The 55,595-nt window shown below is 62.9% G+C and carries 58 protein-coding genes (1 of these 58 running past the window's edge); 19 read left to right on the top strand and 39 right to left on the bottom strand.

Annotation, left to right across the window (positions count from 1 at the left end):
- The 4 genes in view from VRS74_RS11085 to VRS74_RS11070 are tightly spaced (at most 34 nt apart) and all read left to right on the top strand, a layout consistent with a single transcriptional unit that may run on beyond the window.
- On the top strand, positions 1–519 hold the 3' portion of the coding sequence (locus VRS74_RS11085) for a shikimate kinase (RefSeq protein ID WP_354145329.1). 51 nt of this gene lie to the left of the window's left edge; only the last 519 of its 570 coding nucleotides appear in the window; its start codon lies off the left edge, out of view; the stop codon is at positions 517–519.
- A complete protein-coding gene (aroB, locus tag VRS74_RS11080) occupies positions 510–1,619 on the top strand; it encodes a 3-dehydroquinate synthase (protein ID WP_354145328.1) in 1,110 nt (369 codons plus the stop codon). The genes VRS74_RS11085 and aroB overlap by 10 nt, the downstream gene beginning before the upstream one ends.
- Positions 1,620–1,653: 34 nt before the next feature.
- On the top strand, positions 1,654–3,066 hold the full coding sequence (locus tag VRS74_RS11075; protein ID WP_354145327.1) for a peptide MFS transporter: 1,413 nt from the start codon (positions 1,654–1,656) through the stop codon (positions 3,064–3,066).
- The gene (locus tag VRS74_RS11070; protein ID WP_354145326.1) at positions 3,063–3,833 is read left to right on the top strand and encodes a cyclase family protein; all 771 of its coding nucleotides are present in this window, start codon (positions 3,063–3,065) and stop codon (positions 3,831–3,833) included. The genes VRS74_RS11075 and VRS74_RS11070 overlap by 4 nt, the downstream gene beginning before the upstream one ends.
- Here the strand turns inward: VRS74_RS11070 and VRS74_RS11065 are convergent.
- From VRS74_RS11065 to VRS74_RS11025, 9 genes are all read right to left on the bottom strand, one after another.
- On the bottom strand, positions 3,830–4,201 hold the full coding sequence (locus VRS74_RS11065) for a tRNA-binding protein (protein ID WP_354145325.1): 372 nt from the start codon (positions 4,199–4,201) through the stop codon (positions 3,830–3,832). The two genes, VRS74_RS11070 and VRS74_RS11065, sit on opposite strands and share 4 nt — an antisense overlap.
- Positions 4,201–6,225: an ATP-binding protein gene (locus tag VRS74_RS11060; protein ID WP_354145324.1), complete on the bottom strand. Its 2,025-nt coding sequence runs from the start codon at positions 6,223–6,225 to the stop codon at positions 4,201–4,203. Before VRS74_RS11060 ends, VRS74_RS11065 begins: the two co-directional genes overlap by 1 nt.
- An 84-nt stretch (positions 6,226–6,309) precedes the next feature.
- On the bottom strand, positions 6,310–6,771 hold the full coding sequence (locus tag VRS74_RS11055; RefSeq protein WP_354145323.1) for a hypothetical protein: 462 nt from the start codon (positions 6,769–6,771) through the stop codon (positions 6,310–6,312).
- A 100-nt stretch (positions 6,772–6,871) separates the two neighbouring features.
- Positions 6,872–9,109: a methylmalonyl-CoA mutase gene (gene scpA, locus VRS74_RS11050; protein ID WP_354145322.1), complete on the bottom strand. Its 2,238-nt coding sequence runs from the start codon at positions 9,107–9,109 to the stop codon at positions 6,872–6,874.
- A gap of 1 nt (position 9,110) precedes the next feature.
- Entirely contained in the window at positions 9,111–9,899 is a 789-nt protein-coding gene (locus VRS74_RS11045) for an enoyl-CoA hydratase-related protein (protein ID WP_354145321.1), read from the bottom strand.
- Entirely contained in the window at positions 9,899–10,336 is a 438-nt protein-coding gene (gene mce / locus VRS74_RS11040) for a methylmalonyl-CoA epimerase (RefSeq protein ID WP_354145320.1), read from the bottom strand. The genes VRS74_RS11045 and mce overlap by 1 nt, the downstream gene beginning before the upstream one ends.
- 11 nt (positions 10,337–10,347) lie before the next feature.
- Complete coding sequence (locus VRS74_RS11035) at positions 10,348–11,880, bottom strand: acyl-CoA carboxylase subunit beta (RefSeq protein ID WP_354145319.1); 1,533 nt, start codon at positions 11,878–11,880, stop codon at positions 10,348–10,350.
- 63 nt (positions 11,881–11,943) lie between these two features.
- On the bottom strand, positions 11,944–12,666 hold the full coding sequence (locus VRS74_RS11030) for an SDR family oxidoreductase (RefSeq protein ID WP_354145318.1): 723 nt from the start codon (positions 12,664–12,666) through the stop codon (positions 11,944–11,946).
- Positions 12,666–13,685, bottom strand: coding sequence for an NAD-dependent epimerase/dehydratase family protein (locus VRS74_RS11025; RefSeq protein ID WP_354145317.1), 1,020 nt, complete (start codon positions 13,683–13,685; stop codon positions 12,666–12,668). Before VRS74_RS11025 ends, VRS74_RS11030 begins: the two co-directional genes overlap by 1 nt.
- Positions 13,686–13,757: 72 nt before the next feature.
- Here VRS74_RS11025 and VRS74_RS11020 point away from each other — a divergent pair, with 72 nt between their 5' ends.
- Positions 13,758–14,867, top strand: a complete 1,110-nt coding sequence (locus VRS74_RS11020) for an NAD(P)/FAD-dependent oxidoreductase (RefSeq protein WP_354145316.1) — start codon at positions 13,758–13,760, stop codon at positions 14,865–14,867.
- A 9-nt stretch (positions 14,868–14,876) separates the two neighbouring features.
- Here the strand turns inward: VRS74_RS11020 and gorA are convergent, their stop codons facing one another.
- The 10 genes from gorA to pgi all read right to left on the bottom strand — a co-directional run bounded on the left by gorA (position 14,877) and on the right by pgi (position 23,195).
- A complete protein-coding gene (gorA, locus tag VRS74_RS11015; RefSeq protein WP_354145315.1) occupies positions 14,877–16,223 on the bottom strand; it encodes a glutathione-disulfide reductase in 1,347 nt (448 codons plus the stop codon).
- A gap of 73 nt (positions 16,224–16,296) precedes the next feature.
- Complete coding sequence (locus VRS74_RS11010; RefSeq protein ID WP_494337523.1) at positions 16,297–17,004, bottom strand: VV20781 family protein; 708 nt, start codon at positions 17,002–17,004, stop codon at positions 16,297–16,299.
- Between the two features lie 107 nt (positions 17,005–17,111).
- On the bottom strand, positions 17,112–18,473 hold the full coding sequence (locus VRS74_RS11005) for a DEAD/DEAH box helicase (RefSeq protein WP_354145313.1): 1,362 nt from the start codon (positions 18,471–18,473) through the stop codon (positions 17,112–17,114).
- A gap of 665 nt (positions 18,474–19,138) precedes the next feature.
- Positions 19,139–19,354, bottom strand: coding sequence for a hypothetical protein (locus VRS74_RS11000; RefSeq protein WP_354145312.1), 216 nt, complete (start codon positions 19,352–19,354; stop codon positions 19,139–19,141).
- A 56-nt stretch (positions 19,355–19,410) separates the two neighbouring features.
- Complete coding sequence (locus VRS74_RS10995) at positions 19,411–19,623, bottom strand: cold-shock protein (RefSeq protein ID WP_354145311.1); 213 nt, start codon at positions 19,621–19,623, stop codon at positions 19,411–19,413.
- Positions 19,624–19,860: 237 nt separating this feature from the next.
- Entirely contained in the window at positions 19,861–20,043 is a 183-nt protein-coding gene (locus VRS74_RS10990; RefSeq protein WP_354145310.1) for a hypothetical protein, read from the bottom strand.
- A 56-nt stretch (positions 20,044–20,099) separates the two neighbouring features.
- On the bottom strand, positions 20,100–20,309 hold the full coding sequence (locus VRS74_RS10985; protein ID WP_354145309.1) for a cold-shock protein: 210 nt from the start codon (positions 20,307–20,309) through the stop codon (positions 20,100–20,102).
- 282 nt (positions 20,310–20,591) lie between these two features.
- Positions 20,592–21,287 (bottom strand): CDP-alcohol phosphatidyltransferase family protein, encoded by a 696-nt coding sequence (locus VRS74_RS10980; protein WP_354145308.1) that lies wholly within the window; start codon positions 21,285–21,287, stop codon positions 20,592–20,594.
- A gap of 83 nt (positions 21,288–21,370) precedes the next feature.
- Complete coding sequence (locus VRS74_RS10975) at positions 21,371–21,703, bottom strand: tryptophan-rich sensory protein (RefSeq protein ID WP_354145357.1); 333 nt, start codon at positions 21,701–21,703, stop codon at positions 21,371–21,373.
- On the bottom strand, positions 21,654–23,195 hold the full coding sequence (gene pgi / locus VRS74_RS10970; RefSeq protein WP_354145307.1) for a glucose-6-phosphate isomerase: 1,542 nt from the start codon (positions 23,193–23,195) through the stop codon (positions 21,654–21,656). The genes VRS74_RS10975 and pgi overlap by 50 nt, the downstream gene beginning before the upstream one ends.
- A 48-nt stretch (positions 23,196–23,243) precedes the next feature.
- Between pgi and lepB the strand changes: the two genes are divergently transcribed.
- From lepB to VRS74_RS10950, 4 genes are read left to right on the top strand one after another with little or no spacing between them, the layout of a single operon-like run.
- Positions 23,244–24,074, top strand: a complete 831-nt coding sequence (lepB, locus tag VRS74_RS10965) for a signal peptidase I (RefSeq protein WP_354145306.1) — start codon at positions 23,244–23,246, stop codon at positions 24,072–24,074.
- Positions 24,071–24,742, top strand: coding sequence for a ribonuclease III (rnc, locus tag VRS74_RS10960; RefSeq protein WP_354145305.1), 672 nt, complete (start codon positions 24,071–24,073; stop codon positions 24,740–24,742). The genes lepB and rnc overlap by 4 nt, the downstream gene beginning before the upstream one ends.
- The gene (era, locus tag VRS74_RS10955) at positions 24,739–25,644 is read left to right on the top strand and encodes a GTPase Era (protein ID WP_354145304.1); all 906 of its coding nucleotides are present in this window, start codon (positions 24,739–24,741) and stop codon (positions 25,642–25,644) included. The genes rnc and era overlap by 4 nt, the downstream gene beginning before the upstream one ends.
- Positions 25,645–25,670: 26 nt before the next feature.
- Positions 25,671–26,924, top strand: a complete 1,254-nt coding sequence (locus VRS74_RS10950) for an MgtC/SapB family protein (protein WP_354145303.1) — start codon at positions 25,671–25,673, stop codon at positions 26,922–26,924.
- A gap of 11 nt (positions 26,925–26,935) precedes the next feature.
- Here the strand turns inward: VRS74_RS10950 and VRS74_RS10945 are convergent, their stop codons facing one another.
- From VRS74_RS10945 to plsY, 6 genes are all read right to left on the bottom strand, one after another.
- Positions 26,936–27,484, bottom strand: a complete 549-nt coding sequence (locus VRS74_RS10945; protein ID WP_354145302.1) for a response regulator — start codon at positions 27,482–27,484, stop codon at positions 26,936–26,938.
- 29 nt (positions 27,485–27,513) lie between these two features.
- A complete protein-coding gene (locus tag VRS74_RS10940) occupies positions 27,514–27,786 on the bottom strand; it encodes a hypothetical protein (protein ID WP_354145301.1) in 273 nt (90 codons plus the stop codon).
- Positions 27,787–27,884: 98 nt separating this feature from the next.
- Complete coding sequence (gene topA / locus VRS74_RS10935; protein WP_354145300.1) at positions 27,885–30,422, bottom strand: type I DNA topoisomerase; 2,538 nt, start codon at positions 30,420–30,422, stop codon at positions 27,885–27,887.
- 71 nt (positions 30,423–30,493) lie between these two features.
- Positions 30,494–30,853: a hypothetical protein gene (locus VRS74_RS10930; protein ID WP_354145299.1), complete on the bottom strand. Its 360-nt coding sequence runs from the start codon at positions 30,851–30,853 to the stop codon at positions 30,494–30,496.
- A complete protein-coding gene (gene dprA / locus VRS74_RS10925) occupies positions 30,843–31,931 on the bottom strand; it encodes a DNA-processing protein DprA (RefSeq protein WP_354145298.1) in 1,089 nt (362 codons plus the stop codon). The genes VRS74_RS10930 and dprA overlap by 11 nt, the downstream gene beginning before the upstream one ends.
- A gap of 40 nt (positions 31,932–31,971) precedes the next feature.
- On the bottom strand, positions 31,972–32,559 hold the full coding sequence (plsY, locus tag VRS74_RS10920) for a glycerol-3-phosphate 1-O-acyltransferase PlsY (protein ID WP_354145297.1): 588 nt from the start codon (positions 32,557–32,559) through the stop codon (positions 31,972–31,974).
- Between the two features lie 111 nt (positions 32,560–32,670).
- On the opposite strand from plsY, the gene murI reads away from it, so the two are divergent.
- From murI to VRS74_RS10895, 5 genes are all read left to right on the top strand, one after another.
- Positions 32,671–33,465, top strand: coding sequence for a glutamate racemase (gene murI, locus VRS74_RS10915; RefSeq protein WP_354145296.1), 795 nt, complete (start codon positions 32,671–32,673; stop codon positions 33,463–33,465).
- Entirely contained in the window at positions 33,466–33,948 is a 483-nt protein-coding gene (locus VRS74_RS10910; protein ID WP_354145295.1) for a hypothetical protein, read from the top strand.
- 123 nt (positions 33,949–34,071) lie between these two features.
- Positions 34,072–35,292 carry a 5-aminolevulinate synthase gene (gene hemA, locus VRS74_RS10905; RefSeq protein WP_354145294.1) on the top strand — a complete coding sequence of 407 codons (1,221 nt, stop codon included), beginning with the start codon at positions 34,072–34,074 and terminating at the stop codon, positions 35,290–35,292.
- A 45-nt stretch (positions 35,293–35,337) separates the two neighbouring features.
- Complete coding sequence (locus VRS74_RS10900) at positions 35,338–36,195, top strand: TauD/TfdA dioxygenase family protein (protein WP_354145293.1); 858 nt, start codon at positions 35,338–35,340, stop codon at positions 36,193–36,195.
- 14 nt (positions 36,196–36,209) lie between these two features.
- A complete protein-coding gene (locus tag VRS74_RS10895; RefSeq protein WP_354145292.1) occupies positions 36,210–36,887 on the top strand; it encodes a nitroreductase in 678 nt (225 codons plus the stop codon).
- On the opposite strand, the gene VRS74_RS10890 is transcribed toward VRS74_RS10895, so the two are convergent.
- The 3 genes from VRS74_RS10890 to VRS74_RS10880 all read right to left on the bottom strand — a co-directional run bounded on the left by VRS74_RS10890 (position 36,884) and on the right by VRS74_RS10880 (position 39,947).
- On the bottom strand, positions 36,884–37,501 hold the full coding sequence (locus VRS74_RS10890) for a 2-hydroxychromene-2-carboxylate isomerase (RefSeq protein ID WP_354145291.1): 618 nt from the start codon (positions 37,499–37,501) through the stop codon (positions 36,884–36,886). The genes VRS74_RS10895 and VRS74_RS10890 overlap by 4 nt on opposite strands.
- A gap of 95 nt (positions 37,502–37,596) precedes the next feature.
- Positions 37,597–38,802 (bottom strand): type III PLP-dependent enzyme, encoded by a 1,206-nt coding sequence (locus VRS74_RS10885; RefSeq protein ID WP_354145290.1) that lies wholly within the window; start codon positions 38,800–38,802, stop codon positions 37,597–37,599.
- Between the two features lie 236 nt (positions 38,803–39,038).
- Positions 39,039–39,947 (bottom strand): helix-turn-helix domain-containing protein, encoded by a 909-nt coding sequence (locus tag VRS74_RS10880; protein ID WP_354145289.1) that lies wholly within the window; start codon positions 39,945–39,947, stop codon positions 39,039–39,041.
- A 75-nt stretch (positions 39,948–40,022) separates the two neighbouring features.
- On the opposite strand from VRS74_RS10880, the gene VRS74_RS10875 reads away from it, so the two are divergent.
- Positions 40,023–40,646, top strand: coding sequence for a hypothetical protein (locus tag VRS74_RS10875; protein WP_354145288.1), 624 nt, complete (start codon positions 40,023–40,025; stop codon positions 40,644–40,646).
- Here the strand turns inward: VRS74_RS10875 and VRS74_RS10870 are convergent.
- The 4 genes from VRS74_RS10870 to VRS74_RS10855 form a co-directional block, all read right to left on the bottom strand.
- Positions 40,643–41,821, bottom strand: coding sequence for a carboxynorspermidine decarboxylase (locus tag VRS74_RS10870; protein ID WP_354145287.1), 1,179 nt, complete (start codon positions 41,819–41,821; stop codon positions 40,643–40,645). The genes VRS74_RS10875 and VRS74_RS10870 overlap by 4 nt on opposite strands.
- A 4-nt stretch (positions 41,822–41,825) precedes the next feature.
- Entirely contained in the window at positions 41,826–42,518 is a 693-nt protein-coding gene (locus VRS74_RS10865) for a CerR family C-terminal domain-containing protein (protein ID WP_354145286.1), read from the bottom strand.
- Positions 42,519–42,582: 64 nt separating this feature from the next.
- Entirely contained in the window at positions 42,583–43,929 is a 1,347-nt protein-coding gene (locus tag VRS74_RS10860) for an oxygenase MpaB family protein (protein ID WP_354145285.1), read from the bottom strand.
- Between the two features lie 90 nt (positions 43,930–44,019).
- Entirely contained in the window at positions 44,020–45,231 is a 1,212-nt protein-coding gene (locus VRS74_RS10855; protein ID WP_354145284.1) for a saccharopine dehydrogenase family protein, read from the bottom strand.
- 63 nt (positions 45,232–45,294) lie between these two features.
- On the opposite strand from VRS74_RS10855, the gene VRS74_RS10850 reads away from it, so the two are divergent.
- The 3 genes from VRS74_RS10850 to VRS74_RS10840 all read left to right on the top strand — a co-directional run bounded on the left by VRS74_RS10850 (position 45,295) and on the right by VRS74_RS10840 (position 47,221).
- Entirely contained in the window at positions 45,295–46,257 is a 963-nt protein-coding gene (locus VRS74_RS10850; RefSeq protein ID WP_354145283.1) for a threonine ammonia-lyase, read from the top strand.
- Positions 46,258–46,334: 77 nt separating this feature from the next.
- A complete protein-coding gene (locus VRS74_RS10845) occupies positions 46,335–46,784 on the top strand; it encodes an MAPEG family protein (protein ID WP_354145282.1) in 450 nt (149 codons plus the stop codon).
- Positions 46,781–47,221, top strand: a complete 441-nt coding sequence (locus tag VRS74_RS10840) for an MAPEG family protein (protein WP_354145281.1) — start codon at positions 46,781–46,783, stop codon at positions 47,219–47,221. The genes VRS74_RS10845 and VRS74_RS10840 overlap by 4 nt, the downstream gene beginning before the upstream one ends.
- 33 nt (positions 47,222–47,254) lie before the next feature.
- Here VRS74_RS10840 and VRS74_RS10835 read toward each other — a convergent pair whose 3' ends face one another.
- From VRS74_RS10835 to VRS74_RS10810, 6 genes are all read right to left on the bottom strand, one after another.
- On the bottom strand, positions 47,255–47,749 hold the full coding sequence (locus tag VRS74_RS10835) for a YybH family protein (protein WP_354145280.1): 495 nt from the start codon (positions 47,747–47,749) through the stop codon (positions 47,255–47,257).
- A gap of 61 nt (positions 47,750–47,810) precedes the next feature.
- Entirely contained in the window at positions 47,811–48,782 is a 972-nt protein-coding gene (gene trxB, locus VRS74_RS10830) for a thioredoxin-disulfide reductase (protein ID WP_354145279.1), read from the bottom strand.
- A gap of 77 nt (positions 48,783–48,859) precedes the next feature.
- Positions 48,860–49,639 (bottom strand): tyrosine-protein phosphatase, encoded by a 780-nt coding sequence (locus VRS74_RS10825; protein WP_354145278.1) that lies wholly within the window; start codon positions 49,637–49,639, stop codon positions 48,860–48,862.
- Between the two features lie 79 nt (positions 49,640–49,718).
- Positions 49,719–51,521, bottom strand: a complete 1,803-nt coding sequence (locus VRS74_RS10820; protein ID WP_354145277.1) for a flavin-containing monooxygenase — start codon at positions 51,519–51,521, stop codon at positions 49,719–49,721.
- A 132-nt stretch (positions 51,522–51,653) separates the two neighbouring features.
- Positions 51,654–52,778 carry a DUF3500 domain-containing protein gene (locus VRS74_RS10815; protein WP_354145276.1) on the bottom strand — a complete coding sequence of 375 codons (1,125 nt, stop codon included), beginning with the start codon at positions 52,776–52,778 and terminating at the stop codon, positions 51,654–51,656.
- A 75-nt stretch (positions 52,779–52,853) separates the two neighbouring features.
- On the bottom strand, positions 52,854–54,368 hold the full coding sequence (locus VRS74_RS10810; RefSeq protein WP_354145275.1) for a M20/M25/M40 family metallo-hydrolase: 1,515 nt from the start codon (positions 54,366–54,368) through the stop codon (positions 52,854–52,856).
- Between the two features lie 55 nt (positions 54,369–54,423).
- Here VRS74_RS10810 and VRS74_RS10805 point away from each other — a divergent pair, with 55 nt between their 5' ends.
- Positions 54,424–54,636 (top strand): LytTR family DNA-binding domain-containing protein, encoded by a 213-nt coding sequence (locus VRS74_RS10805; RefSeq protein WP_354145274.1) that lies wholly within the window; start codon positions 54,424–54,426, stop codon positions 54,634–54,636.
- 310 nt (positions 54,637–54,946) lie between these two features.
- On the opposite strand, the gene VRS74_RS10800 is transcribed toward VRS74_RS10805, so the two are convergent.
- Positions 54,947–55,333 carry a hypothetical protein gene (locus tag VRS74_RS10800; RefSeq protein WP_354145273.1) on the bottom strand — a complete coding sequence of 129 codons (387 nt, stop codon included), beginning with the start codon at positions 55,331–55,333 and terminating at the stop codon, positions 54,947–54,949.
- Positions 55,334–55,595 lie beyond the last annotated feature (262 nt).

Below are 55,595 nucleotides of genomic sequence, written 5' to 3'. Positions count from 1 at the left end.
GCACGGCTCGACCGGCCGCTGGTGCTGGTGGGGCTGATGGGCGTGGGAAAATCCACCGTCGGCCGCCGCCTCGCTGCGCAGCTCGATCGCAAATTCGTCGATGCCGACGAAGCGATCGAGAATGCCGCGCAGCGCAGCATCTCGGAAATCTTCGAACAGTTCGGCGAAGCCTATTTCCGCGACGGCGAGCGGCGCGTGATCGCGCGGCTGATCGAAGAGCATGACGGGGTGATCGCTACCGGCGGCGGCGCATTCGTCAATAACGAGACGCGCGCGCTGATCCTGGACAAGGCGATTGCCGTGTGGATCGATTGCGCGATCGATACGCTGGTCGAGCGCACTAGCCGCCGCAACACACGCCCCTTGCTCAAATCGGGCGATCCGCGCGAAATCCTCACCCGTCTCTACGAAGATCGGCGCGGCTTCTATTCGCAGGCGCCGATCCATGTCATGAGCGACGCCGGTCCGCACGATGCGACCGCGACGAAGATTCTGGAGGCGCTCGAAGAATGGCTGTGATCCCGGTCGAACTGGCTGGCCGAAGCTATGACGTGCTGGTCGGGCGCGACCTGCTGGACGATGCGGCGCGCCATGCGGCCGCCTTCATGCGCAAGCCGCGCGTGGCAGTCGTGGCGGATCGCAATGCCCGCGCGCATCACGGGGCGCGGCTCGAAGCTGCCCTCGCCGCCGACGGACGCAGCGTGGCGTGGTACGATGTCGAGCCGGGCGAAGGTTCGAAGAGCTGGCAGGGCTTGCAGGCGCTGACCGAATGGCTGCTCGAACAGGGCGTCGAGCGCGGCGACCATGTGTTTGCGCTGGGCGGCGGCGTGGTGGGCGACCTGACCGGCTTCGCCTGCGCGATCCTGAAGCGCGGCTGCGGCTTCGTGCAAATCCCGACAACGCTGCTGGCGCAGGTCGACAGCTCGGTCGGCGGCAAGACCGCGATCAACACCGCTGCGGGAAAGAATTTGATCGGTGCATTCCACCAGCCCTCGCTGGTGCTGGCGGACCTGACCGCACTCGACACACTGCCCGATCGCGAAATGCGCGCCGGTTATGCCGAAGTGATCAAATACGGCATCCTCGGCGACCGCGACTTCTTCGACTGGCTGGCGGAAAACGGCACCAGGGTGCTGGCGCGCGATCCCGACGCACTGGCCCACGCAGTCGCCACCAGCGTCGCGGCCAAGGCGCGGATCGTGGCCGAAGACGAGCGCGAGACGAGCGGCGCACGCGCATTGCTCAACCTTGGCCATACATTCGGCCATGCGCTGGAGGCTGAAACCGGCTTTTCGGACAGGCTGCTGCATGGCGAAGGGGTGGCGCTCGGCATGGTGCTCGCCGCACGCTATTCGGCGCGGCGCGGCCTGATCGGCGATGCGGACGCGCAGAAGGTGGCCAGCGCCATCGCCGCCGTGGGCCTGCCAGCGGAGATTTCCGCGCTCGGCATGGACTGCGACGGGCGCCGCCTTGCCGATCATATGCTGCACGACAAGAAGATGGATGCGGGCACCCTGCCCTTCATCCTGCTGCGCAGCATCGGTGCAGCATTCATGGCGCGCGATGTCGAATTGAGCGACGTGGCGGCCTTTCTCGACGAGCAGCTAGGACACAGCTAGATCGTCACAAACGCAGGCATGAGGGGAGTTCTGCATGACCGTTGCCGAAGCAACACCCGATCTCGATTTCGACTGGGATGACAAGAGCTTCCTCGGTCATCCGAAGGGCCTTGGCTACCTCGCCTTCACTGAAGCGTGGGAGCGTTTCAGCTATTACGGCATGCAGACTCTGCTGGTGCTCTACATGGTCAACTTCCTGCTCAAGCCGGAAGAGGTCGGGAGCGTGGCCGGGATCGAGCAGCTGCGCGCGCTTTACGGCGGGCTTGAGGGGCAGGCATTCGCCAGCGCGATCTTCGGCACCTATGCCGCCAGCGTTTACCTGACACCGATCCTGGGCGGCTGGATCGCCGACCGGTTGCTGGGAAAGCGCCGCACCGTGCTGCTGGGCGCAATCACCATGGCGCTGGGCCATTTCCTGATGGCCTTCAACGTCACTTTCCTGTTCGCGCTGCTGTGCCTGATCATCGGTTCCGGCATGTTCAAGGGCAATATCGCGAGCCAGGTCGGCAGCCTCTACAAGCCCGAGGACCTGCGACGCGCGGACGCCTTCCAGATCTTCTATCTCGGCATCAATGCCGGTGTAATCGCCTCACCCTTTATCGTCGGCACGCTCGGGGAGACAGTCGGCTGGCACTGGGGTTTCGGCGCCGCAGGCGTGGGCATGCTGATCGGCCTCGGGATCTATGTCGCAGGCCAGAAGTACCTGCCCAAGGAACATTTCGACGTTCCGGGAAAAGAAGCGGCAGCCGCGGCCAAGGCCCCGCGCGATCCGATGACCCGGCAGGATTGGCTGGCTACGCTGGCACTGGTTTTGCTGATCCCGGTCATGGCGATCGCAATCGTGCCCAATAACCAGATATTCAACGCCTACCTCGTCTGGGGCGACCAGCAGTTTGCGCTCTATTGGGCCGGTGAAAAGCTGCCGACCAGCTGGCTTATCTCGCTCGACGCGGTTGTTTCGGTCAGCTTCCTCGCTGGCGTTGCCGCTTTCTACCGCTGGTGGAAGACCAGGTGGCAGGAACCCGACGAACTCACCAAGATCATCATCGGATCGCTCTTCTCGATTGGCGGCATGGCCTGTCTCTACATGGCGGCAGCCACCACCCCGCCCGGCGAAAAGATCGGCCTGTTCTGGCCGGTGATGTTCCACATCGTGAACTCGATCGGCTTTGCACATATGCTGCCCGTCAGCCTGGCGCTCTTCGCGCGGCTGGCGCCCAAACAGATCAACGCCACGGTGATCGGGCTCTATTACCTCGCCTTTTTCGCTGGCAATGCGCTGGTAGGCTATGTCGGCGGCTGGTTCGAGACGATGCCGGTGACGCAGTTCTGGCTGATCCACATGGGCTTCGCCGCGACTGCAGGCGTGATCTTCGTGCTGTTCAAGCTGCTGCTCGCACCGCGATTGATGCACCGGGCGCACTCCGAAGACGTGGCGCTCGCATGACCCGTTTCATCGACCTTTCGATCCCGATCACCAATAACGTGATCTCCGATCCGGAGGTGATGCGGCCCAAGGTCACTTACATGACCCATGAAAGCACGTGGCAGCAGATCGCCATGTTCTTTCCGGGGCTCGAAAAAGCTGACCTGCCCGATGGCGAAGGCTGGGCGGTGGAGATGCTCGAACTCTCCACCCACAACGGCACGCATATGGACGCGCCGTGGCACTACCATTCAACGACCGACAGCGGTGCCAGCCCCGCCCCCAGCATCGACGAAGCGCCGCTCGACCGCTTCTTCCGCCCCGGCGTGAAGCTCGATTTCAGCGATCTGCCGCATGGCCATGTGGTGAGCGGGGCCGAAGTCGAGGAGGCATTCGCAAAGATCAACTACGATGTGCAGCCGCTCGACATCGTGCTTGTCCAGTCAGGCGCTGCCTATGGCACCGAAAACTTCACCGATCAGGGCGTGGGCCTGGGCGCGGAGGCGACACTGTGGCTGACCGAGCGCGGCGTGGAAGTCGTCGGCACCGATGCCTGGAGCTGGGATGCGCCTTTCAGCCACACCGCGCGGCGCTGGGCAGAAACGCATGATCCGTCAATCATCTGGGAAGGCCACAAGGCGGGCCGCATCCGCCCCTATTACCAGATCGAGAAGCTGACCAACCTCGCCGCGCTGCCCAGCCACGGCTTCATGTTCAGCTGCTTCCCGGTGAAGATCGAACGCGCCAGCGCGGGGTGGATTCGCGCGGTGGCGCTGGTCGAGGATTAGAACAGGCGCGAGCCGTTCGGCACCTTCACGTCGGGCGCGAACAGCACCACTTCGCCCGCCTTGTCGGCAAAGCCCAGAGTCAGCACTTCGGACATGGCCGGGCCGATCTGGCGCGGCGGGAAATTCACCACCGCCGCCACCTGCCGCCCGACCAGCTCGTCGATGTGGTAATTGGCGGCGATCTGCGCGCAGCTCTTCTTCTCGCCGATCGCCGGGCCGAAATCGATCCGCAGCCGGTAGGACGGCTTGCGCGCCTCTGGGAATTCCTCTGCTGCCACGATCATGCCGATGCGGATGTCGACCTTGAGGAAATCGCCGAATGCGATCTCCTCCGCCGCCGGGGCATCGGGATCGTGCGCAAGGTGCACTATTCGAGTTCCAAAATGATCGCGTCGACCGCCAGGCTGTCGCCCTCGGCTGCGTTGATCTTTGCCACTACCGCCTGCTTCTCGGCGCGAAGGATGTTTTCCATCTTCATCGCTTCGACCGTGGCGAGCGGCTGGCCCGGCTGGACCTCCTCGCCCTCGGCCACATGCAGCTTCACCAGCAGCCCCGGCATCGGGCAAATCAGCAGCTTCGAAAGGTCCGGCGGGACCTTTTCGAGCATGTGCCGTGCCAGATGTGCGATGCGCGCGGGCAGCACGCGCATCTGATGCGTCGCGCCACGCGTGGTCACGGCATAGCCGGTGCGGGTCGGTGCGAGCTGGATCGTCAGTGCCTCGCCATCGAGCTCGATATCGACCATCGTCTCGCCCGGCGTATAGTCGAAGCTCAGTTCGACCGGCTCGCCGTCGACGGTAATCGCCTCTTCCTCGAGCACGACGGTATATTCATTGTCACCGATCTTCACCGCCCAGTCGCCCGGTGCGGCAAGGTCATCATCCGCCAGCTGCTGGTCGACGTGGCGCGCACGGTCGGCATCCGCCGTGGCGAGTACGCCGCCGATCGCTGCCAGAGCGCGCAGCAGTTCCTCGGAAGCCGCCGCGCCTTCGAACCCGTCCGGATATTCCTCGGCGATGAAACCGGTGGTCAGCTCGCCCGAGCGGAAGCGCGGATGCTGCATGATGGCGCTGAGGAAGTCGACATTGTGCCCCAGCCCCTTGATGCGGAAGGCATCGAGCGCCTGGATCTGCAAATCTGCCGCTTCGTCGCGGGTCTTGCCCCAGGTGACCAGCTTGGCGATCATCGGGTCATAGAACATGCTGACTTCGCCGCCTTCATAAACGCCGTCGTCCACGCGAACGCCGTCAACCCCGCGGCGGCCATTGGCGCTGCCGTCATCGGTCCAGCCTTCGAGCGGCGGCTTGTATTCGACCAGTCGCCCGGTCGAGGGCAGGAAGCCGCGATAGGGGTCTTCGGCATAGACGCGGTTTTCGATGGCCCAGCCGTCGATCCCGATATCTTCCTGCGTCATGGAGAGCTTCTCGCCCGCAGCAACGCGGATCATCTGCTCGACCAGGTCGATCCCGGTGATCGCTTCGGTGACCGGGTGCTCGACCTGCAGGCGGGTGTTCATCTCAAGGAAGTAGAAGCTTTCGCCCGTCGGGTCCGCGCCGCTCACGATCAGTTCGACCGTACCGGCGCTGAAATATCCGACCGCGCGGGCCAGCGCGACGCATTGCTCGCCCATCGCCTTGCGCATCTTGGGGGTGACGAAGGGCGACGGGGCTTCCTCCACCACCTTCTGGTGGCGGCGCTGGATGCTGCATTCGCGCTCGTTAAGGTAGAGGATGTTCCCGTGCTTGTCGCCCAGGATCTGGATCTCGATGTGGCGCGGGTTGAGGATGAACTTCTCGATGAAGACGCGATCGTCGCCAAAGCTGTTCAGCCCTTCGCGCTTCACGCTTTCGAAGCCTTCGCGCACGTCTTTTTCATTATAGGCGAGCCGCATGCCCTTGCCGCCACCGCCGGCGCTGGCCTTCATCATCACCGGATAGCCGATCTCGTTCGAGATGCGCACCGCGTGTTCGGTGTCCTCGATCTCGCCGACGAAGCCGGGGACGACGTTGACGCCCGCTTCCTTGGCCAGCTTCTTGGACTCGATCTTGTCGCCCATCGCGGCGATCGCGCCCACGGGAGGCCCGATGAATTCGATACCCTCCGCCGCGAGCGCCTCGGCAAAGCTGGTGCGTTCGGACAGGAAGCCATAGCCCGGATGGACCGCTTCGGCGCCGGTCTGCTTGCAGGCGGCGATGATCTTGTCTGCGATCAGATAGCTTTCGGCGGCGGGCGACGGGCCGATATGCACTGCCTCGTCAGCCATCTTGACGAAAGGCGCGCGGGCATCGGCATCGGAATAGACCGCCACGGTCTGGATACCCATGCGGCGCGCGGTCTTGATGACCCGGCACGCGATTTCGCCGCGATTGGCAATCAGTATCTTGGAAAACAAACGGGCCTCCGAAGGTCGCAACGACGTCAAACGCCTATGCCCACCTCGAAGGCCCGTATCAAGCTAGTCAATTTCGGCTAGGCGCTACTCCGCTTCGGGGCGGTCGATATGGACCAGCGATTCCTTCTCATAAGCGATCAGCGAGTCGAACTCGTCGACCAGCTCCTGCCGCTTCTCTTCGCTGCCGGTGAGCTCCTTGAGCGCATCCCATGCCTTGGCGAATTCCGGATTGCGCCGCCAGCTCATCTGGTCTGGCCCAGCCTTCATCGGCCACAGCGTGATCTGGTCGTAATCGCCGATATTGACGTGGATCGCCTTGGCCTCGATCCCGGCCGTCTTCAGTGCCTTGTCGAAATAGTCGTTGATGATCTCGCGCGCACGGCCGATCTTGCCCGGCTTGAACTTGGTCATCGTGAGTTGGTACCAATCAACATTCTGCCGTTCGATCTCGCCCGCTTCGTGGTGATCGGCGAGAGCAGGCGTTGCCCCGACGCCCATTGTGGTCGCAAGCGCGAATGCAGCAGCAGTCAGTATCGATTTACGCATAGGTCGTTCCCCCCTGTTGGGAAATGCGACCCGATGGGGTGGACCCTAGCGGCCTTGGTAGGAAGCTATTGTATCAAAACGACACCCGCGTCGGAGAAACTCACTCCGCCGCCTCGCTCACTTCCTCGCCCGCAGGCGGCATATTGTGACCCAGCAGGCGCAGGATATCCGCCGCGCATTCGACAACGTTGGAACCGGGGCCATAGATGCCCTGAACGCCCTTTTCGCGCAGGAAATCATAGTCCTGCGGGGGGATCACGCCGCCTGCCGTCACCTTGATGTCGGGCCGCCCGGCATCGCGCAGCAAATTGATCAGTTCGGGGATCAGCGTCTTGTGACCGGCGGCAAGGCTTGATGCGCCAACCACGTCCACCTGCTTCTGCAGCGCGAGCGCGGCGGTTTCCTTGGGCGTCTGGAACAGCGGCCCGGCGATCACGTCGAAACCCATGTCGGCAAAGGCGGAGGCGATCACATTCGCGCCGCGATCGTGCCCGTCCTGCCCCATCTTGGCGATCAGGATGCGCGGCTTGCGGCCAAGGCGGTTCTCGACCGCCTCCACGCCGCGCGTCACCTGCTGGTAGCGCGCATCCTCGGCATAGGCGGAGGAATAGACCCCCTTCACCGGGCGCGGCACGGTGTCATAGCGGCCGAACGCCGCTTCCATCGCCGCCGAAATTTCGCCCAGCGTCGCGTCATGGCGCGCCGCCTCGACTGCGCGGGCAAGCAGGTTCACGTCAGCCTGGCGCTCCATCTCGGCCAGCACCGAAGGCGGCAGTGGAATGCCGCGCTCGTCGCGCCCGGTGCGCAGTGCCTCGCTCTGCGCATTCGGGCTGGCCGCAGCAGCCTCGGTCAGCGCCTTGAGCGCAGCCTGGCAGGCGGCCTCGTCGCGCGCGTCCTTGACTGCCCTGATCCGCGCGATCTGCGCCTCGCGCACGGCGTGGTTGTCGACCTCGAGCGTTTCGAGATGCTCTTCCTTGGCGAGGCGATATTTGTTCACCCCCACGATCACCGTCTCGCCCTTGTCGACGCTGGCCTGCTTGTGCGCGGCGGCCTCTTCGATCGCGGCCTTCGGCTTGCCGGTGCCGACATAGGCGGTCATCCCGCCCACCGCGTCGACCTCGGCCATCAGCTTTTCGGCCTCTTCCACCAGCTTGGCGGTGAGCGCCTCGATGTAATAGCTGCCGCCCAGCGGATCGACGACGTTGCAGATTCCGCTTTCCTCCTGCAGCACCAGCTGGGTGTTGCGGGCGATGCGCGCGGAAAAGTCGGTTGGGAGCGCGATGGCTTCATCAAGCGCGTTGGTGTGGAGCGACTGCGTGCCGCCCAGCGTCGCGGCCATGGCTTCCACCGTGGTACGGATCACATTGTTGTAGGGGTCCTGCTCTTGCAGCGAGACACCGGACGTCTGGCAGTGGGTGCGCAGCATCTTGCTGCGTTCCTGCTTCGCGCCAAGGCCGTCCATCACGCGATACCACAGCGTGCGCGCCGCGCGCAGCTTGGCGATCTCCATGAAGAAGTTCATGCCGATGCCGAAAAAGAACGAAAGCCGCCCGGCGAAGGCATCGATATCGAGCCCCGCGGCCATGGCGCGCTGGGCATATTCCTTGCCATCGGCAATGGTGAAGGCGAGTTCCTGCACCGCGGTCGCCCCGGCCTCGTGCATGTGATAGCCCGAGATCGAAATGCTGTTGAATTTCGGCATGTTGCGCGAGGTATATGCGATAATGTCCGAAACGATCCGCATGCTCGGCTCAGGCGGATAGATATAGGTGTTGCGGACCATGAACTCCTTCAGGATGTCGTTCTGGATGGTCCCGTCGAGCTTGTCCTGAGACACGCCCTGCCGCTCTGCCGCGACGATGAAGAAGGCCAGCACCGGGATCACCGCGCCGTTCATGGTCATGGAAACCGACATCTGGTCGAGCGGGATCTGGTCGAACAGGATTTCCATGTCGCGGACGGTGTCGATCGCGACGCCGGCCTTGCCGACATCGCCCACCACGCGCGGGTGGTCGGAATCGTAACCGCGATGGGTCGCAAGGTCGAACGCAACCGAAAGGCCCTTCTGACCTGCGGCAAGGTTGCGGCGATAGAAGGCGTTCGATTCTTCGGCGGTCGAGAAACCCGCATACTGCCGGATCGTCCACGGGCGCCCGGCATACATCGATGCCTTCACCCCGCGCGTGAAAGGCGCGAAGCCCGGCAGGCCGCGCTCCTGCGTCGCATCGTCGGACGTATAGAGCGGCTTGATATCGAAGCCCTCGGGCGTGTGCCAGGTGAGGTCGCGACCCTTGACCTCCTTGTCGACCAGAGCCTTCCAGTCTTCGATATCCGCCATATTACTTGCCCTTGAATTCAGCCTTGCGCTTCTGGAGGAAAGCCATGCCGCCTTCCATCGCATCCGCGCTTGCCCCGGCGATCCGCTGGCCTTCGGCTTCGGCAAGGAACACCTCGGGCAGCGTACCGTCGAGCGCGGTCGCGATATTGCGCTTCATCGTGGCATAGGCAAGCGTCGGCCCGTTCGCGAGCTTTTCCGCCAGCGCGCGCGCTTCGCTCAACAGCGCATCGTCATCGACCGCCTTGTAGATCAGGCCCCATTGCTCGGCCTGTTCGGCGCCGATCTTCTCGCCCAGCATCATCATGCGGGTGGCATTGGCGCGGCCGATCGCACGGGCGAGCAGCCAGGTCGAGCCGCCATCGGGCACAAGGCCGATATTCACGAAGGCTTGGAGGAAATAGGCGCTTTTGCCTGCGAGCACGAAATCGCCCGCCAGCGCCAGCGAGCAGCCCACGCCCGCCGCCGGGCCGTTGACTGCGGTGATGACCGGCACCGGCGCGCGCAGCACCTGGCTCACCGCCGGATTGTAGTGGTTCTGCAGGGCGCGGTGGCTGCCGCCCTTCGTTTCGAGCGCGCTGCGTTCACCCCGCGCTGCGAGGTCCGCGCCCGAGCAGAAGCCCTTACCCGCGCCGGTGATCAGCACCGCGCGCGCGTCGCCAAGATCATAGAGGGCCGCGCCAAGCTCGTCCGCCATCTGCGGCGGCATGGCGTTGAGCCGGTCGGGCCGGTTGAGCGTGATGGTGAGCAGCGGGCCGTCACGTTCGACGAGAATGGTTTCGTAATCGGACATCAGTGATCTCCCTTGGGCGTTTCCATGATCTCGGTAAGCATGCCCTGCATGTCCTTGGGATGGACGAAAAAGATAGGAGTGCCGTGCGCGCCGATGCGCGTGGGGCCCAGAATGCGCTTGCCCATGGCCTCGAATTCCTCGCGTGCTGTAGCGATATCGGGCACTTCGAAGCACACGTGGTGCTGCCCGCCCTGCGGGTTCTTTTCGAGGAAATTGTTGATCGGCGAAGTGGCGTCGAACGGCTCGATCAGCTCGATCTGCGTGCCGTTCATCCCCGAATCCGTGGGCGTGTTGACGAAGCAGACCTTCACGCCCTGTTCGGGCAGGTCGAAAGGCTCCTCGATATCGGTCGCGCCCATGACATCGCGATAATGCGAAATGGCCGCTTCGATGCTGGGCACGGCATAGCCCAGGTGATTCATGCGTCCGAGTTTCATAGTGCTCACCTCTAGAGCGGAATATTGTCGTGCTTCTTCCACGGGTTCTCGAGCTGCTTGTTGCGCAGCTTCCTGAGGCCCAGCGCAATCCGGCGGCGCGTGGAATGCGGGTAGATCACTTCGTCGATATAGCCGCGCTGCGCCGCCACGAAGGGGTTGGCGAAGCGGTCTTCATATTCCTTGGTCCGCTCTGCGATCTTGGCCGGATCGCCAATGTCCTGGCGGAAGATGATCTCCACCGCACCCTTGGCACCCATCACCGCGATTTCTGCAGTGGGCCAGGCATAGTTGAGGTCGCCACGCAAATGCTTTGACGCCATCACGTCATAGGCGCCGCCATAGGCCTTGCGGGTGATCACGGTGATCTTGGGCACGGTCGCCTCGGCATAGGCGAACAGCAGCTTGGCGCCGTGCTTGATGATGCCATTGTGTTCTTGCGCGGTGCCGGGAAGGAAGCCGGGCACGTCGACGAAAGTCAGGATCGGAATTTCGAAGGCATCGCAGAAGCGCACGAAGCGCGCGGCCTTCTTCGAGGAATTGATGTCGAGCACGCCTGCCAGCACCATCGGCTGGTTCGCCACCACGCCCACGGTGCGGCCTTCGACGCGGCCGAAGCCGCAGATGATGTTGGCCGCATGGGCCGGCTGGACCTCGAAGAAATCGCCTTCGTCCAGCACCTTGCGGATGACTTCATGCATGTCATAGGGCTGGTTGGCATTGTCGGGGATCAGCGTGTCGAGGCTCGCCTCCTCGCGGTCAAAGGGGTCCGCGGTGGGCCGCTCGGGCACCGGCTCGCGGTTCGACAGCGGCAGGAAATCAAAGAAGGCGCGGGTCGCGAGCAAGGCTTCAATGTCGTTCTCGAACGCGACGTCGGCGACCGAAGTCTTGGTGGTGTGGGTGATCGCCCCGCCCAGCTCTTCCTGCGTCACGACCTCATTGGTGACTGTCTTGACCACGTCAGGCCCCGTCACGAACATGTAGGAGCTGTCCTTCACCATGAAGATGAAGTCGGTCATCGCCGGGGAATAGACCGCCCCGCCCGCGCATGGCCCCATGATCAGGCTGATCTGCGGCACCACGCCCGATGCCAGCACATTGCGCTGGAACACATCGGCATAGCCGCCCAGCGACGCCACGCCTTCCTGGATGCGCGCGCCGCCCGAATCGTTGAGGCCGATGACAGGCGCGCCGTATTTCATGGCGCTTTCCATCACCTTGCAGATCTTTTCCGCATGCCGCTTCGACAGCGAGCCGCCGAACACGGTGAAATCCTGGCTGAAGACATAGACCAGCCGCCCGTTGATCGTGCCCGATCCGGTGACGACGCCGTCACCCGGAATCTTCTGGTCCTGCATGCCGAAATCGACGCAGTCATGCTCGACATAGGCGTCGAGCTCTTCGAAACTGCCTTCGTCGAGCAGCACTTCGAGCCGTTCGCGTGCGGTCAGCTTGCCCTTGGCATGCTGCGCATCGATCCGCTTCTGCCCCCCGCCCAACTTGGCGGCGGCGCGGCGACGTTCCATTTCGGCAATATTGGCGGACATGCGCTCTCCCTGATGGCCAATGCGCATTCCGCCTAGCGACGGAAAAGCCCCAGCGTCAACGTATCAAAAACGCAGCATCATCCGGCGCGCGAGCGCTGGCGAGAGCGAATAGACCCATCGCAGCAGCTTGACCTGCCCCACATTCGCTTCCGGGCTGTCGCTTTCGATCGCATCGACGATCTGCGCGGCGCATTCCTGCGGCGGCATCTTGTTGCCGTTGAGCCGCGCGGTCATCTGCGTGTCGACCACTGGCGGTAGCGCCTCGACCACGAGGATATTGGTATCAGCCAGCTGCGCGCGAAGCGCCATGGTGTAACTGCGTAGCCCCGCCTTGGTCGCGCAATAAACCGGGCTGCCCGCGCGCGGCGCGATGGCGAGGCCGCTGGTGACGTTGACGATCGCCGCTTCGGGCCGCCGCCCCAGCATCGGTACCAGCGCGGTGATCAGGCGGATCGGCGCATCGAGATTGGCGTAGATGCAGGCGTCAACTGCATCGGGATCGGGCAATGACACGCGGAAGTCGTGGTCGACCCCTTGCCCGGCATTGTTAATCAGGATGTCGATTTCGCGTGTGCCGAGGTCGGCGATCAGCGCATCGACCCCGTGCGCGTTCGACAAATCGGCCTCGATCGCTTCGAAGCCCTCGTCGCGCATGGCGTCGAGCCGCGCCTTGTCGCGCCCCGTAATGGCCACCTGCGCACCCTTGGCCCGCAGCTGCCGCGCGATTTCGCGCCCGATGCCCGCGCTGCCTCCTGTAAGGAGGACCTTCTTGCCCGCGATCCGCATCAGACTTTCACAATCCCGTGTTCGACAAGGCTGCGCACCGTGTCCTCAAGCGTCTGCTCGGCGGGGATGAAGGTGAAGCCCAGCACTTCTTCGGTATGCCTGCCCGAAACGTCGCGCACATTGCCGAGTTCGCCCTTGATCTGGCGCATCTCGGGCATGAACAGCGCAAGGAATTTGACCATCCAGTCTGGCATCGGGCGCGTAGGCACCTTTGCGGCGAATTCGGGCACACGCTCACGCACCGCATCGGCCATCTCGCGGATCCACATGAATTTCTGCGACGTGGGGAAGCGCTCTCCGCGGACGTCCTCCGCCGGGGCTTCGATCGCGAGCACATGCGCCCTGGCCACATCGCGCACGTCTGTCACGCAAATGCCCATGTTGGGCGCGAGCGGGATCGATCCGTCGACCACTTTCTTGACCAGTTCGACGCTGGTCGAAAGATCGTTGTCATAGACCGGGCCGAACACCGCGACAGGGTTGACCGAACAGAACACCAGTTCGGGCGCGTTCGCCTCCACCCAGGCGCGCGCTGCGCGCTCGGCCACAGTCTTGGATTCGATATAGGGCGGAACTCCGACCACGAGATTGGTCCAGTCGGTATGATCGAAATGGTCCTTTTCGGGATGCCCGTATGCGATCGCCGCCGCCGAACTGGTCTGCACGAAGCGCGTCACGCCTGCCGCAGTGGCAAAGCGCAGCGCGCGCAGCGTCCCTTCGCGCGCGGGGATAACGAGTTCGTCCTTGTGCCGGGGTACATCGAGCGGAAACGGCGAAGCGACATGCGCCACCGCGTCGCATCCCGCATTGGCTTCGGCCCAGCCTGCATCGCTCATCAGATCGGCCTGGAACACCTTTAGCCGATCACCCGCATCGGGCCATCGCGAGCGCAGCCGGGGCTCGCTCTTGGCGCGGTCCCTAACCGTCGTATGAACACTGTATCCATTCAATAAAAGCTGGTCGATTACCTCGCCGCCGATATAGCCGGTGCCGCCAGTTACGAGTACGGTGTTCGCCATCGCGCGAGCCTCCCCAATCGGCGCAGGCTATGCGAGCAATTGTTGTTTGGCAACGCGTTGAAGGATTTGTGAGTGCGGCAAGTTGATTTCCTCGTGATTGGCGCCGGGATCGCGGGCCTTTCGGCTGCGGCGCGGCTGGCGCGCCATGGTAAAGTGGCGGTCTGCGAAGCCGAAAGCGCGCCCGGCGTCCATGCTTCGGGCCGCAGTGCCGCATTCGCCCATTTCGACATGGACGATCCGATCGTGCGCGCGCTCACGGCGGTCAGCATGCCGCTGCTCGAAGAGCCTGCGGCACGGCGGCACCCAGCGCTGTTCCTCGCGCTCGAAGGGCAGGAAGCCGCACTCGACCGGGTCGAGGCGAATTATCGCGTCTGGGAGCCCGGGATCACACGGCTCGATCCGCAGCAGGCGCGCGAACTGGTGCCGATCCTCAAGGAAGGCAGCGGCGGCGTGATCGGCGCATTGCTCGATGAAAACGGCCGCAAGCTCGACGCGCACGCCATGCTCGAGGGGCATCGCCGCACGCTGCGCGAGGCTGGCGGCGAAGTGGCGCTTGACGCCCCGATCACGGCTTTGCGCCACGATGGCGAGCGCTGGATCGCCGACACGCCGGGGCAAAGCTATTCCGCGCGCGTGGTGGTCAATGCGGCAGGCGCCTGGGCCGATCAGATCGCGTCGCTTGGCGGGATCGCGCCGCTCGGCATCCGGCCCCTTCGCCGCACGGTGATCACATTCGACATGTCGCCGGAACTGGACGTTTCGGGCTGGCCTTTCACCAAAACGGTCGGCCCCGGTTTCTATATCGAGCCGGAAGGCCGCGGGCGGCTGCTCGCCTGCGCAATGGACGAGCATCCCTCCGAACCCTGCGATGCGCAGCCCGAGGAAGAGGATGTGGCGCTGGCTGCGTGGCGAGTGGAAGAAGCCACCACGCTCGAAATCCGCCGTATCGCAAGCAAATGGGCGGGACTGCGCAGTTTTGCGCCCGACCGGCGCCCAGTGGCGGGTTTCGATCGCACCGCCCCAGGCTTCTTCTGGCTGGCCGGGCAAGGCGGCTTTGGCCTGCAGACCTCGCCCGCCATGGCGATGGCTGCCGAAGCGCTGGCCTGCGGGCTCGACTGGCCCGAAGGACTGCGCGCGGCAGGCGTCGAGCAAGCGGCGGTTTCGCCCGCCCGCTTCGCCTGACGCAGCGCGCTATTTGAGCAGGACGAGTTCCTCGGCCATCGAGGGATGCAGCGCGACCGTGTCGTCGAAGGCCTGCTTGGTGAGGCCAGCCTTCACCGCAACTGCCGCCATCTGCAGGATTTCGGGCGCTTCGGGCCCGATCATGTGGATGCCGAGGATCTTTTCCGACGTCGCTTCGACGATCATCTTGTAGAGCCCGCGCTCCGGGTGGGACGAGAAGATGTTCTTCATCGGGCGGAAGTCCGATGTGTAGACCTTCACATCGCCATAGGTCTTGCGCGCCTCGCGCTCGGTCAGGCCCACACCCGCGAGCGGCGGCTGGCTGAACACCGCGCTGGGAATGGAGGAATAGTCGATCGTGCGCGGCTTACCGCCGAACACCGTGTCGGCAAAGGCATGGCCTTCGCGGATAGCGACCGGGGTCAGTTGCACGCGGTCGGTCACGTCACCCACGGCATAGATGCTGTCGCAGCTGGTGCGGTTGTATTCGTCGACTTTGATCGCACCGCCCTCGCCCAGTTCGACACCGGCTGCTTCCAGCCCCAGTCCCTCGGTATTGGGAGAGCGGCCGGTGGCGATCAGCACCTGGTCGACCTTGACCGGATAGGTGCCGCCGAGATCGACCTGCAGGCAGCCGTCATCCGCCTTGTCGACCCGCTTGATCTGGCTGTGCATGCGAAAATCGATCCCGCGCCCCATCGCGATATGGAGCATGCGGTCGACGATCTGCTCGTCATAGGACCGCAAGATCCGGTCAGTGCGGTTGACCACGGTGACTTCGCTGCCGAGCGCGTTGAATATCCCTGCGAATTCCATCGCGATATAGCCCCCGCCGACCACCATCAGGCAGTGCGGCTGCTCCTCCAGATGGAAGATTTCGTTCGAGCTGATGCAATGCTCGACGCCGGGGAATTCGGGCGTGGCGGGCCATGCGCCGGTCGCGATGAGGATATGCTTCGCGGTGACTTCGCGTCCGCTCGCCAGCCGCACCGAATGCGGGCCGGTGATGGTCGCCCGCTCGGCAACGATTTCGACATGGTGGTTCGACAGCGTCTGGCCGTAGAGGCCCTCCAGCCGGTCGACGTCGCGATTGACGAAGTCGCGCAGGCTCGCCCAGTCGAAGCTCGTGCCTTCGATAGTCCAGCCGAAATTGCCCGCATGGGCCAGCTCCTCGGCGAACATCGATCCGTAAACGAGCATCTTCTTGGGCACGCAGCCGCGGATCACGCAGGTGCCGCCGACGCGATATTCCTCGGCAACCGCCACCTTTGCGCCATGCGCGGCAGCAACGCGGCTCGCGCGGACCCCGCCCGAACCGGCGCCAATGGTGAAGAGGTCGTAGTCGTATTCGGCCATGCGCAGCAGCTCCTGTTGTCGGCGATATGGCGGCTGGCAACCGGATTGCCAACCGCCGATGCCGGTTCAGGAGCTATTCGCCAAGCTGGCTGTCTGCCGGATCCCAGAACAGGCCCAACGCAAGCGCTGCGATTGTCAGCGTGCGCGCAAGGCCTTGATCGGTTCCGCGCGGCATGATCAGTGCAGGTCGACCATTGAGTTCGACCGCGCCAACCGGGCGCCCGTCCTGTTCAAAAACATAGCCAATGGGGCTGGCCATGGCGAAAGGCGACCCTTCGATGCGATGTACCGAACGGATCTGAACAGCCTCGCCTCCCAGCAATATCTCGCCGCGCCGTGCCTCTTTTGAAAGCGCGCCACTCAGGCCCTCGCGAACTTCCTGCAACTCGAAGCGGGCCGGGAACGGCCGCCCGACGGCAGTAAATTCGCAGGAATATGACATCGGCTTGGTCTTGAACTCCAAGCTGCCCAGATCGACAATCCTCTCCCGCACACGGCAACGAGCCTCGATAGTGGTCGAGATCGCGGGCCCTTCGATTACGAATTCGGTGTGCCCCGAATTCTTGATCCAGGTATCGAAAAAGGCCAGCCGCTCTTCGGAGCGTTCGTATCCGCCCGAATATTCGCCAACGGTAAAGCGACCATGGGTCCAGCCCGACACCCCCTGGAATTCAGTGCGGGTATTGTCGGCCAAATCAGCGGGAAGGCGCATTTGGGCAGGCGGCAAACCGGCGCATGCGGCCAAAGCCCATGCACCGGCGAGTGGGATGAAACGACGCATTTGACGTAATCTTTCTGATCGAACCCCGATGGGGAGGCTGTGAATTGTTCAGCTTTATGGGTTCTTGTATGAACAGAAGATTGCGGCTTATGGCGCTGCCGGACCGCTTAGCCGTTCGAGTGGCGCCTCTGGCCACCACCGCTGCCGCCGCTGCGCCTGCCGCCGTGGGGCTTGCCTGCGCGGCCCGGATGCTTGCGCTTCGGGCGATCCTTGCGCTGCTGGCTTTCGCCCACAGGACGAGTGCCGTGCTTCGGCTTCGGCTGCACCCGCTTCAACGGCGTGCGCGCCGCAGGCTTGGTCGGCCCGACGCCTTCTACCACTGCACGGAAATTGTCCGGCAGCGGCAGACGCTCGAATGTCGCGTCGGTATTGCGCTGGATGTCCTTGAGATAGGCGCGCTCGTCTTCCGCACAGAAAGCGATCGCGATCCCGTCTGCCCCGGCGCGCGCGGTGCGGCCGATGCGGTGGACGTATTGCTCGGGCACGTTGGGCAGCTCGTAATTGATCACGTGGCTTACGCCAGGGATGTCGATCCCGCGCGCGGCCACATCGGTCGCGATCAGGATCGGCGTCTTGGCGCGCTTGAACTCGTCGAGCGCACGCTGGCGCTGCGGCTGGCTCTTATTGCCGTGGATCGCGTTCGACGGGATCCCAACCTGCGCCAGCTTCTTCACGACGCGATCGGCGCCGTGCTTGGTGCGGGTGAAGATCAGCACGCGCTCGAACTTGCCGGGCACGCGGTGCCGTTCGGACAGGATCATTTCGAGCAGCGACTGCTTCTCGTCCTGCTGCACCATGAACAGATACTGGTCGATCCGCTCGGCGGTGGTCGCCGCCGGAGTGACGCTGACCTGCACGGGGCTGTTGCAATACTGGCCGACCAGCTCCTTGATCGCCTTGGGCATGGTGGCGCTGAAGAACAGCGTCTGCCGCTCGGCGGGGGCGAGCTGGTGGATGCGGCGCAACGCATGGATGAAGCCGAGGTCGAGCATCTGGTCGGCTTCGTCGAGCACCAGGATTTCGACGCCCGAAAGGTTGAACGCCTTCTGGTCGATCAGGTCGAGCAGGCGGCCGGGCGTCGCGACGAGGATGTCGGTGCCGCGGTGCAGCTTGTTGCGATCCTTGCCGACCGAGGTGCCGCCCACGATCGAGTCGACCTTGAGGCCGGCCAATGCGCCGTAATCCTTGGCGCTCTGGGCGATCTGCCCCGCCAGTTCGCGCGTCGGCGCAAGCACCAGCATGCGGCAGCTCTTGAACGGGATACGGTTGCCAGCTTCGCGCAGCCGGTCGATGCTCGGAAGCATGAAGGCGGCGGTCTTGCCGGTGCCGGTCTGGGCGATACCCAGCAGGTCGCGCCCGCTCAAGACGGCCGGGATGGCCTGTTCCTGGATCGGGGTGGGAGTGTCATAGCCCTTCATGTCGAGGGCCTGAAGCACGGGCTGCGACAGCCCGAGGTTTTCGAATTTCATGTGTTTCAAACTCGCATTTCATGCGGCGCGCTGACGGATTCCGGGCGGAATCGTCGCGCGGCGCGGGTGTCAAAACGACCCGCGTGAAAAGGGAAGTCTCTTGGAAAAACCGAGGCGCGGCCGGGGCGGATATTTTTTGGTTCCGCCGCTTCACGCTGGCTAGCGCGCTTCGATGTGCGTCCATGTGGATGCTGCAGTGCAAAAAGTCAATCGAAATCGAGAATTGGCAACCGTTCGCACCGATGCTGCGACAAACCGCCTAACCCCGTGAAAACGCATTCCGGCTCGACAAATGCCCGGACAATTGCTTTTACGCGGCAGCGATCCAGAAAATTGGACGCGGGGGAGAGGTCGCAGTTATGGATTATCTATTGAGTCCAGCTCGCTATTTTCGTCAGGTCACTGCGCTGAGGAGGCATCTTCGGCAGATCAGGGGCACTTCGGCGCGAGCAGTAGGTTTCACGCTTTTCATAGCCGCAGCCGATTAAATCGCTTCCGGGGTTTCCCGCAAACGTTGAGGTCGGCCGCGTCGCGACGCAGTTGCGTCGACGGCGCCGTTCTGCGTTGCGCAATGACCCTGTCTGGCCAAGCGTCATGATGTGACGGATTTCTCAAGCAGGAAACCGCATTGAACCGGCCGGGGGCCAAAAGCGCCCGCGCCGACTTCACAAATGGTCTGGGGATTCAGAGATCCTTCGCTCGGCCTTTTCGCGCTCAGACTTTTCACGCTGCACGGCAACGGCTCGCGCCTGGTTCGCCAGGCCCAGCCAGGTCTTTTCCGCGCGCAGCTCGCGCTCGCGCACGTTCTCGAGCTTGGCCTCGCTGGCTGCATTTGCGGCAGCTTCAGCGCGTTCGATGTAGAATTTGTAGCTGTCGGCCACTGAGACCTCCTGAATGATAGAGAAGGCGACAGCGAACTGCCGCCTCCCCCGGAATGTCAGTCGGCAGCCGAAAGGTTGACCGCGCTTTCCTTGCCATTACGGCCCATCTCGACCTCGTAATTTAGGCGCTGTTCCTTATCGAGCGTGTTCATGCCCGCTGCCTGGACAGCAGAAATATGGACGAAGCTGTCTGAAGAACCGTCATCGGGCTGGATGAAGCCATAGCCCTTGTCGGTGTTGAAGAATTTGACTGTGCCAGTCTTGCTCATGGGTGTTTCCTTTCAAGAAACGAAGGGTGCCCGCTCGCGACATGCGAACGGGTCGTGCGTCAAATCGTCCGATGAAAGGAAGTCGTCGTCCGGTTAACGCCGGGGCTGCAACGCAGCAAGCGGCGGTAAATCAAAAGCCGAAGTCCGTCGCATATTTCGACGTCAGCAAAGGGTTGTTAGCACACAGCCACCGAAATAGCGAAATAAATCGCCGATCAGTTGCGGCTGCCCGATAATTCAGATCAATGACTGATCTGGCCAGACATAGCGAGGCAATCCTGCGCCTGCCCGAAACTCACGAATCCGCTTGGAGTAATATTCAACGAGATTGAAATAGGTTTCACGATCATCAGTGGATCGCGAATGTTGCTGGTTCATCGCCGCTATCTGGTGTTGATAGAGCAGCTGATTGAGGTCCATCGAGTTTCTCCTCGCTAAGTTCTGTTTGTGCGTCCAGGGCGTACTCTGCGTTGCCATCAGGCTGAGTGGAGATTTACCGCCTGCCTCTCGCCATCGGCGTCAAAGTCGACTTCATAGCGAAAGCGTTGCCGCTCCTGCACTTCGTCGCCGACATTGCGGTAAACATCGATCTGGCGGAACGGCAGCAATTCACCGCCATCTTCAGGGCTGATGAAGCCGGTTCCGGTCATTCGATTGAAGGTTTGCACCTTGCCGTGATTGGTCATCTATGTTCCCTCTTTCTTGCTGCGGTCCGTTTGCAGCTGGCCACGCCGGGGTGGCTAAAAGACGTAAAAGAAGGAAGCGGCGCATTAAATGAGAGCGCCAAAGACCGTCGATCGCGACTAGTAACTCCATATGATATGGCGACGATGCGCCACGACTACAACCACCGGTTCGAGATATATCTTGGCATGAGGGCCAAAGCCGTGTTCGGGTCGAGTTTGCCGCAAGCCTTCGTCCTGATCGCATGGGCGCCTGCAAAATCCCTTGCCAGGCGCGACGCGCCGTCAACGCCACTCGTCGTTGCGGGCCGGCTCTTCGAGCGCGAGCCGGCGCGAGGTAGAGGCGGTCTGCAGCAAGAACAGCAGGATCAGGATCGCTCCCACTGCGCCCACGAAGATATCGAAGCCCGAAATCGCCCCGAACCAGCCCTCGCCTGCATGTCCGAAGTACATCATCGCCAGCGTCAGCGCGATCAGCATGAAGCGCAACTCGGTCGGTCCCGCATTGAGATACGACAGCTTCAGTTCGCCCAGCACTCGCACCGAAAGGAAGGCGTGGATCGAAAGCAGCAAGTATCCCGCCAATGCCACGAGCGCGACCTCCAGCGTGACATAGGGGCTCAACCCGATCCCGGCGACCAACAGGGTAGTGGCCAGGCCATCGCAGCTGTGGTCGAGAAAATAGCCATAGCGCGGTCGCTCTATCTTTCGGAACCGGGCCAGGCTGCCGTCGGTGCTGTCGCCGAACCACTGGATCGCATAGCCGACGATTGCCAGCCACAGCCACTCGGCTTCAAGATTGCTCAGCACATAGCTGGCGAAGATCATCAGCGCCCCGACCATTCCGGTAAAGGTCAGCATGTCCGGCGTGACCCAGCGCGGCAAGCGCGCGCAGATCCAGTTAAGCAGGCGCCGCTCGGATCGTGCCAGAAGATTTTGCTGGATCCGGTCGATCGGCTGCAGCTTCAGGTTTGCGGCCATGCGCGGGGTGTACCTTGGATCGAGGGGATATGACAGCTGGGTTACACCAAACCCTCACCCTCGCCTAGCTGCAATCCCTTGCTTCAGCGGCGGGGGACCATGCCGAAGGGCCGGTTAAGTCGCACGATCGTGAGGTTCAGGATCGAGGCGAAGCTTACCCAGGCAAGGTACGGGACGATCAGCCAACTCGCCAGCACAAACCATTCGCGCAGAAACACCGCCAGTGCCAAGACGGAGAGCCAAAGGAAAGGCACTTCAGCCAGCGCCCAGTCAGGTCGCCTGGCAATGAGCGTGTGAGGGGCGAATTGTCTGCCCAGACCCCAGCCGCCATTCCATCCGGTTCTGGCCTGCGCATTTCGGTTGGCCCTACGCCAGACCCGCCCTTGCCAGCAGTCCCTGAGTGCTCGGGTCGAAATCGCCGCCGCCGGCCTCGATATCCTTCGCCATCTTCTTGCCCAGCTCCACGCCGAACTGGTCGAACGGATTGATCTGCATCAGCACGGCATTGGCGAAAGTGCGGTGCTCGTGGAAAGCGATCAGCGCGCCCAGCGTCGCCGCGTCGAGATCGTCGCACAGCATCGTCGCGCTCGGACGATCGCCTGGGAATGCCCGCGCCGGGTCCTTGCCGTCCTTGGCCATGTTACCGCCCGCCATCAGCGCCGCACCCTGCGCGAAGCAATTGGTGAGCAGGATCGCGTGATGCGCCGGGTCCAGCCCGTCGCCGGGCGCGATGCTCGCGATGAAGTCGACCGGCACCAGATGCGTACCCTGATGGAGCAGCTGGAAAACGGCATGCTGCGCGTCAGTGCCCACTCCGCCCCAGGTGATCGGCGCGGTCGGCCCGGCGACCGGCGAGCCGTCCGCCTTCACCCGCTTGCCATTGCTCTCCATTTCGAGCTGCTGGAGATAGTCGGGCAACAGGCCCAGCCGCTCGTCATAGGCGAAGCAGGCGCGCGTCTGGCAACCGCGCAACCGCGCGTAATACTGGTCGGCAAGGGCAGCGCGCAGGCACAGGTTCGCCGCGCCGTCATTGTCGCGGAAATGCTCGTCCACCGCGCGCGCACCAGCGAGCATGGCGACGAAATCCTCCATCCCCACCGCGAGCGCGACGGGGAAACCGATCGAGGACCACAGCGAATAGCGCCCGCCCACGCTTTCGGGGAAAGGCAGAACGCGTGTTTCATCGACGCCCCATTCGACCGCCTTTTCGGGCGAGGCAGTGAGCGCCACGACCCGCCCCGACGGGTCAGACACGCCGTTCTCCGCCAGCCATTTGAGCGCCGATGCCGCATTGGTCATGGTTTCGATCGTAGTGAAGGTCTTGCTTGCCACCGCGATCATTGTGGTCGCCGGGTTGCACGCCGCAAAAGCCTCCTCCAGCGCCACCCCGTCGATATTCGAGACGACATGGACGTCGACCAGCGCGAGGTCGCGGGTGAGCGCATCGACCGCCAGCGCGGGGCCCAGCGCACTGCCCCCGATGCCGATATGGATCAGGTGGTTGATCTCGCCGAACTCGCCGCCATGGATCGCCTCGACCAGCATCCCCATGCGCGCGAGCAGAGCCTCGCCTTCCTCGACATCGGCCGCGTCGCCCACGCCGCGCATGGCGGGGTGCGTGGCGGCGCGCCCTTCGGTGACATTGACGATCTCGCCTCCGAGCAGCTTCGCACGATGCCCCGCGAAATCGCAGGCCTGAGCCAGATCTTCGAACGCTGCGAGCAATTCGTTGTCGAGATGTGTCTTCGACCAGTCGAACAGGATTCCCGTCTCACCGCCCTCGCCCGGCCATTCGATCCGGCCCGAAAGCGCGGCCACGCGCGCACCATCGGCGGCAAACAATTCCTGCAGGCTGCGCTGCGGCAGCGCCTTCAGGCGATTCCATGCGGTGGCGATCTGGTCTGACATGCGAAAAGCCTTTCACAACCTCGGCTCACGCGATTAGGGACGGGAACGATGGATGGGAACCCCGTAGATACGAATGCGCCGGCCGCAGGAGCGGACCGCGAGGGTGAAAGCTGGGGAAGTTTCCTCGCTTTCCTGCTCAAGCTGGTGCTGGTGGTGCTGGTGTTCCGCAGCTTCGTGTTCTCGCCCTTCTCGATTCCGTCCGAAAGCATGCTGCCACGACTGTGGAACGGCGACTACCTGCTGGCGGCCAAATGGCCCTACGGCATCTCGAAATATTCGCTGCCGTTCGAGCTGCCGGTCGTTCCGGGAAGAATTCTCGCAAGCCAGCCTGAACGCGGCGACATCGTGATCTTCAAGCATCCGATCGACAGCACAGACTATATCAAGCGCGTGATCGGCCTGCCGGGCGACACCGTGGCGATGGAAGACGGCCAGCTGGTGCTCAACGGCTCGCCGGTTCCAAAGGAACGGCTCGACGATTTCATCATCCCCGTTTCGGCCAACACGCGCTGCGCCCTGCCTGCCGCGAAGGAAACCGAGGCCGACGGCACCGTGGTCTGCCGATACGCGCGCTATCGCGAGACGCTGCCTTCGGGGAAGAGCTACGAAGTGCTCGATTTCGGCGACCGCCCGATCGACACGACGCGCCCGGTGATCGTGCCCGAAGGGCGACTGTTCGTGATGGGTGACAATCGCGACAATTCGCAAGACAGCCGCTTTATGGCGACGCCCGGCGGCGGCGTAGGGCTGGTGCCGCAAGGACTGTTGGTCGGCCGCGCCACGGTGATCATGTGGTCGACCGACGGTAGCGCCGAATGGATCAAGCCGTGGACCTGGTTCAGCGCTGCGCGCTGGGGCCGCATCGGGGACACGCTGTGAGCGTGCTTGCCCCCGAAACGAGCGAATGGCTGGCCGAGCTGGGCATCGTGCCGGCGGACGAGACCCGTTGGCTCGCCGCGCTCACGCATGGCAGCCTCGGTTCCGAAACGAATTACGAGCGGCTCGAATTCCTCGGCGATCGCGTGCTGGGCCTCGCAATGGCCGAATGGCTGTTCGAAGCAAGCGAGGCCGCCGAAGGCAAGCTGTCGCAGCGGCTCAATGCGCTCGTCAGCCGGCAGACCTGCGCGCGCGTGGCGATGCAGGTGGGCCTGCCGCAGCACATCAGGCTGGGTAAGCAGGCGCATGACGACGGCGCACGCGAAAGCACCAATATCCTGGGTGATGTGATGGAGGCTCTGCTCGGCGCGCATTTCCTCGATTTCGGTTTCGTGCCCACGCGTGACCTGATCCGCAATTTCTGGGAAAGCGAATTCATGGGCGGCGCGGGCAAGAGCAAGCACCCCAAGAGTGCGCTGCAGGAATGGGCCGCAGGCAATCGCCGCAAGCCGCCCGAATACGAACTGGTCGCGCGCGAAGGGCCCGACCATGCCGCGCGCTTCACCGTTCGGGTCAGCGTCAAGAATGTCGGCGACGCGCAAGCCACCGCGCAAAACAAGCAAGAGGCGGAGCGGCTCGCTGCCGCAGCCTTCATGGAGCAATTCGGATGAGTGAGAACGAGGCAACCCGCTGCGGCGTCGTCGCCGTGATCGGTGCGCCCAATGCGGGCAAGAGCACGCTGGTCAACCAGCTGGTGGGGCAGAAAGTCGCCATTACCAGCCCCAAGGCCCAGACCACCCGCGCGCGCATGCTGGGCATCGCTTTGCACGGGCCCGTCCAGATGATCCTGGTCGATACGCCCGGCATTTTCGCGCCCAAGCGCAAGCTCGACCGCGCGATGGTGAGCGCCGCCTGGGAAGGCGCCGAAGCGGCCGATGCGGTGCTGCTGCTGGTCGATCCGATCAAGCAGCGCCGGCACGAGCTCGAACCGCTGCTCGAAGCTCTGGCAAACCGGCCAGAACGCAAGATACTGGTGATCAACAAGGTCGATGCTGCGAAGAAAGAAGCGTTGCTCACGCTCGCGCAGGAGCTGACCGGCAAGGTCGACTTCACCGAAGTGTTCTTCATCTCCGCGCTGACCGGGGATGGCGTGCCCGAAATGAAGGAAGCGCTCGCTGCAATGATGCCCGAGGGGCCGTGGCACTATCCCGAAGACCAGGTGTCGGACGCCAGCGAGCGCCTGCTCGCAGCAGAGGTCACGCGCGAGCAACTCTATCGCCAGCTGCACGAGGAACTGCCCTATGACAGCGCGGTGCGGCCTGAAAGCTACCAGCACCGCCCCGATGGCAGCATCGAAATCCACCAGCAGATTGTGGTCGGTCGCGAAAGCCAGCGTCCGATCGTGCTCGGCAAGGGTGGCGCGAAGATCAAGGCAATTGGCGAAGCGGCACGCAAGGAACTGAGCGAAATGCTGGGCGCCAAGGTACACCTGTTCCTGCACGTGAAGGTCAGTGAGAACTGGGCCGAAGACCGTGAGATCTTCGAGGAAATCGGGCTCGACTGGGTGCGCTGACCGGACAGTTATGAGATAATCCGCCGATGCCTTCCGCCGACCAGCTCCTCGCGTTGATTTCAGCCCTTTCCGTGGGCCTGCTGATCGGGATCGAGCGCGGCTGGAAGCTGCGTGGCGAGAAGGAAGGCATGCGGGTGGCGGGCCTGCGGACGTTCAGCCTGCTTGGCTGCGTTGCGGGCATCGCCGGCCTGCTGGGCGCTTCGGGATATCAGATAACAGCAGGCGCCATCACCGTCGGCGCGGCGGCCATTATCGCGATCGGCTATGCCCGGGCGATCAGAATCGACGGCAAACCCGACGCGACGTCGGCGGTGGTGGCCATCGTGACGCTGGCATTGGGCTTCCTTGGCGGCAGCGGCGAACCCGGCTTGGCAGTCGCGGGAGGTGCGGTCGTCACCATGCTGCTGGCGCTGCGCGAAGAGCTGCACCGCATGGTCGGCGCGCTCGACGAGGCCGATGTGAAGGCTTTCGCCCGCTATGCGGTGATCGCGCTCGCCGTGTTCCCGTTCCTGCCTGAAGGCAGGTTCGGCCCATACGACGCATGGGAGCCGCAAACGCTGTGGTTCGTGGTGGTGATCGTCACCGGCTTCTCGTTCCTCGGCTATGTCGCCAACCGCCTGTTCGGCGCGAAGCGAGGAACCATCGCTACAGCGGTGATCGGCGGCGCCTATAGCTCGACCGCGGTCACGCAATCCTTCTCGCAGCAGCTTGGATCGGGGCAAGGCGGAGAAGCGGAGAACGCCGGGATCGCGCTTGCCACGGCGGTAATGTACCTGCGCGTGGTCGTGCTGGTCACCGTTCTTGCGACCTCCCTCCTCAAGCCCTTCCTGATCCTGATCGCCCCTCCACTCGCAGTGGGATTCCTGGTCAGCTACATCCTCTATCGTAAGGCAGAACACAGCACCGGACCTGCACCGCCGGGCAACCCGATCGCGCTGCTTCCCGCGTTCAGCTTCGTTGCCTTCGTCGCAGTAGCAGCGGTGGCTGCGCGCTGGGCCGAAGGGACCTTCGGCGAACAGGGCATCGCAGTGTTGCTGTTCCTGATGGGTAGCCTCGATGTCGATGCATCGATCGTGACCGCTGGCGGTCTGGAGCCAGGGACAATCACCCCGCACCTCGCGGCGCTGGCGATCGCTGGGACGATCCTGGCCAACATGGCCGTGAAGCTGGGGGTGAGCATCGCCTATGGCAGGGCGAACGCGCGGCCTGCCAGTTGGGCGCTTTCAGCCAGCATGGCTGCACTGGTTGTCAGCCTGATCGTCGGATATTTGCGGCTATAGCGTCGGCGCGCTCACCGCACGCCGAGCTTCTCGAGCTTTGCCGCCAGCGCACCTTCTTCGAAGGGCTTGAGTACATAGTCGTCCGCGCCCGCCGCGATCCCTTCATGGATATCGGCCGCGGCGCCCTTCGAGGTGCAGAACACCACGGTCGGCCGGTGCGGCGTAGGGATTGCGCGCAGCGCTGCGACGAATTCAGGGCCGCTCATCACCGGCATCTGCCAGTCGGTCAGCACCAGGTCGGGCATGGACTGTTTGCAGCGCGCCAGCGCTTCCTCGCCATTCTCCGCCTCGACCACGCGATAGCCGAGCCCGGCCACGACCTTGCTAGCGACCTTGCGGATCACGCGGCTGTCATCGACGACAAGGCAAGTGCGCGGGCGTGCCGCGCGCGTTTCGTTGACGTCGCGCATGGCCTTTGCCGCGCGGACAATGGCATCGGTATCGATTTCCTGCGGCGCAGTGTCGCATGTCGGCTCGGTAGTCGGCGTCGCGGGCGTTTCGGCGCGCGAAGCTGCGAGCCTTTCCGCCAGCGTCTTGCCTTCCAGCGCGCTGCGTTCCATCCCGGCCTTCTGGCCAGTGGTGCGCTTGATCAGATTCTGAATGGCGCGAACTCCCTTTCGACCTCGAAACCTTCCTTGGCGTGAGGATCGGACACTTCGCCCGGCGTGATCCGCACATGCAGGTAGGGAATCCAGACATCGCCATACTCGGCCTTCTGGTACCACACGTCGAGCACGTCATAGCTCACCCACAAGCCATCCGCCTCGCGCAGGCGCAGCCCCTCCCCGATGCGCGGGACGGCAGCAAAACGCAGCCGCACCTGGGTCTGGTGGGTTTCGTTCTGGACTTCTATCTCGATCACGCTGGCGACACCCTCATAAAGGCTGCTTACTAGCGTGTAAGTCTTGATGATTTACGAACGGAGCGGAGTGAAAATGCCTGCGCCAAAGAGGGTTACCGTCAGCTTGCCGCTTTTTTCTTCGGCGCGGCCTTTTTCTTCGGTGCAGCCTTCTTTCGACCCTTCTTCTTGGCCGGCCCCTTCGCCGCGCGCGCATCGATCAGTTCGATCGCCTGCGCATCGGTGATATCCTTGGGCTTCACATCCTTGGGAATGGTCGCATTGGTGGAGCCGTCAGTGACATAGGGGCCGTAGCGGCCCGGCATGACCTTGATTTCGCCTCCGCTGGTCGGGTGAGCGCCCAATGTCTTGATCGGCTCGGCCTTGCCGCGACCTCCCCCGGTGCCGCGATTGGCGGCCTGTGCAAGTATATCGACCGCGCGGTTCATACCCACTTCGAACACTTCGCGCGTGTTGGACAGCTTGCCGTATTTGCCGTCATGCCTGAGATAGGGGCCGTAACGCCCTATATTCGCTTCGATTTCCAGCCCCGTATCAGGATGCTCGCCGACGATGCGCGGCAGGCCGAGCAGCTGCACCGCCCAGTCGAGATCGAAATCGTCGAGGTCCTTGGGGATCGAAGCGCGCTTCGCCTCCTTGCCTTCTCCCATCTCGATATAGGGCCCGAAACGGCCGGTCTTGCGGTGGATCGGCAGGCCGGTTTCGGGATGGGTCCCCATCACCCCGTCTTCGCCCGCTTCCTCGCCATTGCCGCCCGGCTGCGCGAAACGGCGCGTATATTTGCATTCGGGATAGTTGGCACAGGCGACGAACGCCCCGAAGCGCCCGCCGCGCAGCGACAGCCGACCGCCGCTGCGGCCTTCGGCCTGGCACATCGGGCAAGCGCGCGGGTCCCCGCCATCCTCGCGCGGAGGGAAAAGATAGTTCGAAAGGTAATCGTCGAGCGCCTCGGTCACTTCCGAAGGCAGCTTGTCCATCACCTCATCGGCCTTCGGCTTGAAGTCCTGCCAGAACTTGGCGAGCAGCGCTTTCCACGCTTCGCGGCCGCCCGACACTTCGTCGAGCTCGCCCTCCATCCCGGCGGTGAAATCATATGCGACATAATTCGGGAAGAAGCGCTCGAGGAAAGCCGTCAGCAGACGCCCCGATTCCTCGGCGAAGAAGCGGTTCTTCTCCATCCGCACATAGGCGCGATCGCGCAAAGTCTGGATCGTCGAGGCATAGGTCGAAGGTCGCCCGATGCCGAGTTCCTCGAGGCGCTTGACCAGTGAGGCCTCGGAGAAGCGCGGCGGCGGCTGAGTGAAGTGCTGGTTTGCCTCTACCGCTTTCTTGAGCGGGCAATCGCCCTTGCGGATTATCGGAAGCAGGCCGTCCTCATCATCTTCGGAATCGTCGATCCCTTCCTGATAGACAGCGAAGAAGCCGGGGAACTTCACGATCTGCCCGGTGGCGCGCAATTCATGGGCGCCGGTCGGGTCGCGCAAAGTCACTGTGGTGCGCTCGAGCTGCGCGGCGGACATCTGGCTCGCCATCGCGCGCTTGAAGATAAGCGCATAGAGCTTGGCTTCGTCGCCCGAACCGGCATGTTCGCGGCGGAAATCGGTCGGCCGGATCGCCTCGTGCGCTTCCTGCGCGTTCTTGGCCTTGGTAGAATAGAAGCGCGGGTTTTCGGGCAGGTATGAGGAATCGTAACGCTCGGCGATGGCATCGCGCAGAGCCATGATCGCGCCCGGATCCATCTGCACGCCGTCAGTACGCATGTAGGTGATCGCACCTGCTTCATAGAGCGACTGCGCGCACCGCATAGTATGGCTGGCGGAGAAGCCGAGCTTGCGCGCAGCCTCCTGCTGCAGCGTCGAAGTGGTGAACGGCGGCGCAGGGCTGCGCTTCAATGGCTTGGTCTCGATATCCTCGACCGTGAAGCGCGCGCCTTCGACTGCGGCCTTCGCCTCCATGGCGCTGCCTTCGTTGCCGAGGGTGAGCTTGTCTAGCTTCTCGCCCTTGAAGCGCACCAGCCGCGCATCAAACTGCGTGCCGTCATGCTCAAGCTTGGCGATGACCGACCAGTATTCGTCGGCACGGAAGGCCTCGATCTCGCGCTCGCGGTCGACGATCAGCCGCAGCGCGACGGATTGAACGCGGCCCGCGCTCTTGGCGCCAGGCAGCTTGCGCCACAGCACCGGGCTGAGCGTGAAGCCGAACAGATAGTCGAGCGCGCGTCGCGCCAGATAGGCGTCGATCAGATCGGTATCGAGCGCACGCGGATGCGCCATCGCTTCGGTCACGGCGCTCTTGGTGATCGCGTTGAAGGTTACGCGGTCGACGCTCTTGGGCAGCGCCTTGCGCTTCGCCAGAAGCTCCTGGACATGCCAGCTGATCGCTTCGCCTTCGCGGTCAGGGTCGGTCGCGAGCACCAGCCGGTCGGCCTTCTTCGCAGCGTCGGCGATTTCCTTGAAGCGGCTCTGCTTGTCGCGATAGAGTTCCCAATCCATCGCGAAGTCTTCATCCGGGCGCACGCTGCCATCCTTCGGCGGCAGGTCGCGGACGTGGCCGTAGCTGGCGAGAACCTTGAAGTCCTTGCCGAGGTATTTCTCGATGGTTTTCGCCTTGGCCGGCGATTCAACGATAACAAGCTGCATTGCGGTGTTTTGATGCCCCTACGTGTATACGTGTACGTACGCGCGAGGGTGGCGGCTAGTTTCTGGCCAAGTCAAGTGGCCGCGCGCATCCTTCGCCAAGCGAGGAAGAACAAAACGCCCAGGAAAAGGTCGATCGCACCGAACGCTGCGCTGACTGCGTTAGCCTGCCCCCGCGCAAAGAACGCCAGCGCGGGTATACCGAAACACAGCTTCTCCCAGATGCAGAGCGGCATCAGTGGCGTGAACCGCTGCGGATCGCTGGCGATAACCCAGAACACACCCTGGAACACCAGCGCCAGCCCGACGAAGCCGAGATAAGGCAGGTGCCACGGATCGGGCACGGGCATGAAATAGGCCGGCACGAGAGCGATCACGCCATAGATCGCCGACCAGCGAAAAACACGCGATGCGAAAACGGTTTCACTCGACAAGGCTGACTCTTCCCCCTGCATGCCGCCCGAGGCGACCCCCTATATCTAGTTCCAGCAGCGCCATCTGCACAGATGCCGCGCTTTCGCCAGATTGCCGGATCAGTTCATCCACCGCGACCGGCGCGGTCGTGAGCAGGCTGCCGATATCGGCCGGTTCGGCCTCGGCCCATTCCTCCGGCTCGAAATGGAAGCTTGGCGACTTCACCCGGAAACTCGAGCGCGGCGCGCCATCGAAGCCGCTCAGTAGTTCGATCACTTCCTCCGGCGACTGCACCAGCACCGCGCCTTCGCGGATCAGCTGGTTGCAGCCTTGCGAGCGTGCATCGAGCGGGCTGCCGGGGATCGCCATCACTTCCCTGCCCGCCTCGCCCGCGAGCCGCGCCGTGATGAGCGAGCCGCTCTTCGGCGCGGCTTCGACCACCAAAGTGCCCGCCGCCATCCCCGCGATGATGCGGTTGCGGCTGGGAAAATGGCTGCCCTTGGGCTCGGTGCCGGGCGGCTGCTCCGCGACCAGCAGCCCTTCCCGCGCAATCCGTTCCTGCAGGTCGGCATGCTGCGGCGGATAGGCAATGTCGATCCCGCTGGCGATCACGCCCACGGTAGCGGGGAGCGCGCTCAGATACGCCGCGCCGTCGATCCCGTGCGCCAGGCCGGAGACGATTGTGAAGCCCTCGCTTGCGAGCGCGCCTGCGAACTCGCGCCCCAGCTTGACCGCCGCCGCGCTGGCATTGCGCGCGCCGACCATCGCCACACAGGGCCGCTCCGCCAGCGACAAATCGCCGCGCCAGGTCAGGATCGGCGGAGCGCTGTCGATCTGGCCGAGCAGCGAGGGATAGTCGGGCTGGTCATGGAAGAGGTATCTCGCCCTGGCACGCCGCACCGCCTCCACTTCGCGTTCGATCGCTTCTGCCGGTGCCGCGCGATAGGTGCGCCCTCCCCGCTTGCCGAGATCGGGCAGCGCCTCGAGCGCCGCCTGCGCACTGCCGAAACTCGCCAGCAACTGGCGATAGCTTACCGGCCCGATATTGGGCGAGCGCAACAAGCGGATGCGCGAGAATGCTTCGATCTGCGAGAGCACCGGTTGCGACCCCTTGCTCTCCAATATCCGGTGGCCGCCATCACGTCTTTTTGCCGCCTATCCTGGGCTCTTCGCCCTTCATCAGCCGCGCGATGTTGGCGCGGTGGAGATAGATGATCAGGCCCGCAATCGCGGCTAGAACAGGGAAATATTCGGGATAGCCGAACAGCGGCGCGGCAGCCGCAGCGGCCACCACCGCGCTCATCCCCGCGAGCGAGGAGATACGGAAGATGGCGAGAATGCTCAGCCACACCAGCGCATAGGAAAGCCCGATCGGCAGAGCCAGCCCGAAGCATACGCCGGCATTGGTCGCCACGCCCTTGCCGCCTTTGAAGCCGAGCCACACGGGGAAGCAATGGCCGATCACTGCGGCGCCTGCGCCAAAGGCCATGGCCGGCCCTCCCCACAGCTGCCCCGCGATCCAGACGGCTGCGAAACCCTTGACCAGATCGAGCAGCAGCGTTGCCGCCGCCAGCCCCTTCTTGCCGGTGCGCAGGACGTTGGTGGCGCCGATATTGCCGCTGCCGATCTGGCGAACGTCGCCCATGCCTGCAGCCTTGGTCAGCAAGAGGCCGAACGGGACCGAACCGAGCAAGTACCCCAGCAATGCCGCGTAAATCGCTTCCATAAGCAACTCCGTTCGGGCTGAGCCTTTCGAAGCCCCGTCCTTCTTGTTTGATCTTGTTGTAAAAGTAAGTACGGCCCTTCGACAAGCTCAGGGCGAACGGAAACATTCATTTTGGAAGCAACTTCCCCAATCCTGCTGTTCGATTCCGGTGTTGGCGGGCTCACCGTGTTGGAAGAGCTGCGCCGCGTGCTGCCGCAAGCTCCGGTGATCTATGCCGCCGATCTGGCAGGCCTGCCCTATGGCGAGAAATCCGAAGCGCAGATCGCGGCGCGCGTCGCGGGGCTGCTGGGCCGGATGTGCGAACGATACCACCCGCGCCTCGCCTGCATCGCCTGCAACACCGCCAGCACCATCGCGCTGGGTATGGTGCGCGAAGTCCTCGAAATTCCCGTCGTCGGCACTGTACCAGCAATCAAGCCTGCCGCCGCCATGACCAAGACCGGCGTGATCGGCCTGCTCGGCACCGCCGCTACCGTGCGGCAGGCCTATGTCGACAAGCTTGAGGCTGAATTCGCAGAGGGCAAACGCCTGTTGCGCCATGCCGCGCCCGGGCTGGTCGAGGCGGCCGAAGCCAAGCTGCGCGGCGAAGCGGTCGACATGGCGGTGATCGAAACCGCAGCGAATGCCTTGCGCACCATGGAAGGCGGCGAAGCGATCGACACCGTGGTACTCGCCTGCACTCATTTCCCGCTGCTAAAGGACCAACTGGCGCTAGCCTTCGGCCCAGGCGTAAGCTTCGTCGATGGCGCGGAAGGGATCGCGCGCCGGATCGAGGACCTGACCAGGGGTCAGCAATTCGACGACCGGTTCGAAAGCCGGGCGATCACCACCGGCGATCTCGCCGAATTCCAGGCGCTGGCGCCGGCCTTCGCCAGATACGGCATCACGCGGCTCGAGGCCTTCTGAATGGAGCCCGCGGCCAACCTCGCCATGGCAAGCATGGAACGGCTGGTCGAGTTGAAGGGCGACATCACCGGTGAAGTGATCGCGCGCTACTACGCCCGCTTTCCCGAAGCGCGCGCCTCGTTCGAGCAACACGGCTGCGGCTATCGCGAAGAGCTCGAAGGCAGGATGGTCAACACCACCGCATTTTTCCTGCTGCAGTGGATCGAAAATCGTACTTCCACGCTGATCGAGCAAGGCACCACAATCCCGCGCCACCACGATACGCTGCAGGTCGGGCCGCAATGGTACATGGGCCTGATCGACACGGTGCTGGCAGTCCTCCTGGAAACCATCCCTGCCGAAAATGCGGACGAGCGCGGAATGTGGATAGCGGCGCGAAGCGAGATCGCCCAATTCGTAGAGCAGATGCGCAGCGAATTCTTCCGGAAGGACGACGACGGTCCGCTCCCGGCATTCGACCCGCCGCAGTCGAAATCGGCCTGATCGGGCGTTCGTCGAACTGCGAGTCGTTCTCAAAGATCGTGGGTGGCAAAAAGATACTTTTGCCCCTAAATCCTGCGCCCTGATGGCAGCCGCAAAAGCGGTGCGAAGCAGCGGAACTTGTGCGTGAACTACGACCAGATCTTCGACAAGGCGATTGATCGCTTGCACGAGGAAGGGCGCTATCGCGTCTTCATCGATATCATGCGCAACAAGGGCGCGTTCCCCAACGCGCGCTGTTTTCATGGCCATAACGGGCCCAAGCCGATCACGGTGTGGTGCTCGAACGACTATCTCGCGATGGGCCAGCACCCCAAGGTGATCAGCGCGATGGAAGATGCGCTGCACGATGTCGGCGCGGGCAGCGGCGGCACGCGCAATATCGGCGGCAACACGCACCTCCATATCGAGCTCGAGCAGGAACTGGCCGGGCTGCACGGCAAGGAATCGGCACTGCTGTTCACCAGCGGCTATGTTTCGAACGACGCCACCCTATCGACGCTGGGCAAGCTTCTCCCCGGCTGCGTGATCTTTTCGGACGAGCTGAACCACGCCAGCATGATCGCGGGCATCCGCAATTCGGGCTGCGACAAGCGCGTGTTCCGCCACAACGATCTCGCGCATCTTGAAGAACTGCTCGCTGCCGAAGATCCCGCCACACCCAAGGTGATCGCGTTCGAAAGCGTCTACTCGATGGACGGCGACGTAGCCCCGATCCACGAGATCTGCGACCTCGCCGAGAAATACAACGCGCTGACCTATATCGACGAGGTTCACGCCGTGGGCATGTATGGCGATCACGGAGGCGGCATTTCGGAACGTGACGAGGCCGCACACCGGATCGACATCATCGAAGGGACGCTGGGCAAGGCGTTCGGGGTGATGGGCGGCTATATCGCTGCGGACCAGCGCATCATCGATTGCATCCGCAGCTATGCCCCGGGCTTCATTTTCACCACGTCGCTTTCGCCGGTGCTGGTCGCAGGCGTTCTTGCCGCAGTGCGCCACCTCAAGGAAAGCTCGGAAGAACGCGACGCGCAGCAGGCCAATGCCGCGCTGCTCAAAGCCAAGTTCCGCGAAGTCGGCCTGCCGGTCATGGACAGCGTTACCCATATCGTGCCGCTGATGGTGGGCGATCCGGTCCGCGCCAAGAAGATCAGCGATATCCTGCTCGCCGAATATGGCGCCTATGTTCAGCCGATCAATTTCCCCACTGTGCCGCGCGGGACCGAGCGCCTGCGCTTCACGCCCGGCCCGGCGCATACCGAGGAAATGATGGACGAGCTGACCAGCGCGTTGGTCGAAATCTGGGACCGGCTCGAGCTGGAACTGCGCAAGGCCGCTTGAACACCGCCGCCTGATCGCGCATTCTCCCAGCAGAGGGGAGAGGCCATGGCGACTATTGCAGACAAGACGACGCTGGACACGGGCACGCTTGACGTGCTCCCGATGACGCCTGCGATCGGTGCGGAAATCCTGAATATCGACCTTGGCGCACCCGACATTGGCGCGCGGGTGCCCGAAATCCGCGCCGCGCTGCTCAAATATGGCGTGATCTTCTTCCGAGACCAGAAGCTGACGCAGGAACAGCACATCGCCTTCGCACGCCAGTTCGGCGAGTTGGAGATCCATCCCGCCACGCCGAAGGACCAGCCCAATCCCGAAGTGCTGCGCATCGCCCACGGGCCCGACAGCCGCGGAATCGAGAACAACTGGCATTCGGACGTGACCTGGCGCGAATGCCCCTCGCTCGGCTCGATCCTGCTGGCGCGCGAAGTGCCCGAATGCGGCGGCGACACGCTGTTCGCCAACATGCACCTCGCCTACGAGCGGCTTTCCGAACAGATGAAGCGGTTCTGCGAAGGCTTGACCGCAGTGCATGACATCGCGCGCGTCTTCGCCAAGCGGCTCAACAAGGCGCCGCAGGACTTGCACGACAAATATCCGCCGATGCGGCATCCGGTGATCCGCACCCACCCCGAAACCGGCGAGCGCGCGATCTACGTCAACACCGGCTTCACCAGCCATATCGAGGGCCTGTCGGACAAGGAAAGCCGCTGGCTGCTCGATCACCTTTACGCGACCGCCGCCGATGTCGAAATCCAGTGCCGTTTTCGCTGGTGCGCGGGCTCGGTTGCCTTCTGGGACAACCGCGTGTGCCAGCATCTTGCAGTGTCCGACTATTTCCCCGCCCGCCGCGTGATGGAACGCGTCACCGTGGCCGGCGACAAGCCCTACTTCAAAGCCTGAAGGAATCATCCAGCATGAATTATGACGAGGTCGTCCTCGGACGGCGCAGCATCCGCGGCTATCTGGACAAGCCGGTTCCGCGCGAATTGATCGAGGAAATCCTCACGCTGGCCATGCGTTCGCCCAGTTCGATGAACACCCAGCCGTGGCATTTCCACGTCATAACGGGCGAGCCGCTCGACCGCATCCGCAGGGGCAACACGGAAAATATTCTCGCCGGCGTGCCCGATAGCCGCGAATTCCGCCGCGGCCATCCCTTCGAGGGCGTCCACCGCGAACGGCAGGTCGGCTGCGCGATCCAGCTGTTCGAAGCGATGGGCATCGCGCGCGACGACAAGGAGCGGCGGCAGGATTGGGTGCTTCGCGGCTTCCGCCAGTTCGATGCGCCGGTCTGCGTCATTATCACCTATGACCGCGAATTGGCCGATAGTGACGATACCGCCTTCGATTGCGGGGCGGCCACTACTGCGCTGGTCAACGCCGCGTGGAGCCGGGGCCTCGGTTGTGTGATCAATTCGCAAGGGATCATGCAATCGCCCGTCGTGCGCGAACATGCAAGCATCCCCGACGATCAGGTGATATTGAAGGCCGTGGCGCTGGGCTGGCCCGACCCGGACTTCCCCGCGAACGAGGTCTATATCACTCGCAAGCCGCTGGAAGAGGCTGCGCGCTTCGTGGGGTTCGACGACTAGTCGCGCGCCTTTTCGACGCGTTGGCGCACCAGCGGCAGCTGGTCGTTCCCGAAATACATGTGTTCTCCCGCGACGAAGATCGTGGGCGAGCCGAAAGCGCCGCGCGCGATCGCTTCTTCGGTGTTCGCGCGCAGGCGATCCTTGTTTCCGGGCGTGACCGCCAGTTCGGCCAGCGCCGCCCCGTCGAGCCCGATTCCGTCCGCCACAGCGACGAGCTCTGCCATGTCGTCGAGATTGCGCTGGCCTGCGAAATAGGCGTCGAACGCCGCTTCGGCGAAGCGTTCGAGTTCATCCTGCCGGTCTTCCAGAGCGCAGCACATCCGCATTGCGTTGACCGATTTGAGCGGGTGGTGCACCGAGGGGAAGTTCATCTCGACACCCGCCAGTTCGGCCCATTCCATCAGCCAGCTGAAACTGCGTGCCAGCCGCGCCGCATTCTCGGGCTTGCGCGATTGATAGACCGCCGGATTGACCGCGTTGAACACGCCCCCGACCAGGAAGGGTCGCCACTGGATGGCATAATCGAGCCCATCGAGCCGCGGACGGATGTTGCGGAACGCCAGCCGCGTCCACGGGCTGGAAAGATCGAAGAAGAATTCGATGGCTACCGTCACGCGCGATTCCTCCCAAGCATGGGCCAGAATGCGACGGTAGGATCAACCCGCCCGGTCTGTCTATCAAATGCGCCGGGCGGGAGCGGTGGAAAGCCTCAGCGCAGGCTCACCACATTGTCCGCATCGGGGCGCACGCGGTCGCCGCGATAGAGGCTCATCATGGGCTCGTCGGCCACCAGCACCTGCGCGGCGTTGCCGAAGCCGTTGAAGCCGGTCTTCATCGCGGTGCCATAGGCGCCCAGCATGCCGATTTCGACATAGTCGCCGGCCTGGATGTCGCCCGGAAGCGCGAAGGGTCCCTGCATATAGTCGGCATCGTCGCAGGTCGGCCCGTAGAAGGCGAAATCCTGCGCTGCGTCGCGCAAATCGTCTTCCAGCGCCACGACCGGGAAACGCCAGTCGACATGCGCTGCATCGTAGAGCGCGCCATAGGCGCCATCATTGATGTAGAGTTCTTCGCCGCGGCGCTTTTCGACCTTCACGATCATGCTCGAATATTCCGCGCACAGCGCGCGGCCGGGCTCGCACCACAGCTCGGCGTTATAAGCGATCGGCAGCGCTTCGAAGTGCCGCGCAATCATCGCGAAATAATCTTCAAGCGGCGGCGGCTCGAGCCCGGGATACGAGCTCGGGAACCCTCCACCAACGTCGATCATGTCGATCACCACCGAAGCCTCGGCAATCGCCGCGCGGGTGCGATCGAGCGCCTGCACGAAAGCGAACGGCGTCATTGCCTGGCTGCCGACGTGGAAGCACACGCCCAGCCAGTCGCAATGCTGGCGGGCTTGCTGCAGCAGCTGCGGCGCTTCGATCAGGTCGCAGCCGAACTTGCTCGCCAGCGACAGTTCGGAGAACTCGCTCGACACGCGCAGGCGCACCGCCAGCCGCAAATCGGTGGCAGGCTCGCCGGTTTCGGGATTGCGGCAGGCGTCGACGATCTTGGCCAATTCCTCGACCGAATCGAGGCTGAAGGTTTTCACGCCGTGCTGGAAATAGGCTTCGCGAATCGCACTGGGGGTCTTCACCGGATGCATAAAGCACAGCACCGCTTCGGGCAGCAGGCCGCGCACCAGCCGCACTTCGGCGATCGAAGCGACGTCGTAATGCGTGATGCCCGCGCTCCACAGCGTCTGGATCAGGTCCGGCGTTGGGTTCGCCTTTACGGCATAGAGCGGCTTGCCCGGAAACTTCTCGATGAAGAAACGGGCAGCGCGCAGCGCGGCGTGCGGGCGATTGAGGATGACGGGTTCGTCCGGAGCGAGGTCGCGGACTACAGCCTTGGCATCGGGATAGATGTGCAACTCAAGGGACCCCCAAAACGGCTCTGTTGAACCATGAAACGACAAGCTGCCTTGCGGTTAGGAAGTCCCCTTGGGGCAGCGGAACGGCGCATATAGGCCCTCCGCGATGAATCGCAAATGAAAAAAGGGGTGTTTTCGCGCCGGCCACGTCGATTCAAGCGATTGAACCTGCTGCATGTTCCGCCATGCACCGCACCGCTGGCTCAGCTGGCCGATTCATGCCTGCGTGACAGGCTTCAACCGTGGAGCCCGCGACCCGTTGTCCCGCGCGAAAGTGCGCTGGATATTGAGACCCTTAGGAAGGCATCGCCCCCCTGCGCGGCGCTGCTTGGCCCGCTGTCCCGGTAAATTCGTGCCTTGAGCACATCATCGGGCAATGGCTCGAGCGGCTGCGGCATGGTTTCGATGATTTCGGCGTAGCGCTGGTCGTCTGCTTCAGCGTCGCCCGAAAGGTCCCCAACCCGCTCCACCAGGATCGGGAATGCGACCGGCGTCCGGGCCGAATCGAGCGCGGCGAGCAACAATATCCCGTCGAACACCATGGCGCGCGGCAGCGTGACGCCCTTGAACATAACGGTGACCGGCGAGCGCCCGATCCGGTCGAAAAGATAGACCGCAAGATTGCCTGAAAAGGGGATCAGATAGCCTTCGAACTCGAGGCCCGAGCCGCCCATGCGCACTTCCATCAGTCCGCTCGGCCCACGCCTTATCAGTCCATAGTCATGGAACAGCTCGCCCGGCATGAGGAGCGATGGCCTGGATGTCCGCCAGAAGCCTTCATAGGCGGAACCGCGCATGGCGCTTTCCTCGCTCACGGCCGAAAGGAACTCGCCGATGACACCCGGAAAGGTAACCTCGCCCGGAGCAGATTCCTGCTCGATCCCGTAACGCTGGGCCAACGTGGCCGAATCCTCGAACCAGTCGGCCAAGCGGAAACCGGGCAGATAATCGCCGATCAGCGAACTCAGCCGCGCAAGGTTGTGATCGGTGGGATGGACCGCGCCCGAAAGCCAGCGACCGACGAGAGATTTGTCGACCGCCAGCTGCTGCGCCAGCGCCACACGGCTGAGCGACGTCGCCTTCATCAACATATCGAGCTTGAGCGGCAAATCGGCGACGTGGTTCATCGCGATGCGCAGCGCCATGCATCTCACCGCATCCCCTCTGTCATCGCATTGCTTGCCACAGGGTCGCACCGATCACTGTGTGGGAGAAGGAAAATGGTGGGAATCTCGAAATCAGGAAAGGCCGCATTGGCTGTGGCTGCGATGGCGACGGCGCTGGCAGGTTGCTCGACCAAACCGCGCAATTTTGCAGCTTCGGTAAGCACTCCGGTGCCTGATCGAGTTGCGTTCGAGCAGGATTATCGAACCTGCGCCGCGCTGGTGAAATCGGGGCACAGCAGTGGCTTCAAGACCGCAGCGACGTCGACCGCCATCGGTGCCGGCGCCGTGGGAGCAGGTGCAAGCGTGGCGGCATTGGGAGCCGGAGGCACCTACAGCAGTTTCGGTGCAGCTGGCGCAGCTGCCGGAACGGTATTGGCAGCCGCGACCGTGGTTACCGGACTGGCCGGCTTCGGCATCACCCGTGCCATCCGCGGCGGGAAGGAGCGCAAGTTTAAGCGCAACATGTCAGCCTGCCTCAGCGAATACGGCTATGAAGTGGCCGATTGGGAAAAGCTCAAGAAGCGCGATGACGCAGCAGCCTTTGCCTCGCGACAGGTTGCGGTTGCCGAGCCAAGGCGGGACGAACCTGTGATGATCGATGCAGTCGTCATGACCGAGGAACCGCAGCCAGCCGAAGTTCCGGCTCAACCCCTCGCGCTGGTAACCCACGAGGGCTAGCTCAACCGGTCCCGGAAATCCTCGTAATCGAAGGATTTCACGAGCTCGAGTGCGTCGCTTTCGCTGTCCCACAGGTAGATCGATGGCAATTGCACACCGTTGAAGGTGTTGGTCTTGACCATCGAATAATGCGCCTGGTCGAGGAAAGCGAAGCGCGCGCCGGGCTCGGCGGGTACCGGCAGGCGATAATCGCCGATCACATCGCCTGCGAGGCAGGACGGGCCGCCAAGCCGGATCGGGATCATGTCCTCATCGGTCAGTTCGCCGAGCATCGCCGGGCGATAGGGCGCTTCGATCACATCGGGCATGTGGCATGTGGCCGAGATATCGGTGATACCGATCGGCATTCCGTTCCAGCCGGTGTCGAGCAAAGTCCCGACGAGAATCCCGGCATCGAGCGCGACCGCTTCGCCGGGCTCGAGGTAAAGCTCGGCCCCGGTATCTTCCTTCACATCCTTGAGGAATTCGACCAGCTCCTCGCGCTGGTAGTCGGCGCGAGTGATGTGGTGCCCGCCGCCCATGTTGATCCACTTGAGCTGCCCAAAGAAGGGTTCGATCACGTCGAACACTGCATCCCATGTGCGCTTGAGCGGTTCGAGGTCCTGTTCGCAGAGATTGTGGAAGTGGATGCCGTCAACGCCTTCCAGATGCTCCTCGGTCAGCTGGTCGAGCGGGAAGCCGAGCCGCGATCCGGGCGAGGAGGGATCGTATTTCGCCACTTCGCCGGTCGGCACTTGCGGATTGATGCGCAGGCCTATGTCGAAATCCTGCCCCGATGCACGCGCATTCTCCAGGATCAGCGCGGCGCGCTGCAACTGGCCGGGCGAATTGAAGATCACATGGTCGGAGAGGCGACAGATTTCCTCGAGTTCCTCAGGCTTGTAGGCGGCCGAATAGGTCGCGATCTCGCCATCGTAAAACTCGCTCGCCAGTCGCGCTTCCCACAGGCCGGACGTGCACACGCCGTCGAGATATTCGCCGATGATCGGCGCGGTCGACCACATGCTGAACGCCTTGAGCGCGGCCAGCGCCTTGATGTCGGCAGCATCGCGGATATCGGCCAGCACTTGGCAATTGGCGCGCAGCCTCGCCGCGTCGACCACGAATGCGGGGCTTTCGACGCGGGAAAGATCGAAATGAGCGAAGGCGCCCGGATCGCCTGCTTTGGTTTCCATTGATTCAGCCCTGTTGTCCCGATGCGACCAGGGCATCGATCTGTTGTTCGGTCAGCTTGTGCACCTGCGCCCGCTCGGCATCGCCGATCTCGTCCCATTGCATCACGGCTTTCGATACCTGCCGCCCGCTGGTGAAGGCAACCAAGCTCGAGATAAGCATGATCGCCTGCAATTTCGCCTCGCCGCTTGGTTGCGCGTTGCCGCGCGCCGCATCGAGCAAATCGGCGACCAGCTTGATTCCTGGAGCCCAGATGCTTTCGTAGAGGATCGTATAAGCCTCGCCCGGGCTGTGCATCTCGCGCAAGACGAAAGCGCTGCGGACGGAGGCCTCGCGCGATCCGGCGAGGAGTTCGACCAGTTCGCGCATCACCGCCTTCAAATGCGAAACCGATGCCGCGCGATCGCGTGTGTTGGCGAGATATTGCGCGGCGGCCAGCGAGCTTTTGCCTGTCCCGCGCGCAAAATCTTCCACGATTGCGTGGGCGCATGCGAGATAGAGCGCGTCCTTGGAGCCGAAATGGTAGTTGATCGCCGGCTGGTTCACCCCGGCAAATGCCGCGATGGCGCGCGTACTTGTCGCTTCGAAACCGTCCTTGCCGAAAGCGAGGATGGCGGCATCGAGTATGGCGCGCTGGGTTTCCGCGCTCTTGGCATACTTCGCATGCGGCATCGCCCGAGAGGCTGGAGAAGCAGTCATGCGCGCCCCATAGTCGAATGACCCGCCAAGCTCCATAGGCCCGGCATCATCGAGGCCCCTGCAGTCAGACGGCTGGACGATACTGGCTGGCGTCGGTGATGAAATCCGCGTGGCCATAGGCCTCGAGCATACGGGCGAGCTTTTTGACGAGCCTTCGCCCGGCCCAGCCCCGCACCCCGGGAATTGCATCGAGAATCTTGTAGAATTTGATCTGGCCCTGCACGAACAGCAGCGCGCAAATACCTGCAAGCTTGTCGGAAGCGTTCATCGTCACGCCAACGCTGGCCGCGAGCTGGCGGTTTCCGGCCATGAAGTGATTGATGAAGAACAGCTTGGAAAAGCCGCTTTCCATCCAGTCCCTGATCTTGCCGCTCAGCCCGTCGCCCTGAGACATGTCGGCAGCCATCGTCGCGCGCAGCAGGGCGCCGCAGGTTTCCGGCTCGAACTCGGCGCGCAAAGTGGCCTGGCGCAGCAGCCATAGCCGTTCGATCTCGCGCGGCGTCTCGCCCAGCAGGTCTTCGGGAAGGCCAAGCAGGAAACAGCGATAGCGCGCCAGCTCGACCCGCGCGCGTTCCTGCGGAGTGAACTCCTCGCGCCCGCTGTCCAGAACCTCGCGCGCCATCAGATAGGTGCCGATCAAGCCCGCCGGCATCTGGTCCACCTGCGGGATCGGCACGCCATAGACCGATGCGTCCCACTTGCCGCTGCGCGCAATGTTGGCGCGCACCATCGAATGCATCAGGCGAACCTTGGCGGCCGCCTTGAAACCGGCACCGAAGCGGCCGAGCGCCCCCGGCATCAGGGTGGAAGTGAAGAAGCTGCCCGTCTCATAGGCGCGCCTCGCGGCAGTGCCGTTGGACAAAGTGCCGGTCAGCGCCATCGGCAGCGCCGAATATTTGTTCATGAAGGTCGCGATGAACGCGCCGCGCAGTACGAAAGGCGTCAAATGGACATGCCCGTTGCGCTCCTGCCGGGCGCCCTCTTCCACCATCTCCATGTCGAGCCAGGCGGGATTGGCCTCCATCGCGGCGATGAAGGCCGCCAGTTCGGGCGGAGCATTTTCGACCGCTTCGATGCCCTTCTCGCAAGCCAGTTCCAACATGTCCACCAATGCGCGGAAGCCGTATTGCGGCATAAGCGCGGCATAGGCATCCGCCACGCGATCCCCGGTCATCGTATAAGCGCGGATCGTTTCGAACTTCTCCCGGTCGGACAGCAATTCGGCGCGGAGATCGAGGAAGCGCTCCGGCATCTCGACCTTGTCGGAAAGGTCGGTCGAAAATCGCTCGGGCATGCGCGTGAAATCGATCGCACCGTAGATCGAGGGGATCGCTTCCTTCTGCGCGATCACGTGATCGGGCAGGAACGGAGCCTGCATTTCAGTTACGGGATCGAGCGCAGCAGTGGCCATGGGCGTTCCTTTCGCCCATGAATTTATATCACGTGATATAATTGTCAACAGCCAGCGAGGAACGCGCCTTGTCTGCGGCAGAGGGTCCGATCAGAACTCGACCGGCCCCGGCAATTCCTCGACCGTCCACGGCAGGCCGTGCTTGTTGAGCATGTCCATGAAGGGATCGGGGTCCATTTCTTCCATATTGAACACGCCCACTCCGGTCCAGATGCCCTGCACCATCATCGCGCTGCCGATCATCGCGGGAACGCCGGTGGTGTAACTCACAGCCTGGTTGCCGGTTTCCTCATAGGCGGCCTCGTGGCTGCAGATGTTCTTGATGTAGAACGTCTTCTCGCCCGACCCGTCGAGCGCTTCGCCGGTGGCGATGCAGCCGATGTTGGTGTTGCCCTTGGTAGTTTCGCCAAGCGTCTCGGGCTTGGGCAGCACGGCGGCTAGGAACTGCAGCGGGATGATCTCCACGCCCTTGTACTTGATCGGCTCGATCGACGTCATGCCGACGTTCTGCAGCACGGTGAGGTGAGTGATGTACTGATCGCCAAAGGTCATCCAGAAGCGCGCGCGCTCCATCTCCGGATTGAACTTCGCGAGGCTTTCCAACTCCTCGTGATACATCATGTACATGTTCTTGGGGCCAACGGCTTCAAAGTCGAATTCGACCTTCTTTGCCATCGCCGGGGTTTCGACGAATTCGCCATTCTCCCAATGCCGCGCGGGCGCGGTCACTTCGCGAATGTTGATTTCCGGGTTGAAGTTGGTGGCGAAATGCTGGCCATGGTCGCCGCCGTTGCAATCGAGGATGTCGAGCGTACGGATGGTCTTGAGCTTGTGCTTCTTGAGCCACATGGTGAACACGCTGGTCACGCCCGGATCGAAGCCCGAACCGAGCAGCGCCATGATCCCCGCTTGCTTGAAGCGGTCGTGATAGGCCCACTGCCAGCTATACTCGAACTTGGCCTCGTCCTTCGGCTCGTAATTCGCCGTGTCGAGATAGTTCACGCCCGCTTCGAGGCAGGCGTCCATGATCGGCAGGTCCTGATACGGGAGCGCCAGATTCACCACCAGCGAAGGCTTCACCTGGCGGATGAGGTTGACCATCGCCGGCACTTCCTCGGCATCGATCTCATAGGTCGCGATGTCGACGCCGGTGCATTCCTTCACCGAAGCGGCGATGGCATCGCACTTGCGCCTGGTGCGGCTGGCGAGATGGATATCGGAGAAAATATCCTTGTTCATCGCCATCTTGTGGACGCAGACCGAGCTGACGCCGCCGGCTCCGATCACGAGGACAGTGGACATAATGGACAACCTTTCGAATTCGAATCTTGCGCGCTGTCTAGTCGAATGCGCTAAGAGCGCAAAATGATCCTTCAAACTTCCCGCCAGCCCAGCCGCGACGGCGTGCTCGAAGCAGCCGAAAAAATCGCGGCGATCCTGCCACCTACGCCGCTGCTGCCGGCCGAGATTAACGGCGTGCAGTGCTGGGTTAAGGCCGAAAACCTCCAGCCGATCGGCGCGTTCAAGATTCGCGGCGCCTGGCACAGGCTGACTGCGCTCAGCGACGCGGAGCGCGAAGCCAGTGTCGTGGCGGTATCTTCGGGCAACCACGCGCAGGGCGTTGCCTGGGCTGCCAAGCGGCTCGGCATTTCCGCAACGATAGTAATGCCGCACGATGCCCCGCAAGTGAAGATCGACGCCACGCGCGCGCTGGGCGCCGAAGTGGTGCTGTACCAGCGCCCCGGCGAGGATCGCGATGCGGTTGCCGCGCGGCTGATCGAAGAACATGGCGGCACGCTGGTCCATGCTTTTGGCGACTCCTGGGTGATCGAAGGCCAGGGCAGCGCTGGTATCGAGATCACCGCGCAATTGGGCCGCGAGCCCAGCCGCATCCTCGCCTGTTGCGGCGGCGGCGGGCTGGCGGCAGGTCTTGCCCTCGCCTGCCCCGGTGCGGAGATCTACCCGGTCGAGCCGGTGGGTTGGGACATGGTCGGCCAATCGCTCGCAGCGGGCGAAATCGTCCAGGCTGCGTCCGATGCGCCCAAGACCATCTGCGACGCATTGCAGCCAATCGCCACCAAGCAGATAAACCTCGATGTTCTGGGTGGACGCAGCTCGCCCGGCGTCGCGGTGACCGATGACGAGGTGCGCGCAGCCCAGCGCTTCGCATTCTCCCGCCTGCACCTTGTGGTTGAACCGGGCGGTTCGGCGGCGCTGGCGGCGGCGCTCGCGGGCAAGGTTCCGCTCGACGAAGGCACCGTGATCATGCTGACGGGCGGAAATGTCGACCCCAAGGCCTATGCCGCGACGATCGCGGGACAGGTCTAGGCGCCCAACAGGTTTAAGTTGCATTTGACAATTTAATATCAGCTGCGCAGTCTCTCCGCATAGAGGGGAGAAATATCATGCAAGCTCAAATGCTGGCACCCGCCGCCGTACTCGTGGCGTGGTCGATAATCATGCTGTTGTGGACCGCCGGAACCCGCTTCCCGGCATTGGCCAAGTCCGGAATGGACCTCAAGAACGCCAAGCCCGGCGGACGCGGGCAGGATCTTGAAGGGGTCCTTCCCGACAAGGTGCAGTGGAAGTCGCACAACTACACGCACCTGATGGAACAGCCGACGATCTTCTATCCCACGGTCATCATCCTGGCGATGATGGGCGCCGGGGCGATCGACGTGCTGCTCGCCTGGGCCTATGTCGCGCTGCGGATCATCCATTCGCTCTGGCAATCGACCGTCAACGTCGTCTCGATCCGCTTTCTGCTGTTCATCCTGTCTACCCTTGCGCTTACTGCGCTGGCGGTGCGTGCACTGTCGGTCACGCTGCTTGCAAATCCGGGAGTGGTCGCATGATCGGGATGGACATTCTTCAGCCGGTCGTCGCGCTCGCGGCTTGGACCATGGTGATGTGGGTGTGGATGTATGCCACCCGCATCCCGGCCATGAGCAAAGCCGGGATCGACGGCACCAAGCTGGTCGGCAGTACCGGCGCCAGCCTGCGCGAGAAGCTGCCCGATCAGGTGAACTGGAAGGCCGACAACTACAACCACCTGCATGAAGCGCCGACCGTGTTCTACACAATCGCGATCGTGCTGGCGATCATCGGCCAGGGTGACGGGATGAACGCGCTGCTGGCATGGATCTATGTCGCGCTGCGCGTGGTGCACTCGCTGGTCCAGGCCACTGCCAATGTGGTGCTGGTGCGCTTCGTCCTGTTCGCGCTGTCCAGCCTCGTGCTGATGGCGCTGATCTTCCACGCTTCGATCAGCGTGTTCGACATCCATATGTGAGGAAATGGGGGCTCCCGCAAAAGCAGGGGCTCCCTATTCCTTCGCGGCCATCGGCGTGTCCGAGGCAAGTTCCCGGAACACCTTGAGCGACCCGTCGTCCTGGCGCTTGAATATCAGGATCCAGTTGCCCGCTTCCGGCACGACCTGGCCTGTCGCCGGGTCAGTGAACGACCAGCTGTAATCGGCTGAGTAGATCGCCAGATCTCCGGCTTCCGCCACTTCGACGCGAACATTGCTGGCTTGCAGGCTCACACCCTTGTCCGACAACAATGACTGGTTGTTCGCCAGCGCCGCCCCAGCGCCCACCACATTGGGCAGGCCATGGCTGTAAAACTCATAATCCGGCGAATTGAACTGCGACGTGGCTTCCGCATCGTGATTGTTTACCGCTTCGACGATCGCGCCGACTTTGGCCTCGACTTCCTTGGCGATCGCATCGCGATCGACCTCGTTCGAAACAGGCGCACCGCACGCGGCCAGCGATGCAAGCGAAGCGATCAAGACCAACTTGTTGGTGGCACGCAACATGATTTCCTCCCCCCTCGGCAATCGCCAAGGGTGGCATGGAACCGCCTTCGGCTCAATCGATCTATTCGGCTGCTTCGGTCGCTTCCGCCGCGAAATCGAGCGTGGCGAGGAAGCGCTCGGCATCGAGCGCGGCCATGCAGCCCATCCCGGCGGCCGTCACCGCCTGGCGATAGGTGTGGTCGGTCACATCCCCTGCAGCGAAGACGCCGGGAATAATCGTCTTGGGCGTGCCCGGCTCGGTAAGCAGATAACCGCTGTCGTCCAGCGGCAGTTTGCCCTTGAACAGTTCGGTCGCGGGCGCATGGCCGATCGCCACGAAGGCTCCATCGACTTCCAGCGTCGAGATATCGTCCGTCTGGGTGTCTTCCAGCTCGAGATGGTGCAGCGCGCCGTTCTCGCCCGCCACGAAACGCTTCACCGCCTTGTTCCACAGCGTGCTGATCTTGGGGCTCTTGAACAGCCGCTCCTGCAGGATCTTTTCCGCGCGCAATTCGTCGCGGCGGTGGATAAGCGTCACGTCGTCCGAATGATTGGTGAGGTAGAGTGCTTCCTCGACTGCGGTATTGCCGCCCCCGATCACCGCCACCTTCTTGCCGCGGAAGAAGAACCCGTCGCAAGTGGCACAGGCGGAAACGCCCTTGCCGCCCAGTTCCTGCTCGCCCGGTACGCCGAGCCATTTGGCCTGCGCTCCGGTGGCAATCACCAGGCAGTCCGCGATATATTCGTCGCCACTGTCGCCCACGGCGCGGAAGGGTGATCCGCTCGCCAGATCGACCTCGATGATCGTGTCCCACATCATCCGTGTGCCGACATGCTCGGCCTGCTTCTGCATCTGTTCCATTAGCCACGGGCCCTGAATCACGTCGGCGAAGCCGGGATAGTTCTCCACATCGGTGGTGATGGTCAGCTGGCCACCCGGCTGGATGCCCTGCACCACGATCGGTTCGAGCATGGCGCGCGCGCCATAGATCGCCGCGCTGTAGCCAGCCGGGCCCGATCCGACGATGAGCATTTTGGTGCGATGGGTAGCCATAATGAATTCCTGTTCGAGTGGCCGACTGACTTAGGGCGTGCGCCCCCGCGCTTCAATTCGCGGGTGCGTGGAATGCCTCAGGCATCCACAAGTTGCGCTTTCAGCGCTTCGCGCATCGGGGCGTCGACCCCCAGAACCTGTTCAAGATAGGCATCGGCCGAACCGAAGCGATCGGTCAGTGAATTGCGAGCCGCATTCAGATAGGCCGCATCCACGCCCATGATCACGCGCACGGTCGCTTCGTCGATCCCGCCGTATTTGTCGCCCATCAACTCCATGCCGTGCGCGATGCGCTCCTCATTGTTGGGCGCGTCATTGGTGAGGAGGTAGTCCGCCATGGCATCGTCGGGGTGTACGCCCAGCACGTGGTGCAGAAGGTCCACCGCCATTCCGGTACGGTCCTTCCCAGCTGCGCAATGGACGAGGCTCGAGCCCTTGCCTTGCGCCAGCGCCGCGAAATAGCGCCGCAATATGTCGTTGAGGCCAACGCGATCGGGCAATGCGCCATAGAGGTCGACCATCGCCTTGTGCGCGCTCTTGGCGTCGACGCTGCCTTCGGCGGCCTGCAAATGCGGGGCAAGGCCAGCTGTCTCTCCGTCGAAGAAGAGAACTTCGCCCGAGAAGCCCTCGGGCCGGCGGCAAGTCTTCTGCGCCCGCTCGCTATGGCCGCGCAGGTCGATCACATGCTGCAGGTCGAGCTTGGAGACAGTCGAAAGATCATCCTCGCCCGCATCGGCGTGGTGGCCCGAACGGAACAGCAGGCCGGTCTTCACCTTGCCTCCTCCCGCAACCGAATAGCCGCCATAATCGCGGAAATTGTGAATGGCCGTGGTGGTGAGGAAGCGGTTGCGAATCATGTTCCCTGAGGTGGCAGCGCTGGGCGCACACTTCAAGATGCGCCGCCCCGACAAAAAAGGGAGCCGGAGCCCTGCCCGGCTAGCGAAATTCGAGTCCCGCGAAAGTGCCGCTCTTTCGCCAGCCGTCTATGTAGGTGAAATAGCCTTGCGCACCGGCCGGGTGGCCCAGCGCAAAGCGTTCCTGCTCGCCATATCCCTGCCCTTCGTTATTGTAATAGCCCGGCGTGCATTCGGTGCTCCCGATCCGCGCGCCCGGCCCCGTCATTAGGAATTCGATCCACTTCTGCTGCGCCTCGGCGCTCGGCTCGACCTCCGAAAAGCCTTCCCGCTGCGCATGGCTGACTACAGTCGCCACCGTATCAGCATGGTCGACCAGATTGTGCGGATAGTTGGCGATAAAGGCAGCCGCCTGGTTCTGCTGGACGAAAAACAGGTTCGGGAAGCCATGGACATGCAGCCCATGGAAAGTCCGCATCCCGTCCTTCCAGTAATCGGACAGCTTCAACCCGTCGCGACCGGTCACATCATAACCCGAGCGCGAGACGAAATCGGTGCCCACCTCGAACCCCGATGCATAGATGATGCAATCGACCTCATATTCCACGCCGCCCGCGATCACGCCCTTTTCACTGATCCGCTCCACGCCCTGGCCGTCGGTGTCGATCAGGTGGGTCGAGGGGCGGTTGAAGGCCTGGAGGTATTCGTCATGGAAGCACGGGCGCTTGCACAGCTGGCGATACCACGCCTTGAGCTTCTCTCCCGCTTCGCCGCCCACAATCGCCTCCACGCGTGCGCGGATTTCGCTCATCTTCTGGTTATCGGCATCCTCAAAGGCAGCCATGATGTTTTCGGGCGTTCGCTCTTCGGGCGGCATGCCGATCACTTGCGCGCGGATGCGCTTGCCGAGATCGGTCCAGCCGTCGTCGACGAGGTCTTCGGCAGGGAAGCCGATGCCCAGATTGGCGACGAAATTCTCCTGCCATTTCTTCTGCCAGCCGGGCTCGTTCACGTCGGCGAACCAGTCCGGATCGATCGGCGCATTGTTGCGCTCATCGACCGATGAGGGGGTGCGCTGGAACACGAAGAGCTCCTTCGCGTCGCGTGCAAGGTGCGGCACGCATTGCACCGCGGTCGCGCCCGTTCCGATGATCGCCACACGCTTGTACGCCAGCTTGCTCATCGGCGCGCCTTCGGGCGTGCCGCCTGTATAGGCATAGTCCCAGCGGCTGGTGTGAAAGCTCTTGCCCTTGAAGGTCTCGATCCCGGCCAGGCCCGGCAGCTTGGCGACATGCAGCGGGCCGGTGCCCATGCCGATGTAATTCGCGGTGAAGGAATCGCCGCGATCGGTACGGATCAGCCAGACCTTATTCGCATCGTCCCACTCAAGGTCGGTCACCCGCGTGTGGAACAGCGCGTTTTCATAGAGGCCGTAATGCTCCCCGATGCGCGAGCAATGGTCGCGGATTTCCGGGGCATGGGCGTATTTCTCGCTCGGCATGTGCCCGGTTTCTTCGAGCAGCGGCATATAGATCATCGATGCGGTATCGCATTGCGCGCCGGGATAGCGGTTCCAGTACCAGGTCCCGCCGAAGTCGCCGCCCTTCTCGATGATGCGGTAATCCTCGATCCCCGCTTCCTTCAGCCGCGCGCCAACCACCAGCCCGGCAAAGCCCCCGCCGATGAAGGCGAAGGTCACATGGTCGGTCACCGGATCGCGCGGGACGACGGGGTTGTAGGGATCGGTCGCGAGGTCCGAAAATTCGCTCTCAAGCCGCCTGTACTGGGCCGAACCATCGGCGCGCAGGCGCTTGTCGCGCTCCTCAGCATATTTGCGCCTGATCGCATCCCTGTCGATCGCCGGTGCCGCTTGCGTGCTTACCAATTGCTCTCTCCCAGTTCGATTCTTAACCGGGAAGGTGCGGCAACTTGGCCGCGCTGGCAAGCCGCGGCGCCCTATGGAAACTGGTAGCGGCAGAGGGACAAGCCGCCCCTCGTCACGCGGGAACGCTCGCTCCTAATCCTGATGCGCTTCCTTGTAATGGCGCTCCAGCCATTCCGCACCGTAATCGTTCGACGGATCGCGAGCGATCGAATGGACATGGTTGAATTCGTTCTCGCCGGATCGTTCGCGGACGTAATCGATCACGATCGAAGGTCCCTGGACCCGGAACATATAGCGCGCGGCAGGATCGTCGGTCGGCCCCCACCAGGCGAAATACAGGCTGTCCATTCCATCGCTTTTTATCGCCGCGCGTTGCCGGGCGGCGGCCTCGTCCGATGCATCACCAAGGTACTCGTCGATCAGGCCGTGAAGCAGCTTTAGCTGGACCGGATCGAGTTCCGAGGCTGCGATGCCGGCTGGCGCACCCAAACGGCCCTCGCGCCCTTTGCCAAGGAAAACGTCTCCATCGACGGCGTTGGCAAGCACCGCCTGGCTGACCTGCTCGGGCTTCAGCGAAGCAAGCAACGCAGAGGCACGATCCGCCTCATGCTGCAGGATACGCCATCCGGCATAGCGCCCTTGCTTCACGATTTGCGGATTTGCCCCGAGGAACAGCGGAGTGAAGGCGATCCTGTTGTCCGAAACGGTGATATTGGCGGCAAAGTGATGGCCCGTCACCATCCAACCCCAATCCTTTTCGCTCGGGTCGCCGAACACCGAAACGAAGAACTTTTCCGTGTCGTAATTGGCAATGAAGGATTGGGCCTGTGCCTTGTTCGGATCGCTGTCGGGCATTGCCGCGATTGCGCCCGCCGCAATATCGTGCAGCACATCCTCATGCCACATGATCGTGGTTGTCTTGAAATAACCCTGGCTGGACAGGGCCGCAGCCATCATCGCGTGCAGGGCAATCCTTTGGCTGGGGGCCATATCGGCAACCGCCAGCCCCGAACGCGGCGCCATCCCGACCGGAAGGTTGGACCAGTTGGTCCTCGCGTGGTTGTCATCGAGCGACGCCATCACCTGGCTGCGCTGCGCATCATCAAGGCTCTCTAGGAAAGCGACGGTCGCTGCCCTCATCGCCTCGACCCGAGCCTCGTCGAGCGCATGCTCTTCCGATTCATGAGCCGCAAGCTGGGTGACCGGAACCGCGACTGCCATCGCGGCAATGGCCACCGAGCGTATGAAAGCTTTCATAGATTTATTCCCCCGGACCCGGGTGAAGCCTATGACAGGATCGCGCCGCCTGCAAATCGGGAATGCTGAAGCCCGTCAATCGGAGCCTTTCGCGGTCTCCTGCTCGATCACATAGAGATAGTCGACATAGGCCATCGTCGCTTCATCGAGCCCGTTGACCTTGGGATCGCTGCTCTTGATCAGGAACCATTCGTTGGGCGCATGCGCACCGCCGCCGCGGCTGAGGCCGAATTGCGAAGCGGGAAGATTGAGCGGCGGCCCGTTGAAGATCACGCCCGGCCAGCTACCGGCATTGCGCGGCCTGATCGAGTAAGCGATGCCGGTCTGCTCGAACAGCTTCTTCTGGGCTTCGATGAGGATGCTGTCCTCTTCGGTTTCGTTCGGCCCATAACCGCCCGAAACAGTGATCTGCACATCGTCGAAGCCGCGCTTGGCGAGATGCGCCTTGAGCTTGCTCACGGCCTCGTCCCCGGTCATCGCCGGGACAAGACGGAACTCGAGCTTGGCTTCTGCCCGCCCCGGCAAGACGGTCTTGCCGCCCGGGCCGGTATAGCCTGCGATCAACCCCTGGATGTTGACCGTGGGCTGGGAGTAAAAGCGCTCAAGGCTCGTGATGTAAGGCTCGTCGTCGATCCATCGGCCGACCCCCAAAAGCACCTTTTCCTGATCTTCCGGATTGAGCTCCGCAATCTCGGCAATCAGCTGCTTCTGCCGTTCGGTAAGAGGGCGAACATTCTCGAACCAGCCGTCGATCGCAGGCGTGTGGCCATCATCGGCAACCAGCGTGTCGAGCGCCTTGACCAGCCGCCACGCCGGGTTTTCGATCCGCGCATGGTTCGAGGAATGGATGTCGGTCTTGGGGTATTTGTCGGACGTCTCGCCGCCAACGACCAATTGGAACTCGACCGCGCCCTTGGCTCCAAGCGTGATATTGGCGCTGCCATCCTTGCTTTGCGCTGCGGAGGGGATGAACACGCCGATGCTCTTGGCTAATGCGTCGCGCACTTCGGGCACTGCAACGACTTGGTCGAAATGGGTCGAAGCGACTTCCTCTTCACCCTCGGCAACCAGCACGAGATTGACCGGCAGTTTGCGTCCGATGGCCTGGATCGCCTTGATGGCCGCGAGGAATGCCATCTGTGGGCCCTTCTGGTTTACAGCGCCGCGCCCGATCATCACCAGCCCTTCACCCGGACGGTCGACCAGCCTGCCCTCAAGAGGCGGCGAACTCCATTCCGAAGGCTCGAACTGCTTCACGTCATACATGAAATAGATGCCGACGGTGGTCTTGGCTCCCGCATCCAGCGTTGCGAAAACCGCGGGCACGCCATCGGTCGGGATCATCTTGGCCTGCTGGAAGCCTGCATCGAGCGCCAGTTGCCGCATATATTCGGCGCCAGCCGGGGTATTGCGCTTCTCGGCCGCGATGGTCGGCAAAGCAATCCAGTCCTGCAATGCCTTGACGGTAACATCGCGCTGCGCTTCCACGGCGACCAGAACCTGCTCGCGATCAGGCGTTTCGGCTGCCGCCGGAATCACAGCAAATGCAAGAAGCCCCAACGCGCTCACGCCAAGAATACGACCGGCCATATTTTTCTCCCGATGGTCAAGCGCCGCGAAGCTAACAGCGGATCGACGCTTCGCAATGGGTTTCAAGCAGATTGCAAAAAATTGCCTCGCCACGACCACGCTGCAGAAGCTGCTCGAAGCCCTGCCATGGAAGGACTTCGTGCAGGTGCACCGGTCTTTCATCGTGCGCCGCGACCGGATTTTCGAACAGCGCCGGGCATCGCTGTCGCTGGATAACGGCATCGAGGTTACAATCGGCCGATCCTGTCGCAAGAACGAGATCATTTGAGGCGATTTCGGAAAAATGTTGGTAGCGGAGGAGGGATTAGCTCTCGCTGTCTCAAAAACCCCAGAAATCTGCCGTTTTTTGTGCCTCGTCGAACCTCTCTTTGGCCACCTTTTTGTACCACTGCAAGTCTGAAAGAACACGCTGAGGGTCCGACACTGCAGACGCCGTTCAGCGAAGCCCCCGTTTCGAACTGATCGAGCGTAAAATGCTGCGGTATCATCGGTCATCGGGAGGGAGGAGAACTCGGCCGGTCTTGACAGTACGTTGAGTTTCCGAGTGCGTACGATCTGCAGAAGTCGAAAAACCTGGATCAGCAGGTGTCCCTTTGGGGCGGGCTGCCGAACTCTACAGTTAGAGAAAGACCTCCCGAGGGTGGTTCCTTGCTCCGGTTGATTGATCCATCGGGTTCTAAGAACACGCAGTCATCGGCAGCGTAGATAACGGACATCCGAAAGCCGAATTTCTGAACGGCATTTAGCGCAGTAACCTCAAGAAACCTGCGGGCGTCGGCGTCGAGTGCGCCAGTTGCCTCGTCCACCCCAGGATGGATGAGTTGAGAGTTCTTATGTGCGATCCGCGCTGACGGCGAGCCATTGCTCAAAGACAGTCGTTCGCACTGATATACCGCAGCCGCCAGACGAATGACGATGTACGGAAAGCCTTGCTCACCGCGTGCGCATGCGTCTGCAGTAGGCATGGCTCCAGACTAGCGCGAAGCCAGATCAGGGCAAGGCACACATGCCAGCACACGCTAGCTGCGCTGTACGCGCACCAGATCGCCATCTAGCGGCATCCTGTGAGTGCGGGCGCGGCCTTATGGCGGGTCCTCCAAGGACCTCCAGCGTTGCGGGGTATTGTCAGCGCAAACCTCTCCGACACAGACGATTTCCAAAAACCAATTAGGACCTCAAAGGCACTATTGGGCCATGAGCCAAGGCGGAGGCCAACACTTCGCTGAT

Origin of the sequence: Altererythrobacter litoralis (assembly GCF_036324225.1) — a bacterium.
GTDB lineage: Bacteria > Pseudomonadota > Alphaproteobacteria > Sphingomonadales > Sphingomonadaceae > Erythrobacter > Erythrobacter litoralis_A.
Note: the sequence above shows the minus strand (reverse complement) of the source record. Positions and strands in the feature narration are given on the sequence as shown.

What these genes read in the sequence shown, in the direction of transcription:
- aroB (WP_354145328.1), top strand. Translation starts at nt 510, where the DNA reads ATGGCTGTGATCCCGGTCGAACTGGCTGGCCGAAGCTATGACGTGCTG.
- VRS74_RS11075 (WP_354145327.1), top strand. Translation starts at nt 1,654, where the DNA reads ATGACCGTTGCCGAAGCAACACCCGATCTCGATTTCGACTGGGATGAC.
- VRS74_RS11070 (WP_354145326.1), top strand. Translation starts at nt 3,063, where the DNA reads ATGACCCGTTTCATCGACCTTTCGATCCCGATCACCAATAACGTGATC.
- VRS74_RS11055 (WP_354145323.1), bottom strand. Translation starts at nt 6,771, where the DNA reads ATGCGTAAATCGATACTGACTGCTGCTGCATTCGCGCTTGCGACCACA.
- scpA (WP_354145322.1), bottom strand. Translation starts at nt 9,109, where the DNA reads ATGGCGGATATCGAAGACTGGAAGGCTCTGGTCGACAAGGAGGTCAAG.
- VRS74_RS11045 (WP_354145321.1), bottom strand. Translation starts at nt 9,899, where the DNA reads ATGTCCGATTACGAAACCATTCTCGTCGAACGTGACGGCCCGCTGCTC.
- mce (WP_354145320.1), bottom strand. Translation starts at nt 10,336, where the DNA reads ATGAAACTCGGACGCATGAATCACCTGGGCTATGCCGTGCCCAGCATC.
- VRS74_RS11035 (WP_354145319.1), bottom strand. Translation starts at nt 11,880, where the DNA reads ATGTCCGCCAATATTGCCGAAATGGAACGTCGCCGCGCCGCCGCCAAG.
- VRS74_RS11030 (WP_354145318.1), bottom strand. Translation starts at nt 12,666, where the DNA reads ATGCGGATCGCGGGCAAGAAGGTCCTCCTTACAGGAGGCAGCGCGGGC.
- VRS74_RS11025 (WP_354145317.1), bottom strand. Translation starts at nt 13,685, where the DNA reads ATGGCGAACACCGTACTCGTAACTGGCGGCACCGGCTATATCGGCGGC.
- gorA (WP_354145315.1), bottom strand. Translation starts at nt 16,223, where the DNA reads ATGGCCGAATACGACTACGACCTCTTCACCATTGGCGCCGGTTCGGGC.
- VRS74_RS11010 (WP_494337523.1), bottom strand. Translation starts at nt 17,004, where the DNA reads ATGCGTCGTTTCATCCCACTCGCCGGTGCATGGGCTTTGGCCGCATGC.
- VRS74_RS11005 (WP_354145313.1), bottom strand. Translation starts at nt 18,473, where the DNA reads ATGAAATTCGAAAACCTCGGGCTGTCGCAGCCCGTGCTTCAGGCCCTC.
- VRS74_RS10995 (WP_354145311.1), bottom strand. Translation starts at nt 19,623, where the DNA reads ATGAGCAAGACTGGCACAGTCAAATTCTTCAACACCGACAAGGGCTAT.
- VRS74_RS10990 (WP_354145310.1), bottom strand. Translation starts at nt 20,043, where the DNA reads ATGGACCTCAATCAGCTGCTCTATCAACACCAGATAGCGGCGATGAAC.
- VRS74_RS10985 (WP_354145309.1), bottom strand. Translation starts at nt 20,309, where the DNA reads ATGACCAATCACGGCAAGGTGCAAACCTTCAATCGAATGACCGGAACC.
- VRS74_RS10980 (WP_354145308.1), bottom strand. Translation starts at nt 21,287, where the DNA reads ATGGCCGCAAACCTGAAGCTGCAGCCGATCGACCGGATCCAGCAAAAT.
- pgi (WP_354145307.1), bottom strand. Translation starts at nt 23,195, where the DNA reads ATGTCAGACCAGATCGCCACCGCATGGAATCGCCTGAAGGCGCTGCCG.
- lepB (WP_354145306.1), top strand. Translation starts at nt 23,244, where the DNA reads ATGGATGGGAACCCCGTAGATACGAATGCGCCGGCCGCAGGAGCGGAC.
- era (WP_354145304.1), top strand. Translation starts at nt 24,739, where the DNA reads ATGAGTGAGAACGAGGCAACCCGCTGCGGCGTCGTCGCCGTGATCGGT.
- VRS74_RS10950 (WP_354145303.1), top strand. Translation starts at nt 25,671, where the DNA reads ATGCCTTCCGCCGACCAGCTCCTCGCGTTGATTTCAGCCCTTTCCGTG.
- VRS74_RS10945 (WP_354145302.1), bottom strand. Translation starts at nt 27,484, where the DNA reads ATGGAACGCAGCGCGCTGGAAGGCAAGACGCTGGCGGAAAGGCTCGCA.
- topA (WP_354145300.1), bottom strand. Translation starts at nt 30,422, where the DNA reads ATGCAGCTTGTTATCGTTGAATCGCCGGCCAAGGCGAAAACCATCGAG.
- plsY (WP_354145297.1), bottom strand. Translation starts at nt 32,559, where the DNA reads ATGGAAGCGATTTACGCGGCATTGCTGGGGTACTTGCTCGGTTCGGTC.
- VRS74_RS10910 (WP_354145295.1), top strand. Translation starts at nt 33,466, where the DNA reads ATGGAGCCCGCGGCCAACCTCGCCATGGCAAGCATGGAACGGCTGGTC.
- VRS74_RS10900 (WP_354145293.1), top strand. Translation starts at nt 35,338, where the DNA reads ATGGCGACTATTGCAGACAAGACGACGCTGGACACGGGCACGCTTGAC.
- VRS74_RS10895 (WP_354145292.1), top strand. Translation starts at nt 36,210, where the DNA reads ATGAATTATGACGAGGTCGTCCTCGGACGGCGCAGCATCCGCGGCTAT.
- VRS74_RS10880 (WP_354145289.1), bottom strand. Translation starts at nt 39,947, where the DNA reads ATGGCGCTGCGCATCGCGATGAACCACGTCGCCGATTTGCCGCTCAAG.
- VRS74_RS10875 (WP_354145288.1), top strand. Translation starts at nt 40,023, where the DNA reads ATGGTGGGAATCTCGAAATCAGGAAAGGCCGCATTGGCTGTGGCTGCG.
- VRS74_RS10870 (WP_354145287.1), bottom strand. Translation starts at nt 41,821, where the DNA reads ATGGAAACCAAAGCAGGCGATCCGGGCGCCTTCGCTCATTTCGATCTT.
- VRS74_RS10865 (WP_354145286.1), bottom strand. Translation starts at nt 42,518, where the DNA reads ATGACTGCTTCTCCAGCCTCTCGGGCGATGCCGCATGCGAAGTATGCC.
- VRS74_RS10860 (WP_354145285.1), bottom strand. Translation starts at nt 43,929, where the DNA reads ATGGCCACTGCTGCGCTCGATCCCGTAACTGAAATGCAGGCTCCGTTC.
- VRS74_RS10855 (WP_354145284.1), bottom strand. Translation starts at nt 45,231, where the DNA reads ATGTCCACTGTCCTCGTGATCGGAGCCGGCGGCGTCAGCTCGGTCTGC.
- VRS74_RS10850 (WP_354145283.1), top strand. Translation starts at nt 45,295, where the DNA reads ATGATCCTTCAAACTTCCCGCCAGCCCAGCCGCGACGGCGTGCTCGAA.
- VRS74_RS10845 (WP_354145282.1), top strand. Translation starts at nt 46,335, where the DNA reads ATGCAAGCTCAAATGCTGGCACCCGCCGCCGTACTCGTGGCGTGGTCG.
- VRS74_RS10840 (WP_354145281.1), top strand. Translation starts at nt 46,781, where the DNA reads ATGATCGGGATGGACATTCTTCAGCCGGTCGTCGCGCTCGCGGCTTGG.
- VRS74_RS10835 (WP_354145280.1), bottom strand. Translation starts at nt 47,749, where the DNA reads ATGTTGCGTGCCACCAACAAGTTGGTCTTGATCGCTTCGCTTGCATCG.
- trxB (WP_354145279.1), bottom strand. Translation starts at nt 48,782, where the DNA reads ATGGCTACCCATCGCACCAAAATGCTCATCGTCGGATCGGGCCCGGCT.
- VRS74_RS10825 (WP_354145278.1), bottom strand. Translation starts at nt 49,639, where the DNA reads ATGATTCGCAACCGCTTCCTCACCACCACGGCCATTCACAATTTCCGC.
- VRS74_RS10815 (WP_354145276.1), bottom strand. Translation starts at nt 52,778, where the DNA reads ATGAAAGCTTTCATACGCTCGGTGGCCATTGCCGCGATGGCAGTCGCG.
- VRS74_RS10810 (WP_354145275.1), bottom strand. Translation starts at nt 54,368, where the DNA reads ATGGCCGGTCGTATTCTTGGCGTGAGCGCGTTGGGGCTTCTTGCATTT.
- VRS74_RS10805 (WP_354145274.1), top strand. Translation starts at nt 54,424, where the DNA reads ATGGGTTTCAAGCAGATTGCAAAAAATTGCCTCGCCACGACCACGCTG.
- VRS74_RS10800 (WP_354145273.1), bottom strand. Translation starts at nt 55,333, where the DNA reads ATGCCTACTGCAGACGCATGCGCACGCGGTGAGCAAGGCTTTCCGTAC.